Source organism: Methylomicrobium album BG8 (genome assembly GCF_000214275.2).
Taxonomy (GTDB): Bacteria; Pseudomonadota; Gammaproteobacteria; order Methylococcales; family Methylomonadaceae; genus Methylomicrobium; species Methylomicrobium agile.
In genome coordinates this window covers 114060-171730 of the sequence record NZ_CM001475.1, presented here as the reverse complement: position 1 = coordinate 171730, position 57671 = coordinate 114060, and the positions used below count along the sequence as shown (strand labels likewise).

General features: G+C 54.8%; 57 protein-coding genes and 1 pseudogene (2 of these 58 cut by a window edge). 27 read left to right on the top strand and 31 right to left on the bottom strand.

Going from position 1 to position 57671, the window contains the following annotated elements; genetic code table 11:
• Together METAL_RS00840 and METAL_RS22040 are read left to right on the top strand one after the other, a co-directional pair.
• A protein-coding gene (locus tag METAL_RS00840; protein WP_005368681.1) for a c-type cytochrome crosses the window boundary here: on the top strand, positions 1 to 167 show its end. It extends 520 nt beyond the left edge of the window; the window shows 167 of its 687 coding nt (coding positions 521-687); its start codon lies off the left edge, out of view; the stop codon is at positions 165 to 167.
• A 579-nt stretch (positions 168 to 746) separates the two neighbouring features.
• On the top strand, positions 747 to 1304 hold the full coding sequence (locus tag METAL_RS22040) for a thiol:disulfide interchange protein DsbA/DsbL (RefSeq protein WP_051040439.1): 558 nt from the start codon (positions 747 to 749) through the stop codon (positions 1302 to 1304).
• Positions 1305 to 1386: 82 nt separating this feature from the next.
• Here METAL_RS22040 and METAL_RS00830 read toward each other — a convergent pair whose 3' ends face one another.
• On the bottom strand, positions 1387 to 2094 hold the full coding sequence (locus tag METAL_RS00830; RefSeq protein ID WP_005368678.1) for a copper resistance protein B: 708 nt from the start codon (positions 2092 to 2094) through the stop codon (positions 1387 to 1389).
• On the bottom strand, positions 2091 to 3743 hold the full coding sequence (locus METAL_RS00825; protein WP_213069425.1) for a copper resistance system multicopper oxidase: 1653 nt from the start codon (positions 3741 to 3743) through the stop codon (positions 2091 to 2093). Before METAL_RS00825 ends, METAL_RS00830 begins: the two co-directional genes overlap by 4 nt.
• Positions 3744 to 4020: 277 nt before the next feature.
• Between METAL_RS00825 and METAL_RS00820 the strand changes: the two genes are divergently transcribed.
• From METAL_RS00820 to METAL_RS00800, 6 genes are all read left to right on the top strand, one after another.
• Positions 4021 to 4419, top strand: a complete 399-nt coding sequence (locus METAL_RS00820; RefSeq protein ID WP_005368675.1) for a hypothetical protein — start codon at positions 4021 to 4023, stop codon at positions 4417 to 4419.
• 85 nt (positions 4420 to 4504) lie between these two features.
• Positions 4505 to 5353: an HvfB family MNIO-type RiPP peptide maturase gene (locus METAL_RS00815; RefSeq protein WP_005368673.1), complete on the top strand. Its 849-nt coding sequence runs from the start codon at positions 4505 to 4507 to the stop codon at positions 5351 to 5353.
• Between the two features lie 6 nt (positions 5354 to 5359).
• Positions 5360 to 6115, top strand: a complete 756-nt coding sequence (locus METAL_RS00810) for an HvfC family RiPP maturation protein (protein WP_005368671.1) — start codon at positions 5360 to 5362, stop codon at positions 6113 to 6115.
• 208 nt (positions 6116 to 6323) lie between these two features.
• Complete coding sequence (locus METAL_RS20275; protein WP_005368669.1) at positions 6324 to 7160, top strand: DNA adenine methylase; 837 nt, start codon at positions 6324 to 6326, stop codon at positions 7158 to 7160.
• Positions 7161 to 7169: 9 nt separating this feature from the next.
• Positions 7170 to 7853 carry a hypothetical protein gene (locus METAL_RS20270; RefSeq protein ID WP_005368667.1) on the top strand — a complete coding sequence of 228 codons (684 nt, stop codon included), beginning with the start codon at positions 7170 to 7172 and terminating at the stop codon, positions 7851 to 7853.
• Positions 7850 to 9028 carry a DGQHR domain-containing protein gene (locus METAL_RS00800; protein WP_005368666.1) on the top strand — a complete coding sequence of 393 codons (1179 nt, stop codon included), beginning with the start codon at positions 7850 to 7852 and terminating at the stop codon, positions 9026 to 9028. The genes METAL_RS20270 and METAL_RS00800 overlap by 4 nt, the downstream gene beginning before the upstream one ends.
• A 288-nt stretch (positions 9029 to 9316) precedes the next feature.
• Here the strand turns inward: METAL_RS00800 and METAL_RS00795 are convergent, their stop codons facing one another.
• A complete protein-coding gene (locus tag METAL_RS00795; protein WP_005368664.1) occupies positions 9317 to 9871 on the bottom strand; it encodes a hypothetical protein in 555 nt (184 codons plus the stop codon).
• Positions 9872 to 9990: 119 nt separating this feature from the next.
• Positions 9991 to 10773, bottom strand: coding sequence for a TIGR01458 family HAD-type hydrolase (locus METAL_RS00790; RefSeq protein WP_005368662.1), 783 nt, complete (start codon positions 10771 to 10773; stop codon positions 9991 to 9993).
• Between the two features lie 219 nt (positions 10774 to 10992).
• On the opposite strand from METAL_RS00790, the gene METAL_RS00785 reads away from it, so the two are divergent.
• Positions 10993 to 11895 carry a PA0069 family radical SAM protein gene (locus METAL_RS00785; protein WP_245549437.1) on the top strand — a complete coding sequence of 301 codons (903 nt, stop codon included), beginning with the start codon at positions 10993 to 10995 and terminating at the stop codon, positions 11893 to 11895.
• A gap of 307 nt (positions 11896 to 12202) precedes the next feature.
• On the opposite strand, the gene METAL_RS00780 is transcribed toward METAL_RS00785, so the two are convergent.
• Positions 12203 to 12853, bottom strand: a complete 651-nt coding sequence (locus METAL_RS00780) for a glutathione S-transferase family protein (protein ID WP_005368656.1) — start codon at positions 12851 to 12853, stop codon at positions 12203 to 12205.
• A 112-nt stretch (positions 12854 to 12965) separates the two neighbouring features.
• On the opposite strand from METAL_RS00780, the gene METAL_RS00775 reads away from it, so the two are divergent.
• From METAL_RS00775 to METAL_RS19680, 6 genes are all read left to right on the top strand, one after another.
• Positions 12966 to 13535 (top strand): TetR/AcrR family transcriptional regulator, encoded by a 570-nt coding sequence (locus METAL_RS00775; RefSeq protein WP_005368654.1) that lies wholly within the window; start codon positions 12966 to 12968, stop codon positions 13533 to 13535.
• A 56-nt stretch (positions 13536 to 13591) separates the two neighbouring features.
• A complete protein-coding gene (locus tag METAL_RS00770) occupies positions 13592 to 14260 on the top strand; it encodes a hypothetical protein (RefSeq protein WP_005368652.1) in 669 nt (222 codons plus the stop codon).
• 174 nt (positions 14261 to 14434) lie between these two features.
• Entirely contained in the window at positions 14435 to 14617 is a 183-nt protein-coding gene (locus tag METAL_RS00765) for a hypothetical protein (RefSeq protein ID WP_005368650.1), read from the top strand.
• 287 nt (positions 14618 to 14904) lie between these two features.
• Positions 14905 to 16113: a hypothetical protein gene (locus tag METAL_RS00760; RefSeq protein ID WP_005368648.1), complete on the top strand. Its 1209-nt coding sequence runs from the start codon at positions 14905 to 14907 to the stop codon at positions 16111 to 16113.
• Positions 16114 to 16252: 139 nt separating this feature from the next.
• On the top strand, positions 16253 to 17086 hold the full coding sequence (locus METAL_RS00755) for a DUF4198 domain-containing protein (RefSeq protein WP_005368646.1): 834 nt from the start codon (positions 16253 to 16255) through the stop codon (positions 17084 to 17086).
• Entirely contained in the window at positions 17083 to 18171 is a 1089-nt protein-coding gene (locus tag METAL_RS19680; protein WP_005368644.1) for a HupE/UreJ family protein, read from the top strand. Before METAL_RS00755 ends, METAL_RS19680 begins: the two co-directional genes overlap by 4 nt.
• A 422-nt stretch (positions 18172 to 18593) precedes the next feature.
• Here METAL_RS19680 and METAL_RS00745 read toward each other — a convergent pair whose 3' ends face one another.
• The 7 genes from METAL_RS00745 to epmB all read right to left on the bottom strand — a co-directional run bounded on the left by METAL_RS00745 (position 18594) and on the right by epmB (position 26225).
• Positions 18594 to 19034, bottom strand: a complete 441-nt coding sequence (locus METAL_RS00745; RefSeq protein ID WP_005368642.1) for a phage virion morphogenesis protein — start codon at positions 19032 to 19034, stop codon at positions 18594 to 18596.
• Positions 19035 to 19036: 2 nt separating this feature from the next.
• A complete protein-coding gene (locus tag METAL_RS00740) occupies positions 19037 to 19216 on the bottom strand; it encodes a hypothetical protein (RefSeq protein ID WP_005368639.1) in 180 nt (59 codons plus the stop codon).
• Positions 19213 to 20613 (bottom strand): phage head morphogenesis protein, encoded by a 1401-nt coding sequence (locus tag METAL_RS20265; RefSeq protein ID WP_005368638.1) that lies wholly within the window; start codon positions 20611 to 20613, stop codon positions 19213 to 19215. Before METAL_RS20265 ends, METAL_RS00740 begins: the two co-directional genes overlap by 4 nt.
• Positions 20614 to 20638: 25 nt before the next feature.
• The gene (locus tag METAL_RS00730; RefSeq protein ID WP_040578260.1) at positions 20639 to 21130 is read right to left on the bottom strand and encodes a phage portal protein family protein; all 492 of its coding nucleotides are present in this window, start codon (positions 21128 to 21130) and stop codon (positions 20639 to 20641) included.
• A 39-nt stretch (positions 21131 to 21169) separates the two neighbouring features.
• On the bottom strand, positions 21170 to 21637 hold the full coding sequence (locus METAL_RS00725) for a phage portal protein family protein (protein ID WP_169740947.1): 468 nt from the start codon (positions 21635 to 21637) through the stop codon (positions 21170 to 21172).
• A gap of 295 nt (positions 21638 to 21932) precedes the next feature.
• Positions 21933 to 25067 carry a calcium-binding protein gene (locus tag METAL_RS00720; RefSeq protein WP_005368635.1) on the bottom strand — a complete coding sequence of 1045 codons (3135 nt, stop codon included), beginning with the start codon at positions 25065 to 25067 and terminating at the stop codon, positions 21933 to 21935.
• A gap of 147 nt (positions 25068 to 25214) precedes the next feature.
• Positions 25215 to 26225 (bottom strand): EF-P beta-lysylation protein EpmB, encoded by a 1011-nt coding sequence (gene epmB / locus METAL_RS00715; RefSeq protein ID WP_005368634.1) that lies wholly within the window; start codon positions 26223 to 26225, stop codon positions 25215 to 25217.
• A gap of 83 nt (positions 26226 to 26308) precedes the next feature.
• On the opposite strand from epmB, the gene efp reads away from it, so the two are divergent.
• The 8 genes and pseudogenes from efp to METAL_RS00675 all read left to right on the top strand — a co-directional run.
• The gene (gene efp / locus METAL_RS00710) at positions 26309 to 26878 is read left to right on the top strand and encodes an elongation factor P (protein ID WP_005368632.1); all 570 of its coding nucleotides are present in this window, start codon (positions 26309 to 26311) and stop codon (positions 26876 to 26878) included.
• 158 nt (positions 26879 to 27036) lie between these two features.
• Positions 27037 to 28038, top strand: a complete 1002-nt coding sequence (epmA, locus tag METAL_RS00705) for an EF-P lysine aminoacylase EpmA (protein WP_005368630.1) — start codon at positions 27037 to 27039, stop codon at positions 28036 to 28038.
• Between the two features lie 80 nt (positions 28039 to 28118).
• Positions 28119 to 30458, top strand: coding sequence for an outer membrane protein assembly factor BamA (bamA, locus tag METAL_RS00700; RefSeq protein ID WP_031430401.1), 2340 nt, complete (start codon positions 28119 to 28121; stop codon positions 30456 to 30458).
• 99 nt (positions 30459 to 30557) lie between these two features.
• Complete coding sequence (locus METAL_RS00695) at positions 30558 to 31043, top strand: OmpH/Skp family outer membrane protein (protein WP_005368624.1); 486 nt, start codon at positions 30558 to 30560, stop codon at positions 31041 to 31043.
• A gap of 143 nt (positions 31044 to 31186) precedes the next feature.
• The gene (gene fabZ / locus METAL_RS00690; RefSeq protein ID WP_005368622.1) at positions 31187 to 31630 is read left to right on the top strand and encodes a 3-hydroxyacyl-ACP dehydratase FabZ; all 444 of its coding nucleotides are present in this window, start codon (positions 31187 to 31189) and stop codon (positions 31628 to 31630) included.
• A gap of 2 nt (positions 31631 to 31632) precedes the next feature.
• Entirely contained in the window at positions 31633 to 32403 is a 771-nt protein-coding gene (lpxA, locus tag METAL_RS00685) for an acyl-ACP--UDP-N-acetylglucosamine O-acyltransferase (RefSeq protein ID WP_005368620.1), read from the top strand.
• Positions 32404 to 32409: 6 nt separating this feature from the next.
• On the top strand, positions 32410 to 33021 hold the full coding sequence (rnhB, locus tag METAL_RS00680) for a ribonuclease HII (RefSeq protein ID WP_245549436.1): 612 nt from the start codon (positions 32410 to 32412) through the stop codon (positions 33019 to 33021).
• A 186-nt stretch (positions 33022 to 33207) separates the two neighbouring features.
• Positions 33208 to 33313 (top strand): annotated as a pseudogene (locus METAL_RS00675) (IS630 family transposase); the annotation flags it as partial.
• Positions 33314 to 33433: 120 nt separating this feature from the next.
• On the opposite strand, the gene METAL_RS00670 reads toward METAL_RS00675, so the two are convergent.
• The 8 genes from METAL_RS00670 to mnmG all read right to left on the bottom strand — a co-directional run bounded on the left by METAL_RS00670 (position 33434) and on the right by mnmG (position 43557).
• Positions 33434 to 34954: a terpene synthase family protein gene (locus tag METAL_RS00670; protein ID WP_005368616.1), complete on the bottom strand. Its 1521-nt coding sequence runs from the start codon at positions 34952 to 34954 to the stop codon at positions 33434 to 33436.
• A 66-nt stretch (positions 34955 to 35020) separates the two neighbouring features.
• Positions 35021 to 37114: a cache domain-containing protein gene (locus tag METAL_RS00665; RefSeq protein WP_005368614.1), complete on the bottom strand. Its 2094-nt coding sequence runs from the start codon at positions 37112 to 37114 to the stop codon at positions 35021 to 35023.
• Positions 37115 to 37122: 8 nt separating this feature from the next.
• Positions 37123 to 38385, bottom strand: coding sequence for a hypothetical protein (locus tag METAL_RS00660; RefSeq protein WP_005368613.1), 1263 nt, complete (start codon positions 38383 to 38385; stop codon positions 37123 to 37125).
• Entirely contained in the window at positions 38385 to 39047 is a 663-nt protein-coding gene (locus METAL_RS21355; protein WP_245549435.1) for a type 2 periplasmic-binding domain-containing protein, read from the bottom strand. Before METAL_RS21355 ends, METAL_RS00660 begins: the two co-directional genes overlap by 1 nt.
• Positions 39048 to 39406: 359 nt before the next feature.
• Positions 39407 to 40279, bottom strand: coding sequence for a ParB/RepB/Spo0J family partition protein (locus tag METAL_RS00650; RefSeq protein ID WP_005368608.1), 873 nt, complete (start codon positions 40277 to 40279; stop codon positions 39407 to 39409).
• Between the two features lie 3 nt (positions 40280 to 40282).
• On the bottom strand, positions 40283 to 41050 hold the full coding sequence (locus tag METAL_RS00645) for a ParA family protein (protein ID WP_005368606.1): 768 nt from the start codon (positions 41048 to 41050) through the stop codon (positions 40283 to 40285).
• Between the two features lie 3 nt (positions 41051 to 41053).
• The gene (rsmG, locus tag METAL_RS00640) at positions 41054 to 41686 is read right to left on the bottom strand and encodes a 16S rRNA (guanine(527)-N(7))-methyltransferase RsmG (protein ID WP_005368604.1); all 633 of its coding nucleotides are present in this window, start codon (positions 41684 to 41686) and stop codon (positions 41054 to 41056) included.
• Positions 41686 to 43557: a tRNA uridine-5-carboxymethylaminomethyl(34) synthesis enzyme MnmG gene (mnmG, locus tag METAL_RS00635; protein WP_005368602.1), complete on the bottom strand. Its 1872-nt coding sequence runs from the start codon at positions 43555 to 43557 to the stop codon at positions 41686 to 41688. The genes rsmG and mnmG overlap by 1 nt, the downstream gene beginning before the upstream one ends.
• Positions 43558 to 43640: 83 nt before the next feature.
• On the opposite strand from mnmG, the gene METAL_RS00630 reads away from it, so the two are divergent.
• Positions 43641 to 43847 (top strand): DUF7230 family protein, encoded by a 207-nt coding sequence (locus tag METAL_RS00630; RefSeq protein ID WP_005368600.1) that lies wholly within the window; start codon positions 43641 to 43643, stop codon positions 43845 to 43847.
• 307 nt (positions 43848 to 44154) lie between these two features.
• Here METAL_RS00630 and METAL_RS00625 read toward each other — a convergent pair whose 3' ends face one another.
• The 3 genes from METAL_RS00625 to trxA form a co-directional block, all read right to left on the bottom strand.
• On the bottom strand, positions 44155 to 44982 hold the full coding sequence (locus tag METAL_RS00625; protein ID WP_005368598.1) for an undecaprenyl-diphosphate phosphatase: 828 nt from the start codon (positions 44980 to 44982) through the stop codon (positions 44155 to 44157).
• A 34-nt stretch (positions 44983 to 45016) separates the two neighbouring features.
• Positions 45017 to 46273, bottom strand: coding sequence for a transcription termination factor Rho (gene rho / locus METAL_RS00620; RefSeq protein WP_005368596.1), 1257 nt, complete (start codon positions 46271 to 46273; stop codon positions 45017 to 45019).
• Positions 46274 to 46458: 185 nt separating this feature from the next.
• Entirely contained in the window at positions 46459 to 46785 is a 327-nt protein-coding gene (gene trxA / locus METAL_RS00615; protein WP_005368594.1) for a thioredoxin TrxA, read from the bottom strand.
• A 113-nt stretch (positions 46786 to 46898) separates the two neighbouring features.
• Here trxA and METAL_RS00610 point away from each other — a divergent pair, with 113 nt between their 5' ends.
• Positions 46899 to 48203, top strand: coding sequence for a DEAD/DEAH box helicase (locus METAL_RS00610; protein ID WP_005368592.1), 1305 nt, complete (start codon positions 46899 to 46901; stop codon positions 48201 to 48203).
• Here METAL_RS00610 and yrfG read toward each other — a convergent pair.
• The gene (gene yrfG, locus METAL_RS00605; RefSeq protein WP_005368590.1) at positions 48166 to 48822 is read right to left on the bottom strand and encodes a GMP/IMP nucleotidase; all 657 of its coding nucleotides are present in this window, start codon (positions 48820 to 48822) and stop codon (positions 48166 to 48168) included. The two genes, METAL_RS00610 and yrfG, sit on opposite strands and share 38 nt — an antisense overlap.
• Before the next feature lie 47 nt (positions 48823 to 48869).
• Here yrfG and nudE point away from each other — a divergent pair, with 47 nt between their 5' ends.
• A complete protein-coding gene (gene nudE, locus METAL_RS00600) occupies positions 48870 to 49424 on the top strand; it encodes an ADP compounds hydrolase NudE (RefSeq protein WP_005368588.1) in 555 nt (184 codons plus the stop codon).
• Here the strand turns inward: nudE and METAL_RS00595 are convergent.
• The 7 genes from METAL_RS00595 to METAL_RS00560 all read right to left on the bottom strand — a co-directional run bounded on the left by METAL_RS00595 (position 49419) and on the right by METAL_RS00560 (position 57208).
• Positions 49419 to 51113: a BatD family protein gene (locus METAL_RS00595; RefSeq protein WP_005368586.1), complete on the bottom strand. Its 1695-nt coding sequence runs from the start codon at positions 51111 to 51113 to the stop codon at positions 49419 to 49421. The two genes, nudE and METAL_RS00595, sit on opposite strands and share 6 nt — an antisense overlap.
• A 36-nt stretch (positions 51114 to 51149) precedes the next feature.
• Positions 51150 to 51913, bottom strand: a protein-coding gene (locus METAL_RS20255) for an IS5 family transposase (protein ID WP_157203402.1) whose coding sequence is annotated in 2 segments (ribosomal slippage) — positions 51150 to 51556 and positions 51556 to 51913 — 765 coding nt in all. Because the reading frame shifts where the segments join, the coding sequence is not laid out codon by codon here.
• An 89-nt stretch (positions 51914 to 52002) separates the two neighbouring features.
• Complete coding sequence (locus tag METAL_RS00580; protein ID WP_005368584.1) at positions 52003 to 53826, bottom strand: VWA domain-containing protein; 1824 nt, start codon at positions 53824 to 53826, stop codon at positions 52003 to 52005.
• A complete protein-coding gene (locus tag METAL_RS00575) occupies positions 53823 to 54803 on the bottom strand; it encodes a vWA domain-containing protein (RefSeq protein WP_005368583.1) in 981 nt (326 codons plus the stop codon). Before METAL_RS00575 ends, METAL_RS00580 begins: the two co-directional genes overlap by 4 nt.
• The gene (locus METAL_RS00570; RefSeq protein WP_005368580.1) at positions 54800 to 55276 is read right to left on the bottom strand and encodes a DUF4381 domain-containing protein; all 477 of its coding nucleotides are present in this window, start codon (positions 55274 to 55276) and stop codon (positions 54800 to 54802) included. The genes METAL_RS00575 and METAL_RS00570 overlap by 4 nt, the downstream gene beginning before the upstream one ends.
• Entirely contained in the window at positions 55277 to 56215 is a 939-nt protein-coding gene (locus METAL_RS00565) for a DUF58 domain-containing protein (protein ID WP_005368578.1), read from the bottom strand.
• Entirely contained in the window at positions 56216 to 57208 is a 993-nt protein-coding gene (locus METAL_RS00560) for an AAA family ATPase (RefSeq protein ID WP_005368576.1), read from the bottom strand.
• 406 nt (positions 57209 to 57614) lie between these two features.
• On the opposite strand from METAL_RS00560, the gene METAL_RS00555 reads away from it, so the two are divergent.
• Positions 57615 to 57671: the 5' end (the start) of a POT family MFS transporter gene (locus METAL_RS00555; RefSeq protein WP_245549434.1), read on the top strand. 1236 nt of this gene lie beyond the right edge of the window; the window shows 57 of its 1293 coding nt (coding positions 1-57); the start codon lies at positions 57615 to 57617; the stop codon falls past the right edge of the window.

The following is a 57671-nucleotide window of genomic DNA, read 5'->3' as shown; positions in this document are numbered from 1 at the left end:
TTCCGGCCCTGTTTTCGCAGCATGCCGATTATCTGATCAAGGCGTTGACCGATTTCAAAACCGGCGCGCGCGGCAATACGTCGGAAAACATGATGCACATGATCGCCCGGAAGATGACCGACGAGGAAATCCGGGCGGTTGCTTACCATATCTCGATGATGAAATAAGGCCGTGTCGGCATCAGGCGAGAAATAGTGTCGAAAGAGCGCTCTTCATGACGGGCTGTTACGGCGAAAGTTCACTTGGAAGCTCGGGCGGATGAGCGAAGCGCATCCGCCTTTCACTTCATTCGATGGATGTGCGCCGCTATCTCTTCAGCGCCGTTTCGGGTTAGTCTCCGGCGTTAGGTGCGGACACCTTTTTGATGATCGTTAAGTCATACGCTCGTCACCCTGTCTCCAAAGTGAGCGTGTCATTTACAACTACCTGGGAAACCGAAGTTAATGCGTAAAAACTTTATCCAAATCGGACTGATCATTCTGACGCTTGCCGTACTGGCAGGCGCTTCGATATTTTTCTACCAGAAAATGCAAGAGCGGCCCGGCAGTGAGACCGCTGCGCCCGAACAGGCGACGGCAGCCCCGACGTCCGCAGAGAAACAACCGGCTGCCGAAGCCTCGCCGCCTGCTCCGGCTACGCCGGCGGCTCAGGCGCCGCAGCCCACCGCCGAAACGGCCGCGCCCGCCCAGGTCGAACCGGCCGCCCCGGCGGCAGAGCCGGCCGCAGGCCCGGCAGCGGAGGAAGAACTGGCCGGCGGCTATGAAACGCTTGATGCGCCGCAACCGACCCAGGATCCGGACAAGATCGAGGTGATCGAGTTTTTCTGGTACGGCTGTCCGCATTGCTACGACTTCGAGCCGATTCTCGAAAGCTGGGTCAAAAAGCTTCCCGCCAATGTCGATTTTATCCGCCAACCGGCCGCGTTCAGCGATCTTTGGGCGAAGCACGCGAAAGCGTTTTATGTCGCCCAGGCCTTGGGCGTACTCGACGACAAGGTTCATGCGGACTTCTTCGATACCCTGCAGAACAAGCGTCAGAAGCTGGAAACCGAAGAGGAGCTGGCCGCGTTCTTTACCGCGCACGGCGTCAAGGAAGCCGACTTCCACGAGGCCTACAATTCCTTTCTGGTCGATACCAAGGTCCGCCAGGCTGCGGCTATGCCCGCGCGTTACGGCGTGACCGGCGTGCCGGTGCTGATCGTGAACGGCAAATACAAGGTCGACGGCAGATCGGCCGGATCGCATGAAAAAATGATCGAGGTCACGAACCAGTTGATCAAAAAGGAAGCCGCGGCCAAAAAATAATTTTCCGCTTGAAGACCTGCCGGGTTTTTAAAACCCGGCAGGTCTTTTCCTTATAACGGCGCCGATTTCAGCTTTCGCCGTCTCAATACCAGAACCGCATTCCCACCACAAAGCGCACGCTGTGATGGTGTTCGCGCAGCGACTCCTCTTCCACATAATCGAAGCCGACATAGGGCGCGAATTCGCGCTCGATCTCGTAACGCAGCCGCATGCCCGCCTCGAATTCGGTTACGCCGGCCTTCACGCCGCGGTTCTCGATGTCCTCTGCTGCGACATTGACTTCGATTCTGGGCATCAGGATCAGACGCTGGGTCAGCAGCATTTCGTAGCCCAGGCTCAAGCGGCCCAGCAGATTGCCGTTGTCGGTGATGAAGACGGCGCCGTCGACCTCGACGAAATAAGGCGCGAGCCCCTGAAAGCCGATCACCGCGTCAAAAGTCCGTTCCGGCTCGAACGCCCGGCGCGCGCCGATCTGAAAATCCCAGAACGTATCGATATTGCGGCTGTACAGCAGCTGCAGGTCGGCGCGCCCGAAGATGTCCTGGTCGGCCGAATAGTCGCCCTCGGTTTTCAGGTAAAGCTTGTGGTCGTCGTTGCCGATCCAGTGCTTGATGTCCCATTTGAACAAATGCAGGTTTTCGTTGCCTTCGTACTCGAAACGTTCGGCCATGAACCTGCTGAAAATCATCCGGTCGTCCTGTGCGGAGGCCGGATGCGCGTAGAACAGGCCCGCCAGCAGGCTCCCTAGCAGGAGGCGGAGCTCGACCGGGTTGAAGGAATAGGTCTTCATTCGCGGACGTGCTCGGCTTTCTCGACGATCAGTTTGCGAAACATGCCGGTATCCATGTGGTACAGCAAATGGCAGTGGAACGCCCATTCCCCCTCCGCGTCGGCGATCACGATCACGCTGACCGTCTGGCCCGGCGGCACGCTGATTACGTGTTTTTTCGGATTGAAAGCGCCGTTGCCGTTGTCGAGATACTGCCATAGGCCGTGCAGATGGATCGGATGGTTCATCATCGTTTCGTTCACATAGGTGAAGCGGATATGCTCGCCGAACTTGACCCGGATAGGCTCCGAGTCCGAATATTTGACGTCGTCGAACGACCAGATATAACGGTACATATTGCCGGTCAGGCGTAGCCTGATCTCGCGGTCTGGCTGCCGCCAGCCGCGGTTCGGAGCGGCGGCCATTAGATGCCGATAGTCCAACGCCTTGTAGGAGCCCATCGCGGGCGCTTCCGCGTGAGGCACGGAAGCCGGTCGGGGATGCCTCTGATGTCCGGTATGATCCGCATGATCTGCATGCGGCGGCTGATCAAGTCCGTTATCGTTCGGTACGGCCGCCTGATGCTCGGCATGGGCGCCGTGACCGACGTGCATCGGCCCCATGTCCGCCAGCGTCAACAAAGTGTGCGGACGCATTTTCGGCAATTCCGCCTGCAAACCGATTTTGGGTGTCAGGGTCGCCGACGCAAAGCCGCTTCGATCCATCGCTTCGGCAAAAATCCGGTAAGCCCGGTCCGCTTCCGGTTCGACCAGAACATCGTAAGTTTCGGCGACTGCGATCCGGAGCTCTTCCACATCAACCGGCATCACCGGCTGGCCGTCCGCTTCGATCACCCGCATTTTCAAACCCGGAATCCTGACGTCGAAATGGGTCATCGCGGAAGCATTGACGATGCGCAGGCGCACTCGATCGCCGGGACTGAACAGCGCCGCCCAGTCCATCGCCGGCGTGTGCCCGTTAACCAAAAAATGATAAGTGGCGCCGGTCACATCGGCCAGGTCGGTCGGCTCCATCCGCATCTGCCCCCAGGCCAGCCGGTCGTTTATTGTTTCAGAAACGCCGCGTTCACGCAGGTCGGTAAACAGGTTCGCGACGGTTCTTTTCTGAAAATTATAGTAATCGCTCTGTTTTTTCAGGCGCGCGAGCGTCCGTTCCGGATCGGCCTCGGGCCAGTCCGAAAGCAGCAGCACATAGTCGCGCTCGGTTGGCCGATGCGGGTGTGCCGGCTCGATCACCAGCGCGCCGAACAGACCCTGTTGTTCCTGCATGCCGGAATGGCCGTGGTACCAGTAGGTTCCGTTCTGTTTGACCCGGAACCGGTAAGTAAAGATTTTCCCCGGTTCAATCCCCGCAAAGCTAATGCCGGGTACGCCGTCCATCCGGTAAGGCAGCACGATTCCGTGCCAATGGATCGAGGTCGGCTCCTTCAGGCGATTGACCACGTTCAGCGTGACCTCTTCGCCTTCGCGCCAGTGCAGCGTCGGTGCGGGCAGGCTACCGTTGGCGACGATCGCGGTTTGCGGTTTTCCGGTCAGGTTGACTGCTTTTTCGTCGATCGTTAGCGTATAGGTTCCAGCGCGCGCCGAACCGAAACACAGCAGCGGCAGCCACAACGCCAAAATGAAAAAGCGACGATAAGACAGATTCATGGCAAAAAACGCGGACGGCAATGTAGGGATCGAGGCGGTTTGAAGATAATTTGCATCCATTATCCCAGGCCCTTGCTCTGAGGCGAGGGGAAGGAATCTTTCGAGGCGAATACGGACTAAAATCGCAAGTGGCGAAAATGACAGAAAATCTGTATAGTCGGCGCTTTCGTATCTCTTTTAAGACTATATTCATCTCTTATTCAGATGTCTAGCGTAGATTTACAACCGTTCGGCCGGTTTCCTGGCTGAAAATATTATGAGTAAACGAGGAGTCACAATGAAAAAAATGAACAAATCGCCTTTGGCCGCTGCGATGGGTGCTGCGATTATTTCCACCGCGACCGTCACCGCGCATGCGGAAGCCAATCCGTTCGGCATGACCGAACTGAACGGCGGCTACATGCAACTGGCGGCCGGCGAGATGGCCTGCGGCGCGAACATGGGCGGCATGGATAAATCGAATATGCAGCCGCCGCAAAACAAAACCGCGGAAGGCGCCTGCGCCGGCCAAAAATCCACTGCCGCGCCGGCACCGGCCAAAGCCGCCGAAGGCCAATGCGGCGAAGGTAAATGCGGCGGCATGATGGACGACGGCAAAATGAAATCAGGCATGGAAAGCGTCTGCGGCGCGATGATGAAGGGGCAAGAAGGCTCTTGCGGCGCTACGAAAAAATAATTCCGCCTGAATCTGAGGGAGCGGTGTTTTCTCCGCTTCCTTTCTGCTTTAATTTCATTGAACGAACTTCTTCTTTCGTTTTTTTATGTCGAACTTTCGCGTTCAAGGGGCGGGGCTCGGGCTGAGGCGCTCATTGCTCGCCGAGATCGCCAATCATCCCCCGCTGCAGACCGTCGGTTTCTATGAGGTCGCCCCGGAGAACTGGATCACGCTCGGCGGCCGCTACGCAAAACAATTCCGCTCCCTGACCGAACGCTTCGATTTCGTCTGCCACGGCCTGTCGCTGTCGCTCGGCAGCAGCGATCCGCTCGACGAAAAGCTGGTGCTGGACATCAAAGCGTTCATGGCCGAACACGGGATCAAGCTGTACAGCGAACATTTGAGCTATTGCAGCCATAACGGCCATCTTTACGACCTGATGCCGATCCCGTTTACCGAAGAGGCGGTCAGGCATGTGGCAGGCCGGATCAAGCGCGTGCAGGAACTGCTCGAACAGCGCATCGCGATCGAGAACGTGTCGTACTATGCCGCGCCCGGCCAGGAAATGGCCGAAATCGATTTTTTCAATGCGATCGTCCAGGAAGCCGACTGCGACATCCTGCTCGACATCAACAACATCTACGTGAACAGCGTCAACCACGGCTACGACGCCGAAGCCTTTTTAAGGGCAGTGCCGGGCCAAAGGATCGCTTACGCGCATATCGCCGGGCACTATGTCGAGGCCGAAGACTTTCTGGTCGACACACACGGCGCGGCAGTGATCGATCCGGTCTGGAAACTGCTCGGCAAGGCCTACGAACTGTACGGCGTGTTTCCGACCCTGCTCGAACGCGATTTCAACCTGCCGCCGCTGGCCGAACTGCTCAAGGAAGTCGAGACGATCAAGGCGATCCAGGACGCCTGGCGCAGCGAACATGCGAAACGCTCGGCCTGATTGACGATGGGCGCCGATTTCAAAGCTAGGCAGCAGGCGTTTTCCGATTATCTGCGCAATCCGGAAAGCCATCCCGCGCCCAGCGACGTGAAACCCGAACGGATGGCGATGTACCGGGAACTGTTCTTCAACAACATCGACAACTTCCTGGCCGTCAATTTCCCGGTGCTGCGTAAGATTCTAAGCAATGCGCAGTGGCGCGAACTGGGGCAGGATTTTTATGCGCGCCATACCTGCGCCACCCCTTATTTCTCCGAAATCGCCGAGGAATTTCTCGATTATCTGCAAACCGAGCGGGACCATCCTTCCGACCCGCCGTTCATGCTCGAACTGGCTCACTACGAATGGGCCGAAATGGCGCTGTCGATCGCGAAAGAGGAAGCGCCATTCAATCCGCCGTTTTCCGGCGACTGGTCCGAAGCAACCCTGCAACTCTCGCCGCTCGCCTGGCCTTTGGCCTACCGCTTTCCGGTGCACCGGATATCGCCCGACTACCAGCCGCCGGAGCCCTCCGGACAGCCGACATTCCTGATCGTGTACCGAAACTACGAAGATGAAGTCCGCTTCCTCGAAATCACACCGGTTACCTACCAACTGCTCGCCTTGATCCAGGAACAGCCGGGCCAGACGGCTGCCTCTTACCTCCAATCAGTGGTGGAGCAGCTAAAGCACCCGCAGCCCGAGGTTATTTACGAGAGTGGGCTTAAGATCGTGCAGGACCTGACGGCCAAACATATCATCCTTCTGGGCACCCATAAGTAGGATCGATTTGCCGAAGGCAAACCATCCTTTGGAGTTCCTGCATGTTTCTGGTGGATTGCTGCGAATCCGCATTCTGTGTTGACTGTGGCAATAAAACTCAGGATACTGCTGCAACGTTAGATTAAATGTACCATATCTAGCTTCTTTGAATGATGAGAGGCTAATATGAGATGTCTTTTGTTAATTTGATTCTACCTTTTTAAAATGCATGGAAGAACCTATAGTTATTAATCTAAAACTTAATCAAATTACGTTACCTCCACCATTTCTTAAGTGGGCGGGAGGCAAAAGGTGGGTTTCTAGTCGTATTGTTGAAATGATTGCTCCACTTACGGGTAAGTATATTGAGCCATTTCTAGGGAGCGGTGCAGTTTTTTTTGCATTGAGGCCAGCCCAAGCGCTACTTTCGGATATTAATTTTGAATTGATCAATGCATATAACGCAATAAAGATCAACCCAGAAAACGTTTTAGCGCTTTTACGTGAGCATCAGGCTCATCATTCAAAAGATTATTACTATCGAATTCGCAGCTATAAGCCGAGTTGTATGTTCCATATGGCAGCACGGTTTATTTATTTAAATCGTACATGCTGGAACGGGCTATATCGGGTAAATCGCAATGGAGAATTTAACGTTCCAGTTGGTACAAAGTCGAGCGTTCTTATGTCGACAGATAACTGGTTTGCAATATCGGGTATATTACAATCGGCAAAGCTTGTTTGTGGCGATTTCGAGGATTCAATTGACGTTGCGGAAAAAGGGGATTTAGTTTTTGCCGATCCTCCTTATACAGTGAAGCACAACCTGAATGGATTTATAAAATATAACGATGCACTTTTTTCATGGGGTGATCAGATTCGCTTACGTGATGCGTTGGTGCGTGCAAAGCTTAGAGGAGTCAGAGTTATCGTTACAAATGCACATCATGCATCTATTCGAGAACTTTACCAAGAGCACTTTCTTTTAGAATCAGTAACACGAGCAAGTGTATTGGCAGGTTCGTCGGCACATCGTGGTCGTTTTGAAGAATTGTTGATTTATTGAGAATTCCTTATGTCTATGGAAGAAATACGAATATGCAAAACCAAATTTTTTAGCTCATTATTTCATCTTTGGTTAAATTTAATTGGTTATTTATCACATCTCTGGCTAATTGGATCGTTGTTTAAAGCGGGTCGTAAAACATACGCAGGAGCTTTATATGAATTTACATATTTGCTCTTATGGTCGATTTTACCATTTGGTTTAGGTGCGCTAACGCTTTACGTGGCTTCTGATGATCAAGGTAAAAGTTTCATAGACTTTTGGTTAAGTACTTTTCGAAATGGCGAACTTTTGGTTTTTACAATCTCAATGCTTGCCCCGATCTTGTATCTGACACTTCATGAACCTGATCAAGCCGGACAATTTCCACATAAATTGCCCATATCAACTGTTGTTGCATTGATTGTAGTCACCTGTGCGGCTCTTTTTGCGCTATTAAAGGCACATGCGGTTAAAGACATAGACTTTGTATTTAAACTTTCTGTAATTTTGACACTACTAGCTCTTGCATTTCGCTATTTGGCACTTGTTTATCATAGACTACGAATGCCCCAAATTACTGAGAACGAGTTACGTTCAGCACAAGATGACTTCGTAAATGATTATCGGAAACACGTTGAAGATACGGAACCTCACCACAATGTAGAGGATTTTATGAGGGGTTTCGAAAATCATTTAGGAGGCCAACAATGAGTTTATTTGACTCCGAGAGCCCAATAGAATTTTCCGTTCCTGCCATTTCAATTCGACAGCCTATTGGCGATTTTTTGATTGCCTCTATTCCTTCGAAACTTCTATGTGAAATTGCATATTTTGACGTCCGTCGCATGTTGAAGGAGCGAGATATCGAAACATATCTTGGTATCCAACGTCCTCTTAGCCAAACACGAGTGACCCAACTCCAAACATATGTAAAGACAGTTGATGCTTGTTTTCCTACGGCAGTTATTTTGGCTGTTGAAGGCAGGAGTGCTAGTTTTAATCCTGTAAATAATACGCTGACATTGCGCAATGACCCGAACCCAGAAGACGGATTGGAACCGATTTACTATCGTAATATTGCCAAAGTTCTAGATGGGCAGCATAGAATTGCGGGATTGATGGGTTATCTAAAAGATGATTTTCAAGTGAATGTAAGCATTTTTATTGATATCGATATTGAAGATCAGGCTTATATTTTTTCTACTGTTAATTTAGCACAAACCAAGGTAAACCGTAGTTTAGCGTATGACTTATCTGAGTTAACTAAAACCAGAAGTCCGCAAAAGACTTGTCATAATATAGCCGTCGCATTGGATCAGCTTGAATCTAGTCCACTTTTCCGACGAGTTAAACGGCTTGGAACTGCAACTCCAGGCCGAGATTTTGAGAGGCTTAACCAAGCAACATTTGTTGAGGCATTGATGCCGTTCATTTCTGCAGATCCGGCGCTTGATCGAGATATTCTGAAACGAGGAAATAAGCTACCTTCTCCAAATCAGGCAGAGATTCAAAAGTATCCATTAAGGCCTCTTTTTGTTGATAACGAAGACATGAAGATCGCCGATGTGCTCTTCCGATATTTCTCATCTGCTCGGGATAGATGGCCAAATGCTTGGGCATCAGATGAGAAAGGGCTAATTCTAAATAAAACAAATGGATTTAAAGCTCTTATGCGAACCTTGATGGTAATTTGCAGAGTATTTCAGCCTCCGCCTCATAAGAAACTGCCTGTAAAAGAGGATTTTGATGCCTTATTTGCAAAAGTACAACTAGAAGATAAAGATTTTACTGTGGATAACTTCAAACCAGGTACTAGTGGTGAGAGTACGCTTTATCACATATTGGTAAGCGATATGAGACTTGATGGCCAAATGAATTTGTTTTAATTGTCGTATTATCCAAATATAAAGAGCAATATATCAAAGAAGCCCATCATTTGCGAATGGTGGGTGGCTCTGATTTCGGGTATTCAAAATCGTCTATTTGATTCTTTCAGCACGATAGGATGGGCTGAGGTACGAAGCCCATCAATCGCGAACGATGGGCTTCCTCCTTCGTCAGCCCATCTACGGGGCTAAATTGCGATTAATTAAGCGCGTCCTAAATATTCAAAAACTCAACTCTTTTCGCTGGTACACATGAATAGTTGAATGGATATCGAAAGTCAAAATCATCTATTTGATTTTCCCAAAAGTCATCGAGTTTCTGAGGGCTTCGATAAATCGGCCGATATAGAGCCGAGGGCGATACAGCCGAATTTTGAACCATGCTTTGACCTGTTTAAGCCGTGCCGCGATTCTTTGATGAATAGCGCTGAGCTTGATCTTTTCGATGATCGACAGGATCAATTCATAAGACCGTTTAAACCAGCCGAACGTCATCAGTTTTTCTTTCGAAATGCGGAACAGCCAGAAGGTAAACGCGGCGACCGGAATCTTGCCGGCGTAGAGCATCGTTCCGGCGATCACCTTTCCTGTGCCGATCAGTTGCAGCGCGAAAAGCCCCAGCAGCTCTACCTGGACGAATAAAACCAGAAACACCGCCAGCAGCACATGGCGGTCGAGTCCCCGGATAAACTCTTCGGGTTTTTGCAGGATTGCCAGGCTATGGATAAACCGGTAAATGGGCTCGGCGATATTTTCCCAGACCAGCTCTTCCAGGACGATATAGACGGTTACGAGTATTCCCAGAACAATATCGGTGATTTTGGCGAAGAGTTTTTTTAGCATGGTACGATTTCCGAAAACATCATTGTCAAACGCTTGATTATAGGAACTCAATTCAGTTTGAAAGGTTTAAGCCGCGTCGTAAACAGAAGCCGATCGGCAGTCCGTATTGCGCTTCACGGCTACAACCCCGGCAAAAGATTGGGCAGTTTGGCAACGGAAGGAATGATCAGGCCCGGAACGATTTGGCTGTTTTCCGCATAATCCTGCCGGTATTTGCCGGTTTTGACCAGGATGCCGGTCAGGCCCGCGCGCTGTCCGCCGCCGACGTCGGCGTCGATGTCGTCGCCGACGATCGCGACCTGCTCTGGAGGCATTCCCAGTTCGTTCAGGGCCGCCTTGAAAAAATCGGACGAGGGTTTGCCGATGATCGTCGCCTGCTTCCGGCTGGCGTATTCCAGGCCGCTGACGAAGGCGCCGATGTCCAGCTGCAGGCCGCGTTCGGTCTGCCAGAAACGGTTTTTATGGATCGCGATCAGTTCGGCGCCGCCGATCAGCAAGTTGAAGACGTTGTTCAGTAGCGGGTACGACCAGGCATTACCGATGTCGCCGACGATCACGAAATCGGCCTTGCTGTCGGACTGCCTGAGATGCCGGAAGTCTTGCTTGACGTCGTCGGTGAGCAGCAAATGGCAGACCGGGTCGCCAAATTGCCGAAGGTGGATCAGGGCGGCCTGGGGCGCGCTGACGATTTCGTGTTCGTCGATGTCGAAGCCGAAACCGGCCAGTTTTTTGTGCAGCGAAGCGCGGGACAAGGTGCTGGTATTGGTGACGAAGCGGCAGCAGTAGCCGCGCCGCTTGATTTCGCGGACGGCTTCGATGGCGCCGTCCACGGTCCGGGAGCCGACATACAGGACCCCGTCGAGATCGATCAAGATGCCGCGAATCAACGATAAAGGAGTCATCCGAAATTCCGAAGCCAGAAGTTAAAAGATAAGCGATGAACCACGACGAGCATAATACGCTTCCTCCGCAGGCTCGCAAAGGGCGCGGTGCTTTGAGCATCCGTACGGGGCGCTTCGAGAGCGCCACGAAAGAGGCGTTCGACGACGGCTGGGGCAGCCTTGATGAGCGGCCGGCGCGCGTTCCAACGACGTTGAGCGTCGATACGGCGAAGACGGTGATTGCGTACAACCAGTCGCCGGACGTGCCGTTCGACCGCTCGATCAACCCGTACCGCGGCTGCGAGCACGGCTGCGCCTATTGTTTCGCCCCCCGGCCATGCCTATCTGGGACTGTCGCCGGGGCTCGATTTCGAAACCCGGCTGTTTTACAAGCCCGATGCGCCCGAACGGCTGCGCGAAGAGCTCGGCGCCCGCCGCTACCGTGCGGCTCCGATCGCGCTGGGCATCAATACCGACGCCTACCAGCCGGTCGAACGCAGGCTTGGCCTGACCCGGCGGATTCTCGAAGTGCTGCAGGAAACCCGGCATCCGGTTTCGATCGTGACCAAGTCCGCGCTGATCGAGCGCGACCTGGACATTTTGGCGGAGATGGCTGCAAACGGCCTGGCGCAGGTTGCGGTCTCGATCACGACGCTAAAGGCCGAGCTGGCGCGCCGCCTGGAACCGCGCGCGGCGGCCCCGCACCGGCGCCTGCAAACGGTCGAGCGCTTGGCGGCGGCCGGCATTCCGGTGTCGGTGCTGGTCGCGCCCTTGATTCCGATACTGAACGACGAAGAGCTCGAAAAGATTCTGAGCGAAAGCCGCCAGGCCGGCGCGGTCGATGCGGGCTACGTACTGCTGCGCCTGCCGCTCGAACTCCGCGATCTGTTCGGCGAATGGCTGCGTACGCATGGGCCGTTGAAGGCCGAGCGCGTACTGCACCGGATTTTCGAGGCGCGCGGCGGCAAGGCCTATGATTCGGCTTTCGGGACGCGGATGACCGGTACCGGCGAATACGCCGGCCTGCTCGGCCAGCGCTTCAGGCTGGCCTATAAACGGCTGGCTTTTCCCGGTTCGCCCGGCTTCAATCAGGACCTGTTCCGGCCACCGCTTCCGGGGGGCCAGACGGACTTGTTCCGGTAAGTGCAATGCCGCTAAGGATTTGGGCGGAAATAACTTCCCGGTTTTACCCTGTTCGCATTGCGTAGCTTTTTAGCGCCTATGCGTTCAGTCCCCCTCTTTGAAAAAGAGGGGTTAGGGGAGATTTTTTTAATAAATCCCCCTCGATCCCCCTTTTTCAAAGGGGGAAGCCCAGTAGGTTGGGTTAGGCGCCAGCCGTAACCCAACGCTCGAAGCCGAATCCCGTTGGGTTACGCTTCGCTAACCCAACCTACGGGACTTATCCACCCTTCACGCATTAACTTCTTAACGGCATTGCCGGCAAGCCGTCCTATTTTTGCGCAAAAAAGGCCTGGACCGCCGCGTCCCGGCCTTCCGCGACCTGCTTGACGTGAGGCCGGCTTTCCATTTGTTCGAAGTAATCCACGATACCCGGCACATGCGCCGCAACCAGATTCTCGCCGTAAAGCTTTTGCGTCGCCATCCCGATCAGGCCCAGATGCAACCAAGCGACGATGTCGGCCGCGGTGAAGCTTTCGCCAAGCACATAAGGCGAAAAACGCGCCAGACGCATCACACCTTCGAGGCCCGCTTCGACTTTCTGCCTGACTTCGTCCTTGATTTCCTGAGAAACCGGCGCGCCGAACAGCGCCTCTCCGTAAATGCGGCGCGCAACCAGTTCCACGTTCAGCTCCAGATGCTGGATGAACTCCCGGCATTTGGCGCGTTCAAAAACATTGGCCGGATACAGAGGCTGTTCGGGGTAGGTGTCTTCCAGGTATTCGAGGATCGCCTGCGATTCGGACAGGTAACCGCCGTCGGTCTTGATGAACGGGATTTTGCCCAGCGGCGAGCGCTTTAAGACGGCCGCATCCTGGGACGGCCTCACCACCTCTTCGTTGAACGGAATGCCTTTTTCGAGCAGGGCCAGTTTGGTTTTGTTGTAATAGTTGCTGAGCGCGAAACCGTATAAGGTAATCATGAGGTTCATCTCCGGGTTGAGCGTTGAAAAAATAGACTGACCGGTAAGTCATTTGCAATGATACAGACCGGTCGGTATAGTTGCAACTTTATTTCTGCTTTCATTCTTTATCATGTCCAGCAATCTGAAAGAACGCATCCTGCAAACCGCGTCCGAACTGTTTTACCGCCAGGGCATCCGCGCCACCGGCGTCGATGCGATCGTAAAGGCGGCAGGCACCACCAAAATGAGCCTGTACCATTATTTTCCGTCCAAAAACGATCTGGTGCTGGCGCATCTGCAGAAAACCGCCGAGACGATGCGCGAGAAGATTCTGGGCGGCATTGCGGCGCGGGCGTCCGAGCCGAAAGCCCGGCTGCTGGCGGTCTTCGATGTGTTCGGCGAATTGCTGGCATCGGACGGTTTCCGCGGCTGCCCGTTCATCAATGCCGCGACCGAATCGGCGGCCGAGGGCGAACCGTTCAGGCTGGCGTCCGTCGATTTCTACCTGCAATTCCGCCGCCGGCTGACCCAACTGGCGGAAGAGGCGGAGGCGCGGCAGCCCGAACTGTTGGCCCGGCAATTGAGCCTGCTGATTTCCGGCGCGATCGTCGCCGAACAGATGCAGCGCGATTCGGGCGCGATGCAGGCGGCGCGCGCGGCAGCGGAAATCCTGATCAACCGCAGCCTCGATGCAGCGTAGCGGAATCGAGGCGTTTTTTAGAATCCTTTGAATTTTTCACTGCCGGAGCCAGAACCATGCTTTTTCCGATCCGTTGCTTGCTTATCTTTGTTTTGTTAACGGCGGTACCCGGCCATGCGGTACGGGCACAGGAAGTCGCTTTCGACCTCAACCCGCTTCCCCGCGAAGGCCGCACACTCGACGATTTCACCCCGCGCGGGTGGACAGTCGCAGACAAGACGGATGGCGACTTGAACGCGGACGGCATTGCGGATATCGCCGCGATCCTGGTTCCGTCCTCCACCGATTCGACAGCCGAAGAGGGGCCTCGGGTTCTGCTTGCGCTACTCGGCGGGGCTGGCGGAAAGTTTAGGCCCGCCGGGCATAACGGCGGCTTTCTCGTATGTATGCACTGCGGCGGCGTCAAGGAAAGCTCGGGCGTCGAAATCAAAAGAGGCGTGCTGATCGTGCATCAATTAACCGGTTCCCGCGAGTTTACCGATCAAACGTGGCGGTTTCGTTACGATCCGAAGCTCAGTCGCTTCGTGCTGATCGGGAAGGACCGGACCGACGGCGACGGGCTTCTCGGCACCGGCGATAAAGTCAGCTTCAACTATCTGACCGGCTTCAGGATCAGCGAACGCTACCGTTATGATCCCAAGCGCAACCGGGAAATCACGCTGGCTTCGAAAAAAGAAAAAATTCCGAAAACGACCCCTTTTCTTGAAGATGTCGGGATGGAATGAAAAAGTGAGGGATGCGGAAAAACCGGTACAAAAGCCAGGTTTTCGCCGAACCTCGGTAATATTTTCAATTAGGCTGCTCGAAATTCAGAGTGATCAATTAAAATTGGCCGCTTTTTCTCCCTATCTCAAAAGCGATCCGGCAGAAAAGGCGCGGTCGCGATATCCGGTAAATTTATGCGAAAAACGAGGAAGTCCAAGAAAAATACCAAGCAAACCGATCTATTCGAGCTGGTGGCGCACCTGGAACAACTGGAGCAAATAAGCTCGGAGCTGACGATGATCGATGCGCTGGGACAGTTAGAGTTAAGCACGATCGTCGAGAAACAAATAGACTGGGTGGAATTGGATGAAAGTTGAGCCGGAAAGTCCTGTAGGGTTCAAAAACGATTGATTGGCGTATCACTGTACGAAGGCTCAAGAATTAGCCATTATCTTGTGATTGCATTCTGTAAGGATTGCCCCCTTTCGGGTTCTTTAAAACTCCCAATAATCCTAACGGATAGGCAGCTTTTGCAAAAGTCAACGCACGATTGACAAGCCGGAGCCTCGATGTTAGCGTATCGGCGCCAAAAGACGCCAAAAACCGTTCATTTTTCGTTAGAGTCGCTGGTATAAAACCCATCAAGCCGTAAGAGGACGATGATATGAAACTGCGCAGCTGTTATCGATTTTTCTCCGCTAAAACGGCCTGGTTGGCGGCCCTTTTGGCTTTCTCCTGCACTTTTCCACCGGTGCAGGCCTCCGATCACGCCGACCCCGTTCCGCCGATAAAACTTACAGGCCTGGACGACGGGCTGATCGGCCTCAACGGCCTGTACGGCTTCGTCGACGGCGACCGCCTGGTCGTGATGGTCAACGTTGGGCGGGAACTTATCGATGTCCCCAACGATGTGGCGGCAGCAATGCAGGATACGATCTACAAAGTCCATTTCGACACCCACACCCCGGCGACTTTCGACAATCCGCTGATGCTGCAACGGTTCGGCGGCAGCATAGCGCCCGAAGCCTGGCCGAATATCGCGCCGGATGCCTCTATCACGTTCCGACTCCAAAAGAACCCCAAGGGCGGAGTCAGCGCGAACCGGATCGTTTTCCAGTCGGAGCCCGTAACCACCGGTTTGAGCAATCCCGGCAGCATCCAATTCCAGGCAGGGCTGTTTGACGATCCTTTCCTCTTCAATCGGTTCAACAACAAAAATACCGTAGCGATGATAGCCGGCATTCCGCTTTCCTCGTTCGCAGACAAGCCCAGGAACTTCGTGATGTGGGCGACGGCGCACCGAAGCAACGGCACCCAGTTCGATCACGTGGGCCGCGCAGGCCGGACCCAGCAACCCCGGCTGGATTTCCTGAATGCCTTGCCGCCCAGCAAGCACGTTCCGGCGATCGTCGAAGAGCGCAACAAAAACATGATGCAGCAGTCGCTGTTGAAGGCCGTTTTGAACAAGGAGGTTAAAGACTTCATCAATCGCGAACTGTCCACTCGCATTCAACAAATCTTTCAAATTCGCAATTATGACGGCGATATTCCCGACGTGATGATCCTGAACCTGGATCGTCCGATAGGTTATCCGAACGGCAATGTGCCGGGCGACGACGTGGCCAGATACACTTGTATCGAGGGCCTCGGCGAATGCCAATTGTGGGAAATCGCCAGCTTTACCGATGCCTGCCAGCCGCGCCGGACCTATCCGGACAAGCCGCTGTCGAATGCGTTTCCTTATCTCGGCGAGCCTTGGACCAGGCAGATTTCGATGGATGAGATTCAACGACAGTGTCAACTGGAACGCGATAAATTCAACGAGATCGTGGTGCCGGGCTCCCGATTGCAGCTGAAACCGGTCGCCAAGTAGACTGGCGTTCATTATTTATTATGTCGCCCCTAACCAAAGCGGCATATCGTGCGGGGCTTTCTTCCGTGATCGGGAGAAAGTCCCGTCGTCAATCGGCCGGCCGTCCATTAAGACGCGATCCGGGTTAGAAACTCCTGACATGCGCTCGTTTGCAAACTTGTCCTTGCTCATCGGCAGTATCTTCGTATCGCCGAAACTCGCCGCCCACGAATACTGGCTCGCTCCCTCGGCCTACAGCGCCCCGGTCGGGCAAACCCTTGCGGTACAGGCCTATGTCGGCTCGGATTTCAAAGGCGAACTTCGGCCCTTTGCGGCGACCCGCACCGTCCGTTTGGAGGTGCAGACCAAAGAGCGCAAGGACGTCAAATCCCGAGCCATCAACGGCGACCTGGACCTCGCGCACTTGACCGTGGAAGACGAGGGCGGCATCGTGGTGGCCTTCGAGACCCATTTCGTGCCGGTGGAACTGCCGCCCGAAAAATTCGACGAATATTTGCGCCGGGAAGGGCTGGAAGGCCCGCTAAAAGCGCGGGAGGCCTTGGGAGCTGCCGCAGGGCCGGGCCGCGAACGCTATTTGCGCTGCGCCAAAGCCTGGATCGCGGGCAGCGACGACTCCCGCCTCCGAAAGCCGTTCGGGATGCCGCTGGAAATCATTCCGCGCAGCGATCCCCTGGTATCCGGCAAGCTGACGGTACAGGTGCTTTACAACGCGCAACCGCTCGAAGGCATCCGGGTGAAAGCCTGGAACCAGGCGCTGGCCAGCGGCGCTGTTCCGAGAGACCAGATGGCCAGGGGCCCCGTTCAGCCGGTCGCCCAGACACGTACCGATAAGAACGGCGTCGCGATATTAGAAATCGAAGGGCCCGGCGAATGGCTGCTCAGCGCGGTGCACATGCAGCCGAGTGCGGACAAGCAAGCGGCGGACTGGGAAAGCCGCTGGGCTTCGTTGACCTTTGCACGGGTACCAAAATGAAAGCGGGGCTCGCGCTTTTTTATGTCCGGATCGCGCTAACCCTGTTCGGTTTGAACACCGCAGAAGTTTTCGCCCATTCCGAACCGTACAGCCACCTCGACATCCGCCTGGAGCCGGGCCGGGCCCACGGCAAAGTATTGGCGCACATGGTCGACCTCGCCCATGAGGGCGGGCTCGAGAAACCCGAACGCCTGCTCGATCGGGCCTTTGCCGAGCAGAATCTGGTGATTCTGCACAAAGTGCTCGACTCCCACATGCTGGTTAAAATCAACGGAGAGCCGGCGCATTTTGAATGGCAATCCTTCCGGATCGCCCCCAATCGCCGCTCTCTGTCCTTCAACTGGACCTTACCGCTCGCCCGGTCTGCCGGCAAGGTCGAAGTTTCAAGCCCGCTGTTTCCTTACGATCCGCCGCACGAAACCTACCTGAACATTTACGAAAACGGCGAGATTCGTCTTCAAGACCTGCTCGACAGAACCCATCGCAGCACGACTCATTACAGCGGCAGCATCCAGGGCAGGATTGAAGTGGCTCGCGAGTTCGTCGCGCAGGGGATCCACCATATTTTTATCGGCCCCGACCATATCCTATTCATCATCGGCCTGCTGCTGCCGGGCGGCGACCTGCTACGGCTGTTGAAAATCATCACCGCGTTTACCGTCGCCCACAGCGTAACCCTGGCGCTAGCCACGCTGAAACTGGTCAATCTTTCGCCGTCGATTGTGGAGCCGGCCATTGCGCTGAGCATCGTCCTGGTCGGCCTGGAATCACTGTATACACGACTACAGAACCGCCGCGACTACCGCATCGGATTGGCCTTCGCTTTCGGGCTGATCCACGGTTTCGGCTTCGCAGGCGTGCTGTCCGACTTCGGCCTGCCCGAGGGAGCACTGGGATTATCGCTGGCTTCGTTCAATATCGGCGTGGAAATCGGCCAAGCCTGCATCGTACTGATCGTCACTTCCGTTCTGACGCTCCTTGCCGCCCGCCATGCGCGCTATGCCCGGCGCATGGCCTATCTCGGCACACTTGCCACCATCGCCGCCGGCGGGTTTTGGTTCGTGCAGAGAGTGATGGAGGTTTAAAGCCTGAAGACCAGGATATGGCAAAAATCATTTCCCGAAAGGCCGCCTGATTGCGCCCACGCGCTACGCGCGCATGAGGCACCTCGCGGGTGGCAACAACGGGGCAGACACGCTCTTTAAACACCCCTTATGTTGCAAACTCCATCATTCTTTTCAGGGTACGCTGTGCGTACCCTATTCAACCTTTCACGGTACGCACAGCTGAATAGAAATTAGATAAATGAAAGGGGAAAAGCGAGATAAATGGAAATGAAACGAAATGAAGAGGGATAAAACGGAACGAAAAATAAAAATAATTTGCGCAGAGCGAAAATAAAAAAATCAGCGCGCTCGCCCCTCAAAACGGGGTCTTCAGGGCGTGAACAAAGCCCGGATCAAAAACAGCCCTTGCAATGCTCGAAATCCATAGACGATGGCAGAACTCACAGCGCGGCCTGGATATGATCGCGAATGATGTCCAGAATCTCATCCCGATCGTCATCCGATACGCCCAAAAACGGCCGCTCCGGAATATGCCGGCGCGGGTCGCCGTATTGGTGCGTCGCGCCGTACTTCGAACCCGTCCCGAACAACAGCTGATCGGCCGAGACTTCATAATGCAGCGATCTCCGCAAATCACCCTCCAGCGTCAAGATCTTGTCCTGGTTTTTCGGCTTGCGCGCCAGGTAGCTGGGGGACAATTCCTTCCACGGCTCGTCGTCCGGCGCAACCTGTCGACCAAAGCGTTCGTCATGGCTTCTCGTCAAATATTCGCCGATATCCGCGAAAGCGGGCTCCAAATCGCCCGTCAGATCAACCAGGCGCCGCAACAGCTGCTGTACCGCGCGGTCGTCAAACTCAACTTCGATAAATGCGCCGGCCATGATTATTGATTGCGCAACTTCTCAAGGTATTCCAGCTCATCATCCAAGCCGAGATTATCCGGCTCCTCACGATTGCCGCGTGCGTACCCTTCTTCTAATCTGCGCCGCCGCTCTTCTTTGGTTGTGGGCTTCAGCTCTTTCATGGCGCGTTCGAACTTTTCACGGTCTACATTGAATTTCATAATCGAATCCCCTGGTTTTCCAGATAGGCTTGTAAAATCCGCCGCGATCGGCTGCCGGCTGACAAATCGAACACCATCTCCCGTGGACCGCCATGCGTTTGCCACCACGCCCGGCCGGCTTCCGATGCCATCAGGTCCAGTACGCTTCGCGCGGTCCGCAACTCCGGCGGCAACGCGGCGATATCTTGGGCGGTTAGCGGCGCATCGTAGCCCAATCGCGGCCACGTATAATAGCCATTATACGCTTTTTCCTCGAAAGACCCCGCAGCATACGTCTCTATGCTGACGACTCCCAGAGTAGCCAATGTCGCCACTTGCTGCGCAAAACTGCGCGTTCCAATTTTTTGTTTGCGAAATGCCGGCTCCAGCGCAAAATAATCGTTATGCATGACAAGACCGCTCACATCCGCCTGCAAATGCCGCAGCATCGCGTTTTGTAACAATGGTCCGGTTGCCTCGAATTCATAGGCATTATCGACGGCTATCAATTCGATCACGCTGCCATCCGGTGCGCCCATCATACTGGCCGCCCCAGCCGCATCTATACCCAATTTTGGCATCACCCCATCCGGATCGCGCACCTCCACGCGACCGTTGAAATACTTGTCCGTCAGAGGGTCGCGGCTGCTCAAAAACGCCTTCAGCTCATCCCCCATCGCCGGCGGCAATCCCTCGGCCTTGCGCAACGCCTGCTCCCGCACCACGTCCGCCCGCGACCGCCCCGGCGCATAGTCCCAGAACGGATCGATCCCTTGAGGAAAGCGGTGAATCTCGCCGGTCTTCGGATCGGTCCAATCGTAGTGGCCGTCATCCGGCGGCGTGTCCGGCCCGGTCTTGCCCAGCTTGCGCAAGTCGCGCTCGGACAAGGCGAACATCCGGCACTTGCAGCCCCAGCCGTTGGGCGGCCAGTGCGTCTGCACCCAGGGATCGTCCTGCGCCACCACCAGGCCATCCCAGCTGACGTGCAGCTCCCGCGGATGGATCGACGCATCGGAATGGCGATAGATCAGGTACGGCCGGAATTTTTTGACCGCCTGCACCTGTGCCCAGCGCCCGGCCTGGTACGAGGCGTGCAGATTGGTCTCGTAGATCACCCGCGCCCGCCACGCCCGGCCGGCTTGGGTGTCTTCGCCGGTCCAGCCCGTCCAGCCGCGGGCCGCCACGATCGCTTCGAAATCGCGGGTAAACTCGGCCAGCGTGGTGCCTTGCTCGATAGCCTTGGTCACCGCCTGGTGCAGATCGCTCAGCAGATCGGCCTGCATGGCCCCGGCGACGGTAAACGCCGTATCGTGCTGCTCGCGGACAAGATCGTTCCAGCGCTCGGTCGGGACCAGCTCTTTGGCGCGCCAAAACGCAATCTGTTCCTTGAACGGCAGCGAGCCGTACCGGACACCCATTACCGCAGACTCGGACGCGTCGTCATCAACGCCCCTCGTTCACATCGCCCCGGCCGGCCAACTCCGCCGCTAAAAACGCCTCGGCGAACACCGCCGCCAGCGCTTCTTTGTCCCAGGCCGGAAAGATCTCCGCCAGCCGCTCCCGCACTTCGAGCAGGTCCGCGGACGAATGCAGCACGCCGCGCACCGCCTCCATCAGCCCATCGACCGCCGGTTGCGCGGCGCGCTCCAACAGAGCCACCATCTCGCCCGGCGGATCGTCGAGCGGACGGGCTTCGGCAAATTGCGCCTTTGGATTATCGGCCTTCCGCCCGGCGTTATCCGGCCGGGCGGGCAGACGGTTTGCCAGCGCCACCGGGTCATCCGCGGCGGCATTGGCGTCGGGCTTCGCCTCGAATTCGCCGCCATACGTATCCTTGACGTATTGCAGCGTCGGCTTATAGCCCATATCGAATATCACTTTGTCGCGATCGGCGCGGGCCTTCAAATCTTCCGGTTCTTCGACTTCGCGCCACACGCGCGGCGGCTGGGCGCCGGGAAAGTTCCAGTCGGTTAGTCACTTGACGACCGACAACTTGAAAAACGTCGGCCAATACAGCCAGTGCGCCAGGCCCAGCCCATACGGATCGTCATCGTCGTCGGCGCCGGTCGCATAGGCCCAAAACTTGCGCGCCGGCAGTGCCTCGCCTTGCGGCGCCCGCGAGGTCAACAACCGCAGCGAGCCGTCCGGCGCAAAGCCGAAACGGCGCTGCTTCTTGACTTTCACGTTGGCCAGGGCGATGAATTGACCGTCGCGCGCCCACAGGCATTCCGATACGGCATAACCCCAAAACAGGCCGGACAGCATCTTTTCGGTCAACCGATCGAACAGGATGTGATCGAGCTGCTCTTTGATAAAATCCGCCGCGGCCTTGTCGGCGCGCTGGGTGCCGCCGGGCTCGACCGTCCATTCCTTGCTCGACAAGGCCAGCTTGCGTTGCTGCGGGTACGCTGTGCGTACCGTTTCACCCTCCGTGGTACGCACAGCGTACCCTACAGCTGCATTGTTCTCGATCGCGTGTTCCCGACGCGATCTACCTCCTGCATGAACCCCATGGATGGCGTGAATGCAGAGATTGCACGACTGTAGGGATACAGGAGGTAGGGCAACGCAGGGAGCGGTTGCCGAGGAACAAATCTCTGCCCATGCAGTCGAGCGTACCCTACAGCGGCTTTTGCCCTTGGGGGTGTAACCCAAGCCGGGCAATAGAGGATAAGCGGCCGACGGGGAAACCCGGGAAAAGGGATGACCGACCCAATCCAAATACTCTCGCTGATGGTTAAATGAGCAAGTCGAAATCGGTGACCAACAGATCCGGGAAAGTCTTGGTTCCGATGGGTACGACTTCGGGGGGGCTTGCTGGCCCGGAACCAAAACCGGTTCCGGTTCCGGATGAATTCTGACCGCTTCCCGAGGAAGCCCCAAACCCGCCGCTCGTAACCTCGGTGGGGGCCGGTCCGCCGGCTTGCCCGCCATCGCCGGTAGCGGCCAGTTTGGCGAAAAGCACGGGGCTTTTTCCAGCCTCGTCGTAATACAATTTACCGCTTTTCGTATCGTAAACGATAAAAGACGCCGTATCGGTTTGCGCTCTTTTCAAGCCGGGAGCGCTTTCGAAATTGATGATGCCGTCATTGTCTGAATCGAGGTTTTTAAAGATAACGGAGCTCAGGCGGATCTTGTCCGAACCGCTCTCGAAATCGGTAATCAGATCCACATTGCTTTTCGATAAAATGTCTTTGAAAACGAATATATCGCCGTCATCCCCTCCGGTCAGGGTATCCTTGCCTTTTCCTCCCGAAATGATATCGCTGCCGGCGCCGCCGATAATCTTGTTGTTGCCATCATTGCCGATCAGGATGTTATTGTCGTCGTTGCCAACGAGCTTCAAGGCTTTTTTCCCGGCCAATTCGACATTTTCGATATACTGCAATCCCTTGATTTTATTCTTGCTGCTATAAGGTTGGGACAGGTCGACATTGATTGTCGATACCTGCAAGGTATCGTTGCCCCCGCTATCGTAAATGATCAGCGCCTTGCCCAGGGCGATATACAGGTCATCGCCATTGCCGGCCTGCAGCGTATCGGGAGCGCCCTTGGTGTTGCCGCCGGCCAGCGTGTCGTTTTTATCCGTTCCCGACAAGGTATTCGCATGCTTGAGGTCGAAGTCGGAAAGCTCGATCCCCGCCACGTCGATCGTGTTGCCGGAGCCTCCCGAACCGCCCGTGCCTCCCGAACCGAAGCTGTTCAGGCTGATGATGCCGTCGTCCGTTTCGCCGGTTTTGACGGCGAACTCCAAATACTCGACGCCCTGCAGCGTATCGGTGCCCATATCGGCATAATTCGTATTCAAGGAACGAACGGTAAAACCGCTGCCGATTTTCTTGACTTCGTAATCCAGTTTACTGCCCAGCAGCACAAGGGTATCCGAGCCCGCTCCTCCGTAAATGAAATCGTTTCCTTCGCCGGCGATGAAGCGGTCGTCCCCGGCTCCGCCGACCATAAAATCGTTCCCCTTGCCGGCATCCAGAATATCGTTGCCGTCCCCTCCTCGCAAGGTATCGTTTCCGTCCCCGGAAGTCAGTCGGTCGTTACCGTCCGCGCCATCCATTTGAATGGGCAGCGATCCCCCGATGTTCAGAATGTCATCGTCCACGCCACCGGCGATTGACAGCCCCATCTTGTTGCCGTCTTTATCGAAGCGTTGCATGATGATTTCGGTGCCCGACAAACCATTCTGGTATTTGCCTTGTTGATTGCCATCCTGATATTCCGCCACCCACGAAACGACAAAACCGCCATCGCCAAGTCCGGTGACGGACGGTTCTTTTTGCGAATCCGCCACCTTGGTGTTAATCTGGAATTCGTCGCCGACTTTGTTGCCGTCGTTGTCGAATTTCTGCCCGTAAATGCCGCGATAACTGCCGTCCTGCAACATGGACTGCCAGACCACGACGAAGCCTCCGTCCTTGAGCGCCGCCACCGCGGGCTCCTTTTGATCGTAGCGCGTAAAAGTATTGGCCTTGATTTCCTGAGTCAGCGCCTCGCCCGTCGCGTTATCGTACAAGCGCAGCATGATGCTGCGATCGTAGTCGACGCGCGCCTGGCCGGTTGGTGGAACTATCAAGTAGGGATCGACAGGCGCCTGCCAAACCACCACCGTTTTATGATTCAGCGTCAAGGTGGCGGCAACGGCGTTTTTCGTCTCCTGGCGAAGCTCGTTTTCGATAGCATTGCCCGCATCATCAAAAACTTGCGCTTTGGGTTCGATGGCGTAGTTAATGTTGAACGGACTTTCAGCGTAATCGGCATAGATGGAAGCGAGCTGGTCGTCATAAGCATCATACCCATCGCCCGGCCCGCTTCCGTCCGCGATGTCCGGATGGCTTTGCGAATCGTAAAGATAACTTTCGACGTTTCCGTAATCGTCGAAAATCTTGGCATTCATCGTCATTTTCTCGGTTCCGGTCGAGATGCCTTCATAACCGATGACGACGCGGTTGTTGTCGAGCGCGCTGAGGAACGGATGCGCCGCGCCGCTGTCGCTGACTTTGACTTCCCAGCCGATTGGAACCGGCACGGCACTCGCGTCGTACCATTGCGCAAAAACGCCCGATTGATTCGGGTCGTCGCCGAAGCTCTGGCCGTCGTGAATGGAATCGCCTTGATTTTCCGATACCCAGGCAACCACAAAACCGCCGTCGGACAATACGGCAATGGCCGGACTCCCTTGATCCGCGGTAATGGTGTCGTTCACGCGGAATTTAGGGGAAACCGCCGTTCCATTGGCATCGAAGCGCTGGGCATAAACGCCCGTACCGTCGGCATCCGCGGAACTCCAGGCAACGACAAAGCTTCCGTCGTTGAAATTGGCGACGGTGATGTCGGAACTCAAGCCATCGTTTACGCTATCGAGCAGTTTTGTTTCGAAACGGTCGCTGGTCGTGTCATTATTGAATTTCCTGAAATAAAAGCCGTCCCCGCTCAGCCAAAAGTTCAGAAAGCCACCGTTCGCAAGCGCTAACACCGTAGTATTGGTTTGATTGCCGGCGGTCAGCCCATTGGCCACCATTTCCTGAGTCAGGGACAGGAACGTCGGCTTCGGGTCGGCACTGGCGCTATCGGCAAAGCGCACGATTTCGATGTCCGCCCGCACACGATCGGAGCCGTCCGAGACGCCGTCGGCGTCATTGTTATCGGTAACCCCCAGATAATAACCGAACGACTCGTCGTAGGCCGCCGTCAAAGTGTAATTGGCAACCCCCGTCGCGCTGTCGGCATATTTTCCGCTAAAGAGCGCCGTATCGACGCCGTTAAAAATACCCGTCGGTATGCCGGCTTCTCCTCCCGTCAAATCGTCATCTCCGGCCAAACTTTTCAATACATCGTTCTTGGAACTTCCATTGATTATCGACATGATGACAGTACCTAGTATCTGATAAATATGCTAAAAACTTTGACCAAAGGTTCGGAAAGCGACTGCAACCCAGTATAGTTCAACCGCTGTTTTTTGACTACGGACAAGCCGGCCTGACTTTCCGAGTTTGCGAGGGAAATCGGGAATTTATAAAATCCTTTGCTTCGAATCGGCGCCGGCGATTTCCTTGACCAGCTTCGGCACCAGATAACCGGGCAATTCGGCCGACATTCGCCGCACCAGTTCCAAAGCCTCGGCTTCGCCGACTTCGAAATGACCCGCGCCGCTGACTTTGTCCAAGAGGTGCAGATAGTAGGGCATGATGCCGCAATCGAATAGGCGCTCGCTCAGCGCAACCAGATCGGCTGCCTTATCGTTCACTCCGCGCAAAAGCACCGATTGGTTCAACAAGATCATGCCTTTTTGTTTGAGCGGACGACAGGCTTCGGCGACCCGGTCGGTGAGTTCGTTCGAATGGTTGCAATGCACAACCAGCACGACCGGTTTGGCGCTTTGGCTCAGAACTTCGAGCAGGCTTTGGGTGATCCGGGCCGGCAGCACGATCGGCAGGCGGCTGTGGATCCGGACCCGTTTCACATGCGCAATCCCGGCGATCTGCCGGAACAGACGCCGCAGGCGCTCGTCGCTCAACAGCAAAGGGTCGCCGCCGCTCAGGATCACTTCCGTAATGTCCGGGTTCTCGCGGATATAACGCAGCGCGGCGATTTCCTTCTCCTTACCGAGCTGCAGGTCCGCGTAGGGAAAGCTGCGGCGGAAGCAGTAGCGGCAGTTGATCGCGCAACTGCCGGTATTGATCAGCAAGACCCGGCCGCGGTATTTGTGCAACACGCCCGCGGCGTTCGACGCTTCGAGATCGCCGACCGGATTGTCGCTATAGCCCGGAAAAAAAAGCATTTCATCCCGAATCGGCAACACTTGCCGAAGCAGCGGATCGTGGGGATTGCCTTTTTCGATGGCTTCGGCGAAGCTGCGCGGAACTTTCAGCGCAAAGCTTTTAGCGGCCGCTTTCGATACGGGCAATTGCTCGACCGAAAGATTCAGATAAGCGCAGAATTCGTCGATGTCGGTGAAAGCTTCGGCAAGCTGCCGCTGCCAGTTTTTTGCAAAATGGTCGGTTTGTTCGTTGAGTTCCGGCATGAAAGGGCGTTTTCGAGGTTTCTATTGGCAAAAGCCTCTATTATAATGGTGGGATTTTACATTGTTTTAGGTTCGAGGAAAAAATGGCCACATACAGCACCAATGAATTTAGAGGCGGGCTCAAAGTCATGCTGGATAACGATCCCTGCGCGATCATCGAAAACGAATTCGTAAAACCGGGCAAGGGACAGGCATTCAACCGGGTCAAGATCCGCAATCTGAAAACCGGGCGGGTGATCGAAAGAACCTTCAAGTCCGGCGAAACGCTCGAAGGCGCCGATGTGGTCGATGTCGAAATGCAGTATCTCTACAACGACGGTTCTTTCCGCCACTTCATGAAGCCGGACACGTTCGAACAGTATCAGGCCGACGAAAAAACGGTCGGCGATGCGGCGCAATGGCTGAAAGACCAGGACAACTGCACCGTGACCTTGTGGAACGACGCGCCGTTGGCCGTCACGCCGGCAAATTTCGTCGAACTGGCGATCGTCGAAACCGATCCGGGCGTGCGCGGCGATACCTCGGGCGGCGGCGGCAAACCGGCCAAGCTGGAAACCGGCGCGGTCGTGCGCGTGCCGCTGTTCGTACAGACCGGCGAAGTGATCAAGGTCGATACCCGGACCGGCGAGTATATTTCCCGCGTGAAAGATTGAGCGACAATCTCGCATTTTCCCATTAAGACTTTCAGCCGGGTTGGCCTTTATCGCGGCCCGGCAGCATTTTTGCAGGGTAAGCTTCGCGTGCCTTGATATCTAACGCATTCCGCAACCCTCTCGGCAAGGTACGCACAGCGTACCCTACAATTTCACTCATGATCCATCCAGGCAATCTTTCCGGCGCCGACTGGCGGCCCGGCTGTTCCATCGAGTTTTTGCGGCAAAGAGCGGAGCTCTTACGGCAGATCCGCGAGTTCTTCCGTGCACGGGACGTGCTCGAAGTCGAAACACCGCTGCTGAGCCAGGCCATCGGAACCGACCCGCAACTGGCTTTTTTCCGCACCGAGTTCGATTTTCCTCCCTTACGGCAAGCGATGTATTTGCAGACATCTCCCGAATTTGCGATGAAACGCCTTTTGGCTGCGGGTTCGGGTTCCATTTATCAAATTTGCAAGGCATTCCGGAACGGCGAAGCCGGCCGCTTTCACAATCCCGAGTTTACGATGCTGGAATGGTACCGGGTCGGTTTTTGCCTGGCCGACCTGATGGACGAATGCGAGGCGCTGATCGGAAGCTTATTCGCAGGCATCAAAGCGCTGGAGCCGGCGCAGCGGTTCGGTTACTGTTCGCTGTTTGCCGACTATACCCGCCTGAACGCAGCCGAATTCTCGCCTGCCGATTATCGCGCTTATGCCGAGGCTTCCGGACTTCCGGAAGCGGTCACGGTTTGCGGGGATGATCATGCGACTTGGCTCGATTTCCTGTTCAGCCACCGGATTCAGCCGCATCTGGGAATCGGCCGTTTGTGCATGGTATACGGCTATCCGGCCTGCCAATCTTCGCTGGCGCGCCTGAATGAACACGATCCTCTGATTACCGACCGGGTCGAGCTGTTCATCGATGGCGTCGAACTGGGCAACGGCTTTTTTGAATTAGCCGATCCGGAGGAGCAAAACCGGCGTTTCGATCAGGAACTCGCGGCTCGCCGCCAACAAAAATTGCCGGTCGCGTTAAAAGACGAGCGTCTGCTCGCGGCGTTAAGAGCGGGCTTGCCCGACTGCTCGGGTATCGCGATCGGGATCGACCGTTTGCTGATGGTGCTGTTCGGCAAACCATCCATCGGGGATGTCGTCAGTTTCTCGATAAACCGGGCATAAGCTGTACAAACAAATTCTTATGTTATAATCCGGCCGAGCCCCCTACAAATCAGAGATTGCCGTTCTCTTTCACCTGCCGAATGATGTCTAAACCGATTGCCCGCCTGTTGTCGCTGTACCTGCTGTTATCCCAGGCAGTTGCAGCCGACGAGGACTTCATCGTGACCGATATCAAAGTCAAGGGCTTGCAGCGGATCTCCCAAGGCACTGTTTACAATTATCTCCCTATCAACGTCGGCGAACGGTTTTCGCTGGATAATGCCGGCCCCGCAATCAAGGCGCTGTTCAAGACCGGCTTTTTCAAAGATGTCTCGCTCGAACGGAAAGGTTCCACCCTGATCGTGAACGTGGTCGAGCGTCCCTCGATCGCCAAGATCCTGATCGAAGGCAACAAGGATCTGAGCAAGGAAGACCTGACCAAAGCCCTGGACTCGATTGGAATGTCCGAAGGCAAGGTGTTCAACAAGCAGGTGCTCGACAAGGTCGAGCAGGAATTGAACCGCCAGTATCTGAGCCACGGCAAGTACGCGCTGAAGATCAAGACCGAGGTGACCAATCTGACCCGCAACCGGGTCGGCATCCATATCAAAATTTCCGAAGGCCGCGTCACCAAGATCAAGCAGATCAACATCGTCGGCAACAAGGCGTTCGATGACGAAACCCTGCTCAAGCAGTTGGAATTGAGCACGACCAACCTGCTATCGTTCTATACCAAGAACGACCAGTATTCCAAGCAAAAACTGTCCGCCGACCTGGAAACCCTGCGTTCGTATTATCTGGACCGGGGTTACATCAATTTCTCGATCGAATCGACCCAGGTCGCGATTACCCCCGACAAAAGAGACATTTACGTCACGATCAACGTGAAGGAAGGGGATGTCTACACGCTGGACAAGGTCAAACTGGCCGGCAATCTGATCGTGCCGCCCGAGCAGTTGATCAAACTGGTGAGCATCGGCCCCGGCGAAATTTTTTCCCGGAAGCAGGCCACCGAAACCTCAAAGGCGATCTCGGACCGTCTGGGCGACGAAGGCTATACCTTCGCGAACGTAAACATGGTCCCGGAAATCAACGAAAAAGACAAAACGGTCGTGATGACTTTTTTCGTCGATCCGGGCAAACGCGCGTATGTGCGCCATATCAATTTTGCCGGCAACACCAAAACGCGCGACGAAGTGCTGCGCCGGGAAATGCGGCAGATGGAAGCGAGCTGGGCCTCGGGGTCCAAAATCGAACGCTCGAAAACGCGCCTCGAACGGCTGGGTTATTTCGAGGACGTAAACGTCGAAACGCCGCAGGTCGTCGGCACCGCCGACCAGATCGACGTGAATTACAAAGTCACCGAAAAAGCCTCGGGCAACTTGTCGGCCGGTGTCGGTTTTTCGCAGGTGCAGGGCATCGTGCTGAATGCGAACATTTCGCAGGACAACATCTTCGGTTCCGGTAAGCGGGTCAATTTGGCCTTCAACAACAGCGACTACCTGACCAGTTACCAATTCGGCTTCTTCAATCCGTATTTCAACGTGGACGGAGTCAGCCAGGGCTACAACCTCGGCTATACCAGCCGCGATGCCAGTACGATCAACATCGCCCGGTATTCCACCGATGTCGCCAATGCCGGCATCAATTTCGGGATTCCGTTGAACGAGTTCGATAGCCTGCGCTTCGATGCGGACATCAAGCATACTTCTCTAAAAAAAACCGACTTTTCCTCGATCGAAATTTCTGATTTCATCAAACAGCAAGGCGACAGTTTTTTTACGTTCGCTCCGGCAGTCAGTTGGTCTCACGATACGCTGAACAAGGCAATTTTCCCGACCAAGGGAGGACAACAGCGCTTTTCCGCTCTCGCCACCGTTCCCGGAAGCGATCTGGAATATTTCAAGGTCAGCTACAAGCATCAGCTTTACATTCCGGTCGCCCAGGATTTGACTTTCCGGCTGCACGGGGAAGTCGACTACGGAGACGGCTACGGCGATACCGATAAGCTGCCTTTCTTCGAGAATTATTTCGCAGGCGGCACCGGCTCGGTACGGGGTTATAGGAACAATACGCTCGGCCCCAGGGACCACATTTGCCCTAGCGGGGGAACGGGTTGCATTCCCGGCAAGAGGGTCGCCAACAATCCTTTTGGCGGCTCCACCAAAATCATCGGCAATGCCGAATTGTTTTTTCCGGTGCCGTTTCTATCTGATGTCAAATCGGTCCGGCTGGGAACCTTTCTCGATGCGGGCACGGTCGAGGACGGTTTCAATTTTGGCGACTTGAAATACTCCACCGGCATCTCCGGCGAATGGCTATCGCCGTTTGGCGCGTTGTCGGTCAGTGCCGCATTGCCGCTGAACGCCAAATCAGGAACTCCAACCGATCCGGGCGATCAGAAACAGATATTTCAATTCAACTTCGGGCAGAATTTTTAAAGTGCAAGTTGTTTTGGCTTAAACCTACTTATCCCCTATAATCTATTAAAGTTTACCTCTATTTCCTACATTTTCGATCCTCTGGAGAATTGATCCACAATGAAAACCAAAATTGCATTATTCCTGGGCTTGCTGCTCGCTTCGAACGTGTGCCTGGCCGAGCTCAAAGTGGGCATCGTCTATATGAATACAGTGCTCAAGGAAGCTCCCGAATTGAAGCGGCTCGAACAGGAATTTTCATCGCGCGTGAAGAAAATCAAATCGATGGAAACCGAGCTCAAATCCCTTGAAGACAAATTGAACCGCGACGGCGCGGTGATGAGCGAAAGCGAGCGTACCAATCTGGAAAAAAAGCTGCGGGACAAATCGCTCGATTATAAACGAGCCAGCGAAGAGACCGGCTACGACTTGAATACCCGCAAAAACCAGGAGCTCGGCAAATTGCAGCGTCGCATCATCGAGGCCGTTCAGGCGATCGCGAAAGAGCAAAGCTTCGACCTCGTCTTGTATGACGGTGTACTCTACGCCAACGACAAACTGGATATTACCGCTCAAGTTCAGAAAAAACTGGCATCGGCGCAATAGCCCGGCCAGCGCCTCCTCTATTTCCTTTAGTTTAAATCGATACGAATGGCAGCGATCATGCCTCCGGACGGATTCCATCCCTCGACGCCATTCGTAATTTGAATGACGGGAATCGCATCCTCATCATCAAAGCGATCCGCACCATGTCCATCAAGTTAGATATTTTACAAATACAGAACTTTTTACCACATCGCTATCCCTTTCTGCTGGTCGACAAGGTCATCGAGTGTGAACCTGGAGTCCGGTTGCTGGGAGTCAAAAACGTTACTTATAACGAACCTTTTTTTCAGGGCCATTTTCCCCAAAAACCGATTATGCCGGGCGTATTGATCATCGAAGCGATGGCGCAGACGACCGGCCTTCTGGCCTCCGAAACGGCTCCTGAAGAACTCAGCGGGATGATTTATTATCTGGTCAGCGTCGACAAGGCCAAATTCAAACGCCCCGTCGTTCCCGGCGATCAATTGATGCTGGAAGCCAAATTCTTGAAAAGCAAGCGCAATATCTGGGCATTCGATTGCTCGGCCGAAGTCGATGGCGAATTCATCGCCAGCGCTGAAATCCGCTGTGCAGCCGTGGTAAATTAATTTTGATCGATCCAACTTCCATTATCGATAAACGCGCTGAATTGGCCGGCGACGTTTCCATCGGACCCTATACGATCATCGGTGCCGACGTAAAGATTGATTCAGGCACCGTCATCGGCCCGCATGTAGTCATCAAAGGACCGACTTCCATTGGTAAAGATAATCGCATCTTCCAATTTTCTTCGATAGGCGAAGACCCTCAAGACAAGAAATATGCCGCCGAACTGACCCGGCTCGAAATCGGCGATCGCAACACGATCCGCGAGTTCACCACGATGCATCGGGGGACGCAGCAGGATAACAGCCTTACCAAAATCGGCAACGACAATTTATTCATGGCCTACACCCATGTCGCGCACGACTGCATGATAGGCGATCATGTCGTGATGGCCAACGGCGCTTCTCTGGCCGGCCATGTCAGTCTGAGCAGCCACGCGATTCTTGGCGGTTTTACACTGGTCCACCAGTTTACCAAAATCGGCCAGTACAGCTTTGCTGCAATGGGCAGTGCGATCACCCAGGACGTGCCGCCTTTCGTGATGGTCGGCGGCAAACCCACCCGACCTCATGGGATCAACACGGTCGGAATGGAGCGCAACGGGTTTTCTCCCGAAGACATTCGGCTGATCAGGAAAGCGTACAAAATCGTTTACAAGATGAATCTCCGTCTCGAAGATGCGATTGATGAGCTGCTGAACCTTGACGAAGAAAATACCCATTTAGGCGAATTCGCAGATTTCTTGCGCCATGTCAGCCGCGGCATTTTACGCTAGCCGCGCATGGGACCTGTTTACGCAATGGCGGACGTCATTCTTGCGGAATCCGGGCTGATCGCCGGCGTCGACGAAGCCGGGCGGGGCCCTTTGGCGGGACCGGTCGCGGCTGCCGCCGTCATCCTCGACCCGAAAAAACCGATAAGCGGCCTAGCCGATTCGAAAACGCTGAGTGAGAAGAAAAGGCTGGCGCTTTATCAGGCCATTCGGGAAAACGCCCTGGCCTGGTCCATTGCCGAAGCTAGCGTAGCGGAGATCGACCGGCTGAACATTCTGCAAGCCACGCTGCTGGCCATGCAGCGGGCGGTCGCGCAGCTATCAATCCCGCCGGACCACGTCCTGGTCGACGGCAACCGCCTGCCGGTTTTAGCGGTCCCGGCCCGGGCAATCGTGCAGGGCGACCGGAAGATTCCGGCCATCAGCGCGGCTTCTATCCTCGCCAAAGTCCACCGCGACCGGACCATGGCGGACTATGCAAAAGAATTTCCCGGCTTTGCGTTCGATCTGCATAAAGGTTACGGCACCCGGCAACATCTGTCCGAACTGGCAGAGTTCGGACCTTTGAGCATCCATCGCCGGTCTTTCAAGCCGGTGAAAGATCTGTGCCGCGACAAATGAAAGGATATCGATGACAATCGCATTGATGTGCTCAAGCTGGTGTTTCTTGATAAAACAGTGATTATCTAAGGAATACCTGCGCTCTCAGCAGCTCGAATCGACTTTGCAGCCCGACGATCTCGTCATCTATGACAATTTCCGACCCGACCCATAAGATGGTCTGATTTCGCAGCAATGGCAGCGTAAGGCGCCGCCTTGAAATACCTGCCCCCCTTTTATAGCCCGGCCTTGAATCCAATTGAACAGAGGTTTGCCAAGCTGAAAGTCCTTCCGCGCAAAGCCACGGAACGGATCGTCGATCAGCTTTGGCAAATCCTGGGCACCTGGCTTAATGAGATTTAACCCGAGAAATGCCAAAACTTTTTGCAAAATGCGGTTTATGATTATAACAAATAGAGAAATACTCTAAATGTTAAACGAATGTCTCCTTCAAACGGGTATCAAGTAATTTTGGATGCCGTCCTTCAACAGATAAAACCTCCCAAATAACATGCCCTTCTATCCAGTTTTCTATGCTTTCAATTGCGGTAGATAGTGGTGCAATATCGACTGGCTTTTCTCTTTCTTCACCGGAGGCTTTTAAGCATATTATCGCTTCTTGTTTTTTAATCTGAAACTCTGCTGCACAGGTATTGACTTCTTTCATTACCGCATCGACTGCTGCTTTAAAAGTAAGTTCTGGGTTTATTTCCATATAATGAAGAACAAGGTTTTCATGTAAACCTTCATTCTTTTCTTTGCTTCCGGAAAGCACATCATTAAAATAGCAGATATGATCTTTTCCAAGACGAAAAAGATGATTGTCCTCCAAAATCTCCCGTTCTTTCTGAGTTAGAGATATATTTTGTAAAGCAAAGGCAATTTCAAGCACGAAATCAACCGAGCCTGCATGATGTCTTGTAGCATTAAGTAAAGATAAGGATATTTGAAGATCAATACCAGATTTGCCTTCAGCCAAATCTGCTTGCTTTGTTCGTGTTCCAGCTTCAGTTACGCAACCATTTTTGTACTTCAAGAAACCTTCATATATATATTTGGTTAGAGAAGGTTCTACTATTTCTCTTAGCCTTTCGCCTATATTTTGCAGTCCATTCAATAAACCTAAAATAATCGATCCTTTATTATCAGGGAGGTTGGAAGGCAATGCATAATCTTCTCCCTTTATGGCTTTTAAATATTCATCAAAAATTTCAGAAACCAGTTGTTTATTTTTATTGATATCTGAATTTCTGGAATCCAATAAGTCATCATTAATAAACAACCATGCATTAACATCGCTAGCGATTTTTAATGCCTCTTCCCCTACTGTTGGTAGAGTTGCGGCAGCAAGTAATGCAATATTGGTCTTTTGCATCTTTGCCACTCGACTTTGTACTTGGCAGAAAAGATCTTGCGATAGCTGATGTGTATTTGTCGGACCTGGTACGATATTCATATCGTGAAGCCACTGAACGCTATAATTTTCTAGTCCAAAAAAGTGAGGATTAATAAATATCTTTCGTTCTGGTGTTTTAACAAACTTGCAAACTCCCTTAATTTCAACCCCATCGATGAATCCTAGATTAAAAGGATAAGTTCTGTCTCTATAAACCTGTGGGGCATTCTTAATAAACTGCCTCAGATTAAGCAATCTATCCGGTACGACCCATCCGTCCGAAGGTGTTGAACTCAATGACAATGATTCTAGATTTTGTGTTTTGGCATTAAAATGGGAATCAGAAGGCTTTTTGATTGAGACAATCAAGCTACTATCCAGCTTATGAACTACGAAGCCTTTTTTTTCAGCATCTCGCATTATTGCTGCCATAGATAGCTCTTCAGCCGTATTTTGTTGTTCTATAATCGAGGCTTTAATTTTAAAAAAATTAATGTAATTAAATTTCGATTTGACATTATTAAACCATTTAGAAGGTAACAAATAACTTTTGTTCATATTGTCGTCACTATAAACTCTAATCTACCTTGCTTAAGGTAAAAACTGTAAGGGAAATTTATCTTATTATCGAGCCTTCACGACGTTCTTGTTTAAAATGGATTCCTGATCAGAAAAATATAAACACCATCGTCCTTTACCGTTCTTTTTCGCTTCATACATCGCCATATCCACATTGACCATCAGCTCTTCCACATCCTTGCCATGTTGGGGCAGCAAGGCAATGCCGATACTTGCCGAAATCCGGTACTCTTTATTTCCGAACTGGAATTTACGCTCCTTCAACCGCTCATTCAGGGAAGCGGCGAAGGTTTCGGCCCCCACCTGTCCGGTTGTCGGCATCAACACAGCGAATTCGTCGCCGCCCAGCCGGGCGATCAGGTCGGATTTGCGCGCACGCGCACGGAGTTCATTGGCAAGAATGACCAGCAGCGCATCCCCGGCCGCATGACCGCTGCTATCGTTGATCGTTTTGAAATAATCCAGATCGAGCAGCAGCAGTGCGCTGGAATTACCGCTGCGTACCGCATCGGCAAAGCTTCTTTCGAGTTCTTCATGAAACCGCAGCCGATTTGCCAAACCCGTCAAAGGATCGTGGTGAGCAAGCCAGCGGCTGCGGTTTTCGGCCACGATACGGTCAGTCGCATCCATTCCGACGGACAGCACGACCGCGTCGTCTTGATACATGGAGCCTAGAAAAGTATGAATCCAGATAATATGGCGCAGTTCGCCGCTGGCATCGATAATCGACCCTTCGTGTTCGAGACGGTGCAGGGAAGACGAGAATAAATGGATCTGGTTGTTCTGATATTGCTCTTTGCCTTCGTTCCCTTCGAGCAGGTCGACGAACAGATTTTTCTTCAGGTGCTCCGGCGGACGTCCCAGCATTTCGGACATATACCGGTTTACCATGTGCAGCCTGCCGTCGCGCGTCTGCGTTAAAATCATCACCTGCACACTGTCCAGAATACCTTGAATGAAGTCTCTATCAGCAGCCAGGGCCAGCTGACTCTCCTCGATTTGATGCGTCAGGTCGATCGAAGTCTCATACAGCAAATCGATTTCGTCCTGTTTTTTGGGAAAGCGTCCCAACACATTGAACGCCTGATAAGCCTGTGCATACCATCCCCGCGCAACCAGAGGCAAGGTTTGTGCTAAATGGCTCAACCGTTGCAACGGCTTGCGCAGCAGCAAAAACAAAAAGACCTCGGCAAGCAGCAGCGACCCGAGTATCAAAAACAGACTGTTACGGTTGGTCGTTTTCAATGCAACCGTATCTTCCGTAACATCGGAGATGAAAACCAGATAACCCCTTGCACCGGAAATGATGTGCTTAAGAGGAACAACATGGAAGACATAAAAATTATCCTTCCATCGCAGCCAGACATCGGGGGGAATATCCTCCGGCGACGGGTAACGCTCCGACAGATCCTCAATGAAGGGCCTTAATGCCGAAGCATGGGTCAAGGCAGCGGTATACAAGCCCCATCCCGGAAAAACCTGTTCCATCCTTTCGATACTGGCCGGCACCAAAATGCCTATATCCACGCCGGTTGCGGTAGAAAACTCCATTACCAAGTCGGTAATGCGTTGGCTCATGCCGATGAATCCGACGTGTTCGCCATCCGCCAGCAATGGCATCACCACGTTCAGTTCGCATTGCAGCTGGCAGTCTAAAACAGCCCCCGGCTGTTCGCTCTGTTTCGCATGCGCAATGGCGTCCATCATCGATTGCATCGAAACGGCACTGCTGCTATCCGGTGCCCAATTCCAGCGGATCGCGCCCTGCTTATCGAAAATAACGATTCTTTCGACATCCAACTCGTAACGCACGCTGGAGAACTTTCGTTCGAGTTCAGTTGACCGAATCGTACCGTCGTGCGACTTCAATCGGTCCGACAAATTGCCCAACGAGGCAATCACGATGCTGAGACGCTGCAGCCGATCTACCGAATGTTTAATCAAGCCCTTCAATTCAGCGGTCCAGGACGCCTGGCTTTGCGCATACTGCGCTTTAACCTGTGCCTTCAGATACCAGTAATTCAACGCGCCAAAAGCTACACCCAAGGAAAGCAGCAATAAGCTCAGCGACGCCAGCCACTTGCGATGTAAGCTCGAGAAGCGCGGCTTATGCCTGACTTTATATAAATCCTCAACCATTTAAAAATTTAAAACCGAAATGACAGCATTGTAGTAAACAGACTAAAATGCGGCGAGGTTCCGGGGTTATTCAGTGTGGGGTTATCCTTCTCATTCAACCAAGCAGTACCATTCACATAATGATAATCAACCGCCAACAAAAAATTACGTGCGAATTCCCAGCGCACGCCCGCAGTTAAATCCCTCGCGTAAAAACGATGAGGAGCGACCCTTCCACCTGTCATTTGCGACATCTCTCTACCATCTCGGTCGTCGCGGTTGAGATGTAATACATCATAGCGAAGCACCGCCGAAAAATCTGGAGTAAAACGGTATTCGCCCTGTAAATAAAAGTTTTCGGATGTATTTTGCTTCCAGGTAGGAAAATTTTGTAACGATGGAGAATAACCACTACGTTGGCTATCGATCCACCCATATTCGGCTGTCAATGACCATTTTTCCGCATTATACTGCGCCGAAAACAGCGGAAAGGTAATTTTAGTATTACCGTTCTGATAAAACGCATTCGATGAATGAAAATCGCGCTCAATATCGACGATAGAAAACAATAACTTTACACGTCCCCCCATCCATTCATAAAAACTTCTTCCTATAAACGCAGGGCGTCCTCCAAAACTCCCCTGCGCCGCAGGTAAAACCGAAGGGATGCCTGTCCAAAATGCTGCAACTCCCCCTGTGTTGTCTTGAGTCTCGAAAGTCAGAAACTCCAAGCCATACCTGTGTTCACCATGGGTATAACGACCGTAGAGCGCTCCTCCGTCACCCGAAAGCATCCCCTGACGCAAGGCTAGCGCATCGAAATAAATCGACTGAGGTAATAACACGGTGGGTCGAGTCCACAAAACATCGCGGGTATCATTATATAAGCCGAACGGAAGCTTAACCCGCCCGCCGCGAACCCCCATTATCAAAGCTGAATCCAAAAATGCATGGCTATAATCCGCCTGCGCAAAATCGAGACGAACGCCTTGCGTATCAGAACCGCCCGCATCCCGATATAAACCTTGGGCAGAAATTAACAAATTAGGTAACGGTTTTACAGAAGTTGTAAGGCCCATTTCCCTAAAATCCAAACTGACATCGCGGCTCGAACCGAAAACCTGATTATGATCGGTATAAGTCACACCTTGACCGGCAAAACCGTGTACCTGCACCTTTCCGTCCAGCCATTCCAGTGCCGCAACGGCTGTAGGCATCAATAGAGCCAATAAGGAGCAAAGAATCATCGGAGCAGCTTTGCCGAAAATAACATCAAAGTTGACTGATCTCATCAATGATCTCCTGATATGGTCTCTGTATAACCGATAGCGCCTGGCGTAGACTCAATGCGTGCGCGCATTTCTTCTTCCGATTCCACGGTAGTGGGGGAGACGCCGGTACCTGAAAAAACCAGCCGGTCCCAGGCCGAGCGGAGTTGGAACGGATAGACGCCCAAAATTTCTTTCGCAAAACGAATGTGCAAGGGGTGATTATCCGGAAGCACGAACACATGAATAGGGGTGCCGTCAGGCCAGGTACTCAGCCGCATGAAGAATATTTCGCGTATCGTCTCGGTAGTCAGCTGTTTGGCGTTTTTGGTGGAGTCGAGCAAGCGAACTTTTGAATCATCCGCCTGCAAGGCCATTGTCGGCAGCATAACCGCCGACAAAACGACAGCCCGGCGCAAATTGACTAAGACAAGAAAAAAAGCCTGGCTGGATGCGACAATCAGACGGACTCGCGTAGCGTTTTTGCTAAACCACCCGGAGCTAGGCCGCTGCATGGGAATTCCCAAAAAAATGAAGAAGCTCGGACAATTCAGCCGAATCGAGACGTAAAGCGTAGAGAGGAAATAGGATCGACGACCGGCCCTGCAATTTGCAACGTTGCCGCCCGGATACAGAAAAAACGGAAAATCGATTGTTACAAAGCCAGCCCTCCTTAATCCCGGCATGAATCATTGAAACAATAAACCCTTCAAAGCAATACGCATACCCGCGCCGCAAGGCATGCCTCACTTCGTCAATGAAAAATAAATCGCTGTATTTCATGGTCAGAATATAGCACAGCTTCGCATTTGTTAAACCTTATGCGGCCCCTTCCCCTGTTATTAAAAGGGACATTCTTGCCTAAACCTGTCCCGTCTTTCCGGAAGCTGGAGCAGGAAATTGAAAAAGCTCGAGCCCGAACTTTTTAAATGGTATTTATAAGAGGGAAAGTTTTTGGCCGTCAACTGAAAATTCAGCCAACGCGTGAAGGAGGGAATGCTTTCGTCTGCCTGCGTCAAACGAAAGCGGAACTGGAAAGGAAAGCTTATTTGATCTGCCCGATGATCCCATCGAGCTCTTCCAGGCTGGAATAAGCGATGATCAGCTTGCCGGCGCCGTTTTTCTTATGGTCGATCGAAACCCTCGCGCCCAAGCGGGAAGTCAGGTCTTCCTGCAGGCGCAGAGTATCCCGATCGATGATTTTGATTTTTTTCGTCTCGTCCTCAGGCGACTGAAGCTCCCTGACCAACCGTTCGGCGGCCCGGACCGTCAAACCTTCCTTGTCGATTTTATACGCGGCGGCAACCTGTTTCTGCCCTTCGAGCCCGAGCAGGGCACGCGCATGGCCCATTTCGATATGCTTGTTCAACAGCAGCTTTTTGACTTCCGGGTGCAAATCCAAAAGCCGCAATAAATTGGTCACGGTCACCCGCGATTTGCCGACCGCATCGGCGATCTGCTGATGGGTCATGCCGAATTCGTCGAGCAGGCGCGCCAACGCTTCCGCTTCTTCGAGCGGGTTCAAATCTTCGCGCTGGATGTTTTCGATCAACGCGACCGCCATCGCGGTACGGTCATCGATCTCCTTCACCACGACCGGCACTTCGTGTAATCCGGCCAGTTGCGCCGCACGCCAGCGCCGCTCGCCGGCGACGATTTCGTATTTTTCGCTTTCGAGCTTGCGCACCACGACCGGCTGGATCACGCCCTGCGCCTTGATCGAATCGGCCAGTTCCTGCAGTTTTTCCGGATTGATGTCCCGGCGCGGCTGGTATCTGCCGCGTTGCAGAAACTCGACAGGCAGCGCTTGCAACCCGTGCGAAGGGGCTGAAGACAGCGTTACTTCCGGTTTAGTAATTGAAACATCGCCGAGCAATGCATCGAGGCCGCGGCTTAATCCACGTTTCTTGATCGACATGCGCTACTTCTTCTCTTTTCTCAACATTTCACCGGCCAGCGCGAGATAGGCCAACGCGCCCCGTGAAGTTTTGTCGTAGGCCAAAACCGGCAACCCGTGGCTCGGCGCTTCGGCGAGACGGACATTCCTCGGCACGCAAGTACGGAACACTTTGTCCCCGAAGTATTCGACCAATTGTTCGGAGACATCCTTGGTCAGGCGGCTGCGGTCGTCGAACATGGTCCGTAAAATACCTTCCAGATGCAGTTCGGGATTGACCGTATTCTGGATACTTTTGACCGTGCTCATCAAGGCCGACAAGCCTTCCAGAGCATAATATTCGCACTGCATCGGAATCAGCACGCTGTTCGCCGCGACCAGCGCATTCAAGGTCAGCATGTTCAAGGAAGGTGGACAATCGATCAGGATATAATCGTACTGCGTCTTGATCGGCATCAGCACTTCGGCCAGCCGCCGCTCCCGGCGCTCGGCGTCCATCAGCGCGACTTCGGCCGCGGTCAGATCGCCGTTGCCCGCGATCACCGAGAAGCCGAGCTCCGGCAGTTTGATCACGGTTTGCTCGGCCGGCACTTCTTCGACTAAGAGATGGTAGCTGGAATAGAGGACTTTCTGTTTGTCGACCCCGCAGCCCATCGCCGCATTGCCTTGCGGATCGAGATCCACGAGCAGCACGCGGCGCTTGGCCGCCGCCAGCGAGGCCGTCAGATTGACGCTGGTCGTCGTCTTGCCGACCCCGCCTTTTTGATTGGTTACCGCAATAACTTTTGTCACACTTTATCCTACAGGGATTGCTTCATTTTGAATGATCACCAGGCAACGCTCCGCCTCGACGCCGGGCGTCGCGAGCGGGACAACGGACGATTTTACCTTAACTGCCGCCAGTTCATCCCGTGGATTTTGCCCTTTCATCGCCAATAACACGCCGTGCTCGTCGAGTAAGTGCGCCGTGGTCTTCAGGATGCCCGGCAACCCGGCGAACGCACGGGTAATCACCGTATCGAATTTTCGCTCCGGCCGAAAGGCTTCGGCCCGGCTATGGCAAACCTCGACATTGCCGAGTTTCAGTTCCAACACCGCCTGCTGTACGAAGCGGGTTTTTTTCGCATTGCTGTCGAGCAAGGTAAATGACGTTTCGGGCAAAAAAATCGCCAGCGGAATGCCCGGCAAGCCGGCGCCGGTACCGATATCGATCACGCGCCCTCCTTTTGTGTAAGGAAGAACGGCGAGGCTGTCCAGAAGATGCAGCCGCGCCATGTCTTCGAGGTTCCGGATCGCGGTCAGGTTATAAGCCTTGTTCCATTTTTCGATCAGCTTCAGAAAGACGAGCAACCGGTCGATTTGCGCTTCGTTCCATGAAATCCGCAGCGTATCCAGGCCGGTTTCGAGAATACGTCGGCAAGACTCCATCAGGCGCTTTTCTTTTTCAGATAGATCAAAAGCAGCGAAATCGCCGCCGGCGTGATACCGGGAATCCGCGAAGCCTGGCCCAGGGTTTCCGGACGTTGCTTGCGCAGTTTTTCGCTGACTTCGTTCGAAAGCCCCGGCACGCCGGCATAATCGAGCGTCTCGGGCAGGCGCAGGTGATCGTAGCGCAGCGCCCGGTCGATTTCGCTCTGCTGGCGGACGATATAACCCGCATACTTGGCCTGGATTTCGACCTGTTCGCCGACCTGTTCGGGCACTTCCGTGCCTTTGTCGCAGAACGACAGCAACCGAGCCACATCGACTTCCGGACGGCGCAGCATTTCCAGTAGATTCACTTCTTTCTGGATCGGCTTGCCCCAATAGGCTTCGGCCGCGGAGGCCGCCTCGGTTTCCGGCCGGATCCATTGCTTTTTCAAGCCGTCCTGCAATGCGCCGATCGCGTTCTGTTTGTCTTCGAACGCGCGCCAGCGTTCGTCGTCGACCAGCCCCAAGACACGGCCCTGCGGCGTCAGCCTGAGATCGGCATTGTCTTCGCGCAACTGCAGCCGGTATTCGGCGCGGCTGGTGAACATCCGGTACGGCTCTTGCGTTCCGCGCGTGATTAAATCGTCGATCATCACCCCGATATAGGCTTCGTCGCGGCGCGGGCACCAGCTTTCCTTGTCCTGCACCAAAAGCGCCGCATTCAAGCCGGCGATCAAGCCTTGCGCGGCCGCTTCTTCGTAGCCGGTCGTGCCGTTGATCTGGCCCGCGAAAAACAGGCCGTGCATATGCTTGGTTTCGAGCGAGGTCTTCAAATCGCGAGGATCGAAGAAGTCGTATTCGATCGCGTAGCCGGGGCGGACAATTTCGGCGTTCTCGAAACCGTGCATCGAACGCACGAACTCGTACTGCACATCGAACGGCAGGCTGGTCGAAATCCCGTTCGGGTAAATCTCGTGCGTATCGAGCCCTTCCGGCTCAACAAAGATCTGGTGCGTATCGCGGTCGGCAAAACGCACGATCTTGTCTTCGATCGACGGGCAGTAACGCGGCCCGATCCCTTCGATGATGCCGGAATAGAGCGGCGAACGGTCGAGCCCGTTACGGATGATGTCGTGCGTTCTGGCATTCGTACGCGTGATATAACAAGGGATCTGACGCGGATGCTGCTCGCGCCGGCCGAGGAACGAAAACACCGGCACCGGATCGTCGCCGTGCTGCACATCGAGTTTGGAAAAATCGATCGTGCGCCCGTCGATCCGCGGCGGGGTGCCGGTCTTCAGGCGGTCGACCCGAAACGGCAATTCGCGCAGCCGCTGCGCCAGCGCGATCGAGGCCGCATCGCCGGCGCGGCCGCCGCTATAATTTTCGAGACCGATATGAATCTTGCCGGCCAGAAATGTGCCTGCCGTCAATACGACCGCCCGCGCGTTGAAACTCAGGCCCATTTCGGTCTTCACCCCGACGACCCGCTCGCCTTCCACGATCAGGTCGGCCACCGTTTGCTGGAACAGCGCCAAGTTCGGCTGGTTTTCGAGCATATGGCGCACCGCCTGCTTATAGAGCCGCCGGTCGGCCTGCGCGCGCGTGGCCCGGACCGCCGGCCCTTTGCTGGCGTTCAGAATCCGGAACTGGATGCCGCCGAGATCGATCGCCCGCGCCATGCAGCCGCCGAGCGCATCGATCTCTTTGACCAGATGCCCCTTGCCGATCCCGCCGATAGCCGGATTGCAGCTCATCTGACCGAGCGTTTCGATATTCTGCGTCAACAGCAGCGTCTTCACGCCACAGCGGGCAGCCGCCAACGCGGCTTCGGTGCCGGCATGGCCGCCGCCGACCACGATCACGTCAAAATCTTTTTTGAATTTCACAACTGTTTTCTTATCAAACGGGCTGTTATAGTAAACCGGTTTTCCGAAGCCGGAAAACGATGCACTATTATAAGAGGTAAACGATGAAAAAACGTAGAAATTTGAATGAAATAGAAAATATGCAACGGTTGAATCCGGTCGCGAAGCATGCGCACCGGTTTAACAAGGCGAAGGTTTTCGAGGATAAAAGCCAATACCGCCGTAAAGCCAAACACCCCAAGCAGGAGGCTTTCCCAAAAGTTCTCGAACGAATTTTCGGCAAAGCTCCCTGTTTGGCGAAAGCGGCCTGATCGTTCCCACCGCGGCGCGCGTCATCAGACACCTCGCAGCGCGACAACGGCGTAGAGACGTGCTTTAAACACAACCTTCAGTAGGGTACGCCATGCGTACCATTGGAGAGGTGAAAAGGTACGCACAGCGTACCCTACTGCGGCTTGTGCCCTTTAGGGTGTAACATCTGAACAAAAGAAAGATATCATGCAAGTGCTCGGCAACATCCCGGCTTATTTCATTCACCTGAGCCTTCGCATCATGAACATCTTTCAACGCCTTATCGGCAATCGTACCGATAAACTTCGTTGCATGGACTGCTGCCGCTTAACCGCCGCTCCAGTCCACCCAGCCCATCTGCGCCGAGAGCAGCACCAACACCCCGAATGCAATCCGATAATAGGCAAACACCGAAAAATCGTGCCGACTGATAAAACGCAGCAAACCGCGTACTGCCAGAAAGGCGCTGATGAACGACACCGTGCCGCCGACCGCGAACAGGTCGAGGTCGCTCGCGCTGAACAGCGCGCGGTGCTTATAAACGTCATAGAAAGTCGCCGCGAACATGGTCGGAATGGCCAGGAAAAACGAGAACTCGGTCGCCGCGCGGCGGGAAAGCCCGAAAAACAGGCCGCCGATGATCGTGGCTCCGGAACGCGAAGTACCGGGAACCATCGCGACGGCCTGCGCGAAACCGACCTTCAATGCGTCGCGCCAGGTCATGTCGTCGATCGTCTCGGCGTTAATCTTGTGCTCGCGGCGTTCGGCCCAGAGAATCAGAAAACCGCCGACGATAAAGGCCGAAGCCACCACGAAAGGATTGAACAGATAGGTTTTGATCTGCTTCAAAAACAAAAAGCCGAGGATCGCGGCCGGCAAAAACGCCACGATCATGTTGATCGCGAGCCGTTGCGACACCGGCTCGGTTCTAATGCCGGTCAGCGTGTGCCAGAGCCGGCTCCGGTATTCCCAGACCACCGCCAGGATCGCCGCGAACTGGATCGCGATTTCGAAGACCTTGCCTTTTTCGTCGTTGAATCCCAGCAACTGGCCGGCCAGGATCAAGTGCCCGGTCGACGATACCGGCAAAAATTCGGTCAAGCCTTCGACGATACCCAAAATCAGAGCATCCCATAGCACATGAAGATCGGTCATAAGTATGCTCCCTGATAGCCTGACGGATGAAGGCTCAACGCTTCATCGATTCGAAAAATTCGGCATTGGTCTTGAAATCTTTCAGTTTACCGATCAGGAATTCGGAGGCTGCGGTTTCGTCCATCGGTTGCAGGATTTTGCGCAGGATCCAGGTTTTTTGCAGCGTGTCCGGATCGACCAGGTATTCTTCGCGGCGGGTGCCGGAACGGTTGATGTTGATCGCCGGGTAAATCCGCTTTTCCGCGATCTTGCGGTCGAGGTGCAGCTCCATGTTGCCGGTGCCCTTGAATTCTTCGTAGATCACCTCGTCCATCCGCGAGCCGGTGTCGATCAGTGCGGTCGCGATGATCGTCAGGCTGCCGCCTTCTTCGATGTTACGGGCCGCGCCGAAGAAGCGTTTCGGCTTTTCGAGCGCATTGGCGTCGACGCCGCCGGTCAGAATCTTGCCGGAAGAGGGTACGACCGTGTTATAGGCGCGAGCCAGACGGGTGATCGAGTCTAACAGGATAACTACATCGTGCTTGTGCTCGACCAGACGGCGCGCCTTTTCGATCACCATTTCGGCGACTTGCACATGGCGGGTCGGCGGCTCGTCGAATGTACTTGAAATTACTTCGCCGCGCACGCAGCGTTCCATTTCGGTCACTTCCTCAGGACGTTCGTCGATCAGCAGTACGATCAGGTAACATTCGGGATTCTTTTCCGCAATTGCCTGCGCCAGGGCTTGCAGGATCATCGTCTTGCCGGCTTTCGGCGGCGACACGATCAAGCCGCGCTGGCCCTTGCCGATCGGCGCGACCAAATCGATGATGCGGCCGGTGATGTCTTCGGTGGCGCCGTTGCCTTGTTCGAGCACGAAACGCTCATGCGCGAACAGCGGAGTCAGGTTCGAGAAATGAATCTTGTTTTTGGTGTTTTCGGGCGGCTCGAAGTTGATCTCTTCGACCTTGAGCATCGCGAAATAACGCTCATTGTCTTTCGGCGGCCGAATCTTACCGCTGATCGTGTCGCCGGTCTTCAACGAAAAGCGCCGGATCTGACTCGGCGAAACGTAAATATCGTCGGGGCCGGCCAGATAGGAACAACCGGGGGTACGCAAAAAACCAAAACCGTCCTGCAAAATTTCGAGCACGCCGTCGCCATAGATATCGTCGCCGGCCTTCGCCTGCTTTTTCAGGATCGCGAAAATCAGATCCTGTTTGCGCGATCGGGCAACGTTCTCGAGGCCGAGCGATTCGGCGATTTCGATGACTTCACTGATTTGCTTTAGTTTTAACTCGGTAAGATTCATATAAAGGAGGGCTCGACAAAGCGACTGCGGCGCTAGGCCACACGTGCTTACAATAGGATTAGAATTCAGGGATGCAGATTATCGGACGAATAGAGTGAAGCGCGCTGGAATCAGCGCACTCCGTAAGTATAACGCAATAAAAGGAGCCCGTCCAGTGACGGGACGGAGCGAATCGAAAGAATCGCTCAAATATTGCTATTGAGGAAAGCGGTTAGCTGCGATTTGGTCAAGGCGCCGACTTTGGTGGCCTCGACTTCGCCGTCCTTGAACAGCATCAGAGTTGGAATGCCGCGCACGCCGTAGTGCTGAGGGGTTTTCGGATTTTCGTCGATATTGATCTTCACGACCGTCAATTTACCCACAAAGTCGGCCGCGATTTCATCGAGAACCGGGGCGATCATTTTGCAAGGTCCGCACCATTCAGCCCAGTAATCCACCAATACAGGCCCTTTAGCCTTGATAACCTTTTCGTTAAATTCGCTATCGCTTACATGAAGGACTGAGTCGCTCACGCTATTTCTCCAACAATAAAAAAAATTCAACTATAGGAGGGAAGACTGCCGGAGTCAATCAATTTCTAGCTCCGGGTTCAGCCGATCCGATTTTTACGTTATCCTATTAGGATATGAGTAAAACACATCTGACCGAAACCCGATTTTCCAACCTCGAATTATCCGATTCGATCCTCAACAGCCTGGACAGCGCAGGCTTCAAATGCTGCACGCCGATCCAGGACCGGGCGCTGCCGCTGCTGCTCAGGGACCGCGACATTGCGGGCCAGGCGCAAACGGGAACCGGCAAAACCGCGACGTTCCTGCTCGCGACCTTCCAGCGGCTGTTGAACGATACGGAAGCCAAGGAAGCCGCCAATCAGCCGATCAAAAACCCTCGCGCGCTGATTCTGGCGCCGACCCGGGAACTCGCCATCCAGATTCACAAGGATGCGCTGCTGTTGAGCGAGCATCTGCCCCTGAAGTTCGCGTTGATCTACGGCGGCACCGACTACCAAAAGCAGCTCGACAAGATCAAATCGAACGTCGACGTGATCATCGGCACGCCGGGGCGGATCATCGATTTCTACAAACAGCAGGCTTTCAGCCTCGACCACATCCAGGCCAGTGTGCTCGACGAAGCGGACCGGATGTTCGACCTGGGTTTCATCAAGGACATCCGCTACCTGCTCCGGCGCATGCCGCCGCGCGACCAGCGCCTGAACATGCTGTTTTCGGCGACCCTGTCGTACAAGGTCACCGAGCTGGCTTACGAGCACATGAACAACCCGGTGCTGATCAAGATCGAAACCGAAACGGTCACCTCCCGATCGATCAAACAGACTGCGTTCTGCCCTTCGAACGAGCAAAAAATACCGCTTTTGATCGGTATCCTGCAACAATACCAGCCGCAGCGCAGCATCATCTTTGTCAATACCAAGCGTTGCGCGGAGCTGCTGGACGACACCCTGACCGCGAACGGCTTCAAAACGGCGGCCTTGAGCGGCGACGTACCGCAGGAAAAGCGCCAGCGGCTGTTGAACGACTTTCAGGAAAACAATGTCAGCCTGCTGATCGCCACCGACGTCGCGGCGCGCGGCCTGCATATTCCGGACGTTTCGCACGTAATCAACTACGACCTGCCGCAGGATGTGGAAGACTATGTGCACCGGATCGGCCGCACCGCCCGTTTCGGGGCCTCGGGCGAAGCGATCAGCTTCATCTGCGAGGAATACGCCTATTCGATGCCGGACATCGAAGCGTACATCGGGGAAAAGGTGCCGGTCCAGGCGGTCACGCAGGAACTCCTGGCGCAGGACGTGATCCTGCCGGAAAGGAAACCGCGTCCGCCGCAGGGCGACAAACCGCACCGGCGCCAGAGAAACGGCAAGCCCCGGCCGCCTAAAGCCCCAGCATCAGCTCCCGAAAATCCTCGATAGCCCGGTAATCGATAATCACTTTTTTCGGCTGCCGGGAATCGGGCCGGCTGACCGAAAGCAAATGTTCGATTCCGAATGTCCGGGCTGAATTCAACACCGCCAGGCTGTCGTCGATCAGCAACGTGCGGCGCTTATCGAAAGGGTGGTACCGGCTCAGCCAATCCCAAAACCCGGGATGCTCCTTCGGCCTGCCCGAGGCGTGCGAACTGACGATTTCGTCGAAGAAGGCGTGCAGGCAGGTCTTTTCCATCTTGAGCCCGAGGCTGCCGGGATGCGCATTCGTGACCAACAGCACTTTTCGCGGCGTGCGCCTGACCGCTTCGAGAAATTCGGCCACATGCGGCAGCACGCCGATCAGGCCGGCGATTTCGGCTTTGAGCCCCGCGATGTCCAGTTCCAACGCCCGGCTCCAGTAATCCAGGCAATACCATTCCAGTTTGCCTTCCATGCTTTTGAACAGCGGTATCAGCCGCTCCTTGGCCTCTTCGAGCGTCAGGCCGTTCTTTTCAGCATAGTTCAGCGGCACGAATTCCTTCCAGAAATGATTGTCGAAATTCAAATCCAGCAAAGTGCCGTCCATGTCCAGCAAAACGGTGTCAATTTTGTTCCAATCGATCATAATAGGCGCGGTACAATGAAAAATCTCCGATTCAAAATCATAACACCGTGGCCGACAAACCAACCATCCTGAACAAGACCACCGTCGCGCAAAGCCGCCTGTTCCATATCGAAGCGATCGAGATCCGATTCAGCAACGGCGTGCAGCGCAGTTTCGAACGGCTGACCCGGGGCAGGCCGGGCGGCGCGGTATTGATCGTGCCGATGCTCGACGACGACACCGTGCTGCTGGTTCGGGAATATTCGGCTGGCGTGCACCGCTACGAGCTGGGGCTGCCGAAAGGCAAGACCGATCCCGGCGAATCGTTTCTCGAAGCCGCGAATCGGGAACTGAAGGAAGAAGTCGGTTTCGGCGCGCACCGGCTGCATCATCTGAGTTCGTTTTCACTCGCACCGTCCTATCTGGAGCACATGACCGAGATCATCCTGGCCGAAGATCTCTACGAAGAAAAACTGCCGGGGGACGAGCCCGAAGAACTGGAAGTGGTACCCTGGAAACTCTCCGAAATCAACGCCCTGCTCGCGACCGGCGAATGCACCGAAGCGCGTTCGATCGCGGCGCTGTTCATGGCGCTCGAATATTTGAAAGCGCGCGTCTTATAGACGGAACAGCGGCTCCAGGGCCTCGTGCCCGGCCTTCGTCCACTGTTCCCGCGCCTGGTTTTCGGTAAAGGCCTGATACAGTTTCTTACCCTGCCACGGCTCCGCTTCCCGGCTGTACAGCGCTTTATTCAACGCCAGAATTTCATCCCTGAGCCGCGCATCGCAAAAAGCGGCAACTTCACCCAGACTGTTCGCATCAAGTTTCTGCCGCCCCCACGCCAGCAGCGCGTTTTTGGCTGCTGAAGCAGCGTTATCCGCACAGGCTTTTTTCAGGTTTTTGCGGTATTCGTTTAAAGTCTCGGCCGCCGGCTGTTCATCCTTACCCGCCTCGGTCCGGGGACGACGACGTACCAGAAAAAAGGCCAGCGTCGCAAGCCACCCGGCCGCCAGCCCGGCGGAAACCCAGATCCAGATGTTCTGCGCGGCCGTCCGGCTTTCGATCGCCACGGGCGTCCGCACGGCTTCCGGCGCAGCCGGCAAGGGCCGCGCTTCGGTTCCGGGAAGCGCGGAAGCCGCAGCGGCCACTTCGATCGCGGTTTCCGGAATCTTCGCAATTTCCATTTGCCGAGTCCGCGTATTGAACCAGGGAATTTCGATCCCAGGCAGCTTGAAAGACCCGGCCTTCGACGGAATCAGCGCGATCTTTTCCTGGCGTCTGGCCGTCAAGCCGTCGGCATTTTTTTCTTCCTGTAGCACCGGTTGATCCGGGTAGGATTTGACCGCCTCTTCCGGAGCGGAATGATGCAGTTCAGGCAATTGTCCGACCGTACTGCCTTTTGCCCACAGCGTCAGCGTGCGGGTCAAAGGCTCGCCGACTTTCATCCTGCGCGCATCGCCGGACCACTCTTCCTTCAGCTCCAGTTGCTCGGCGGCCAGCCAATGCTGGCCGGTAAAGGAGGAGGGCGCCGGTTTGACCATCAGACTGACCGCCTTCGAAGAAACGCGCTGGGTCCGGGTGAGACTCGAACCGAAAAACCCGTTGAAAGCCGACCGCGCATGGGTCATCACTTCCGCGGTCAGCACGAGCGGCGGAATCGTGATCATCCCGCTTTTTTGCGGAAAAATCGCATAGCGGCGTTCGGTGACCATATAATCGACGCCTTCCACTTGAGTCTGAAAATTTTTGTCGTCACCCAGTTTCTCGATCAATGCATCGGCCTGCTCCGGCTCGTCGATCGTCGCCCGCGCAATCTCGACCTTTGTATATATCCTTACCGTGTACAGAATCTGCGCCTGCACATAGGGATTTTCCGGCGTCGCCTCGACCTCGATAAAAATGTCTTCTTCGTTGCTCGAATTGCCGTTCGCGGAATGTCCGTTTACTACCAGCACAGTCGGCTCGCTCGCGTCCTTTCCGAAACTGACCGGCGGTACCTCCAGACGTCCCGGATGCTTGGCCATCACCGTCAAAGTCCAGCGTATGCTTCGGGTCATCTTCCCGTTGATCAAAGAGACGCTGTTGCTGCTGCTCTGCGAGAGCACCTCGAAATTCTCTTCGAGCGGGCTGAAATCGGGTTCGCCGTCCGGCGCGGCATCGGCGTTGAAGATGAGCTGAAACGACTCGTCGATATTGACCGGATTGCGGTCGAAAGTCGCCTGGATAGTGGCCGCGACCGCCGCCTCGATGGTCAGCGCCTGCCATAATAACAGCCACAGGACTGTCCAGCTTCGCTTGATTTTTTTATCCATGGACGGAATTCCTCTGCGTCTGACTATATAGCGTCGTCATAAGATAGCAGCCCAAAGAGCCATGCAGCGAATCTGCACGGCGGCCAAGAATGAATCAGTGTTTTTGGCATATCGAGTGGCAATCCCTCTCCATCGTTTCAAGTGCAAAAAGGCGTTTTCCACTAAATGGCGAAGACGGTATAGAGCCTTGTCATAACCCCGTGGCTGAATGCGATTCTTCTTGGGCGGGATGACGACGTTCATCTGCTGTGCGGCAGCCTTATCAACAATAGCATCGGTATCGTAACCTCTATCTGCTAGCAGATGCCCGGCATCCAAGCCATCGATCAAGGTTGAAGCCTGTGTGCAATCAGCAGTGGTACCTGCTGTAATAACGACTCTGAGCGGCATACCATGCGCATCCACGGCCAGATGTATCTTACTGTTGAGCCCCCTTTTGTGATCGCCATGTCCTGGTTACCCCCTTTGGCTCCGGCCGCATGCGGATGCACTTTGATATGGCTGGCATCAATCATCAGCCATTCATAATCGGGCTCAGTCACCCGTTGTTCCAGCAGCGACTCCCAAATGCCTTTATCTCGCCAGCGACAAAACCGGCGATGGGTATTTTTCCAATCGCCATAGTCTGGCGGCAAGTCGCGCCACGGTGCGCCGGTGCGTAAAATCCAAAAAACAGCATTGATAAACAATCGGTTATCGCGGGCTTTACCGCCCCAGGCGCCTTCACGTCCAGGCAAACGGGGTTCCAATAATTGCCAGACTCGATCCGATATATCGTGTCGACGATGTGCTGATTTCATCAACTGCTCCCTTCAAAATAGTGTAGTAGCGTGATTATCTCATAACCTTGTGACGACACTATGTAAAGTGATCGGCATCGTTTTTATCGCTACTGCCTGCCGGCGCGCTGCTGGCGCAGGCCGTACTGGTACTTGAATTTGCGTTTCAACAGGCCGCCCGGATCGTCGGGAACCCGGTTCAGCCATTGCTGATTGGCCTGGGCGGTCTCGTCGGCAGGCTGCATGGCTTGGGCCTGCGTCGATGGTTCATTCCGCTCGGCCGAATCCCGTTTCTCTCCATCTTTGGCCGCCGCGGAGGCTTCCTGAGAAGGTCGGGTTTCGGCCTGCTCTTCTTCCTCGCCGGCTTTCTCCGCATCTTTTTCCTGGCCGGCTTCGGATTTGCCGGGTTGGCTCTCGCCGTTTTGTGGTTCGGAATTTCGGTCTTTTCGCTCGGACGGCTGCCCGGCATCGGACTGGTTTTGCGCCGATTCCTGCCGATCCTGCCGTTGGCCTTTTTCCGAATCCTGCTGCTTGGAGTCGCTCTGCTGCCGATTCTGTTGGGATTGTTGTTTCTGCTGCTTCATCGCTTCTTCGACCAGTTTTTTATTATATTCGGCGTCTTTATTGTCCGGATCGATCGTCAGCGATTTGTCGTAGGCGGCGATCGCTTCCTCGAAGCGTCCCGATTTCGCGAGCACATTGCCCTGATTGTAAAAACCGGTTGCGGTGTCCGGGATCGGCAACTCGCCGTCCACGGGTTTGGCTGCACGGTATTGCGCGGCCGCCTTCCAGTCCGGCTTCTCGAACAAGTCGGCCGCGCGGTCGTATTGCCGCGCCGCAAACGCTGCCGCGGCCTGCTGGTTTCTGGTTTGCCACAAATCCTGCCAGTCCAGCGCGTAACTGTTTTCCGGCAACGGCAGCAATACGGCGAACGCCAGGCACAACAAACCTCTCCGGAACGAAAACGCGGCCAGCGGCAGCAAGGCGAGCACGATCCAAGGGCCGAGATCGTCCCACAGATCGATCAGTAGCCGGTTATCGGTTTGGCCCTTGGCCTCATCGGCAACGGGCATATCGACTCCGGCCAACACGCTTTCGATATCGCTGTCGTCCGCCGCCAGGGTCCGGTAAACGCCGCCACCCGCGCCGGCCAGGGCGGCCAGGGCATCCGGATGCAGCTTCGGCACCACGATCGCGCCTTGTTCGTCCTTTAAAAAACCGCCTTTCGGCAGCGCAATCGGCGCGCCTTCGGGCGTACCTACGCCGAGCACCGATAAACGATAACTGCCCAGTTTTTTCGCCGCCGCCAGCGCGGCATCGGGCTCGACTCCGTCGGTGATCAACAGAATCTCGCCTTTGGGCAGGCCAGCCTGCTGCAGCAGCCGCACGGCCAGATTCAGCGCCGCCTCCCCCTGACTGCCCTGCGCCGGCATGATATCGGTGGTCAGGGCCTCCAGCTGACTCGCAATCGTTTCGGTATCGTCGGTCAGCGGCGTGACCGTGAACGCATCGCCCGCGAACACCAGCAGCGCGGTCTGGCCGTCCTTGCGCCGCTGCAGCAGGTCCGCGATCTTGTAGCGGGCCCGGATCAGGCGGCTCGGCTTGACGTCTTCCGCATCCATCGAACGCGACAGATCCAGCGCGATCACCAGGGCCGAATCGTTTCTGAATACCGGCGACGGCAGGCGCTGAACCGTCGGGCCCGCCAGCGCAACAATCGCCAGCAGCGCCATCACCGCACTCGTCACCAATGACTTCCGGCTCGCGGTTACGGCTTTTTCCTGCAAGAGATAGGGCAACAGCGCCGCATCGCAGACCGCCTCCCAGTTGCCCCGGCCGAGCTTGTTCCTGAACAGCAGGAACACGATCAACGCCGCCGGAACCAATGCCAGCAGCCAGTAAGGCCGGATAAAATGAAATTCGCTCAAATTCATGATTCTCTCAAGCGCGACAGACCGATCGCCCCGGCCAGCGCCAGCGCGAGACCCAAAGGCCAGTAAAACAGTTCGCGCCGGGGCCGGAAAAACTGGCTGTCCTTGTTGATCGGCTCCAGTTGATCCAGCAGCAGATAGATGTTGTCCAGCTCACGGGTGTTGCGGGCCCTAAAATAACGGCCGCCGGTCTTCTGCGCAATGTCGAGCAGGGTTTTCTCGTCCAGATCACGCGACGGGTTGACCTTGCGGGCGCCGAACAGGCTGCGCACGATCATTTCATCCGCGCCGATCCCGATCGTATAAATTTTCAAGTGATGCTCGGCCGCCAGCTCCGCCGCTTTCAGCGGCGAAACTTCGCCCGCGGTATTCGCCCCGTCGGTCATCAGAATCAGAACCCGGCTGTTGGCGGGCTGATTTTTCAGGCGCTTGATCGCGAGGCCGATCGCATCGCCGATCGCGGTATTTTCGCCCGCCATATTGATGAAGGACTCCTGCAGCAAGGTCTTGACCGTCTTGCGGTCGAAGGTCAGCGGCGTCTGCAGGTAAGCCTGCGTGCCGAACAGGATCAGGCCCATCCGGTCGCCGACCCGCCGTTCGATAAAATCGCCCGCCACCCATTTGGCCGCGGTCAGCCGGTCTACCTGCTGCTTGTTGATCACGAAATCCTGTTCTTCCATGCTACCCGATAAATCGATCGCCAACATCAGGTCGCGCCCGCTGACCGTCTGTTCGATCGGCTCGCCGAGCCACTGCGGGCGCATGCCTGCGGCCACCAGCAACAGCCAGGCCAGAGCCGCCAGACGCAGCGGCCATTGCCGGGGCCGCGAAACGGCCCGCGTTCCGCCATCGGCAAAATCTTCCAGAAACGGCACTTTCATCGCCGCCTGTTCGGCCGGCAACAGCGGCGGCAATAGCCAGCGGATCAGCCAGGGCAGCGGCAGTACGAGAATAAGCCAGGGCCAGACGAGATGAATCATTTTTTGCGTTTACGTTGCGCTTTGAGCCAGTCTTCACAGAGTTGGAACACATCCCGAACCGCCGGTTCAAACGGCGCGGCCTTTCGATAAGGCATATCGAGGAACACGCGGCCGGGGCCTTCGCTGAACGGCGCGCCCTTGAGCGAACGGTCCAAATAGTGCAGCCAGTCCTGCCCGGTCAGGCCGGCGACTTCGGCGCGCGCATCGATGCTGACCGCAACCCGGCGCAACAGCGCGGACAACTGTGCAATTTTCGCCCGATCGTCCAGCGACGGATCGTTTTTCAGCGTCTTGAGCAATTGGCGGGCGGTTTTGACCACGGTTTTCCGGGTCAGCCGTTTATACAGCCAATACCACATGCCCAGCAGCAGCGGAATCATGACCAGAATCAGCCACCAGCCGGGCGCCGGCGGCCACCAGCCGATCGCTTCCGGAAGATGAATGTCGCGCAACGGCAGATCGGCAACCGGCATTTACGGTCCTCGCATCAGATGCTTCAAAAGCTGCGCCGGGTCGTCCGCGGTGCCGCACAGGACCAGTTGAAACTTTTCCCGGCGGGCAAGCATCTGCAAACGCAGCAGACGCTCCGCGAAACGTTGCCGGTACTCGGCCAGACGCTGCGCATCGGCGCTGTCCATCACCACGTCGCGCTCGCCGTCGGTGAAACGGTAACGGCCTGTGGCGGGAAGACTTTGTTCGAGCGCATCGAACACGAAGAACAGGACCACGTCGCAATGTTCGGCGATCCGCGCCAGATACGTCTCCGCCGCTTCGTTGAGGCCGCGAAAATCGCTGATCAGATACACCCGGCTGCCGGGGTGGGCATGCTTGACCAATCGAGCCAGCGCCTGCTCGAAAGGGTATTCGCCCGGTTGCCCCCGAACGGAGCGATCGGTCAACGCATGCAAAAAATGCAGCACCGCCCGCTTGCCGTTCTGCGGCTTCAGCTCCCGGCAATCGCGGTCCGAAAAGATCTGGCCGCCGATCCGGTCGCCGTGCTGCTCGGCGGTCCATGCCAGCAGCGCGGCCAGTTTCGCGGCTTGTACCGATTTGAACGCGCCGCGGGTCGCGAAATACATTGCAGGGCGGTTATCGATCGAAACGAACACCGGCCGCTCGCGCTCTTCGCGGAATATCTTCGTATGGGGCTTGCCGGTGCGCGCGGTGACTTTCCAGTCGATCGTGCGCAGGTCGTCGCCGGGCTGATACAGCCGCGTTTCGTCGAATTCCATTCCGCGCCCCTTGAATCGGGACAGATAGCTGCCGCCTTGAAACGCGCGGATCCGGCTTCCGGAAGCGGGAAAGCCCGCCGCGAAACGGGCCAGATCGACCAGAGTCTTCAGGCTGACCGTAACCCGTTCATCGGGCTCAACCTCGCGATGCTGCGCGGACTTTCGCTTGACGGACAGCATTTACGGTACGGCAATCCGGGCAATCAATTCCCGGATCACATGATCGGCGGTAATGCCTTCCGCCTCGGCTTCGTAAGACAGAATCAGCCGATGGCGCAGCACGTCGAACGCAATGTCCTGGATGTCTTCGGGACCGACGAAATCACGCTCCTGCAGCCAGGCTTTGGCGCGGGCGCAGCGGTCGAGGGCGATGCTGGCTCTCGGGCTGGCGCCGTATTGCAACCAGCCGGCCAGATCGCGGCCGTACGCTTCGGGATTCCGGGTCGCCAGAATGATCTGCAGCAAATAGTCCTCGAGCGCTTCGGCCATGTACACGTCCAACACCTCATTCCGTGCGGCGAACAAGGTTTGCTGCGAAACGGTTTCGAAGCGTTCGGCCTTGGCGGTAAATTCGGAGCGCGCTTCCTTTCTGGCCAAATGCAGAATGTCTTTTTCATGCTTCGGATTCGGATAACCGACCTTTACATGCAGCAAAAACCGGTCGAGCTGCGCTTCGGGAAGCGGATAGGTGCCTTCCTGTTCGATCGGATTCTGCGTCGCCATCACCATGAACAAATCCGGCAGCGGATAAGTGGCTTGGCCGACCGTGATCTGCCGTTCGGCCATCGCTTCGAGCAGGGCTGCCTGCACCTTGGCTGGCGAACGGTTGATCTCGTCGGCCAGAATCAGATCGTGGAACAGGGGGCCTTTTTGAAATTCGAACGTGCCCTGCTGCGGACGGTAAATTTCGGTCCCGGTCAGATCGGCCGGCAACAGATCCGGCGTGAACTGCACCCGGTGAAAATCGCCTTGAACTCCCTTGCTCAGTATGTTGATCGCACGCGTTTTAGCAAGGCCCGGCGCGCCTTCGACCAGAATATGGCCGTCGGCCAGCAAACCGATCAGCATCCGTTCGACCAGCACTTCCTGACCGATGATTTCCCTGTTGATGATGTTTTTGAGTTTGATCAACGCCTGTTGCGTGATGTTCTGAGTAGTAAGGATTTCCGCCATGTTTCCGTCTCGTTGATTCCTGGATGACAACAACGTTGAGCAAAATGTTGCCGTAAGAACTCGTTTTTCGGTAATGGTTCAATATTTTATCCGCTTTCGGGCCGCCAATTCTAGAGAGTAACTCTGTGTGGAAAGCCTGTATTTTCTGTGGATAGCGTTGCGCAAAACCGCATAATGAAACTTATCCACAAGCCGTCAACAAATTCGCGACGGTTTTAGCGACAGTTTGTGCTATTAAACAAACCCCTGATAATAAAGGCCTATTTTGTCTTATTCACAGACTTTTCCAACTTAATAGCAATAAACAGATTTTAAATCTTTTTACCTTAGTTATGATTACGGCGCGCCGCAACGTTTTTATTAAATTATGGATATTTATAAAAATCAACAAGATATAACTACCGAAATGCCGTCTGGCATTCCCTACATCATCGGGAACGAAGTGGCCGAACGCTTCAGCTAT

Coding starts and splice junctions, on each gene's coding strand:
- METAL_RS00830 (WP_005368678.1), bottom strand. CDS start 2,094: ATGAAGACCTATTCCTTCAACCCGGTCGAGCTCCGCCTCCTGCTAGGG.
- METAL_RS00825 (WP_213069425.1), bottom strand. CDS start 3,743: ATGAATCTGTCTTATCGTCGCTTTTTCATTTTGGCGTTGTGGCTGCCG.
- METAL_RS00820 (WP_005368675.1), top strand. CDS start 4,021: ATGAAAAAAATGAACAAATCGCCTTTGGCCGCTGCGATGGGTGCTGCG.
- METAL_RS00815 (WP_005368673.1), top strand. CDS start 4,505: ATGTCGAACTTTCGCGTTCAAGGGGCGGGGCTCGGGCTGAGGCGCTCA.
- METAL_RS00810 (WP_005368671.1), top strand. CDS start 5,360: ATGGGCGCCGATTTCAAAGCTAGGCAGCAGGCGTTTTCCGATTATCTG.
- METAL_RS20275 (WP_005368669.1), top strand. CDS start 6,324: ATGGAAGAACCTATAGTTATTAATCTAAAACTTAATCAAATTACGTTA.
- METAL_RS20270 (WP_005368667.1), top strand. CDS start 7,170: ATGTCTATGGAAGAAATACGAATATGCAAAACCAAATTTTTTAGCTCA.
- METAL_RS00800 (WP_005368666.1), top strand. CDS start 7,850: ATGAGTTTATTTGACTCCGAGAGCCCAATAGAATTTTCCGTTCCTGCC.
- METAL_RS00795 (WP_005368664.1), bottom strand. CDS start 9,871: ATGCTAAAAAAACTCTTCGCCAAAATCACCGATATTGTTCTGGGAATA.
- METAL_RS00790 (WP_005368662.1), bottom strand. CDS start 10,773: ATGACTCCTTTATCGTTGATTCGCGGCATCTTGATCGATCTCGACGGG.
- METAL_RS00780 (WP_005368656.1), bottom strand. CDS start 12,853: ATGATTACCTTATACGGTTTCGCGCTCAGCAACTATTACAACAAAACC.
- METAL_RS00775 (WP_005368654.1), top strand. CDS start 12,966: ATGTCCAGCAATCTGAAAGAACGCATCCTGCAAACCGCGTCCGAACTG.
- METAL_RS00770 (WP_005368652.1), top strand. CDS start 13,592: ATGCTTTTTCCGATCCGTTGCTTGCTTATCTTTGTTTTGTTAACGGCG.
- METAL_RS00765 (WP_005368650.1), top strand. CDS start 14,435: ATGCGAAAAACGAGGAAGTCCAAGAAAAATACCAAGCAAACCGATCTA.
- METAL_RS00760 (WP_005368648.1), top strand. CDS start 14,905: ATGAAACTGCGCAGCTGTTATCGATTTTTCTCCGCTAAAACGGCCTGG.
- METAL_RS00755 (WP_005368646.1), top strand. CDS start 16,253: ATGCGCTCGTTTGCAAACTTGTCCTTGCTCATCGGCAGTATCTTCGTA.
- METAL_RS19680 (WP_005368644.1), top strand. CDS start 17,083: ATGAAAGCGGGGCTCGCGCTTTTTTATGTCCGGATCGCGCTAACCCTG.
- METAL_RS00745 (WP_005368642.1), bottom strand. CDS start 19,034: ATGGCCGGCGCATTTATCGAAGTTGAGTTTGACGACCGCGCGGTACAG.
- METAL_RS00740 (WP_005368639.1), bottom strand. CDS start 19,216: ATGAAATTCAATGTAGACCGTGAAAAGTTCGAACGCGCCATGAAAGAG.
- METAL_RS20265 (WP_005368638.1), bottom strand. CDS start 20,613: ATGGGTGTCCGGTACGGCTCGCTGCCGTTCAAGGAACAGATTGCGTTT.
- METAL_RS00720 (WP_005368635.1), bottom strand. CDS start 25,067: ATGTCGATAATCAATGGAAGTTCCAAGAACGATGTATTGAAAAGTTTG.
- epmB (WP_005368634.1), bottom strand. CDS start 26,225: ATGCCGGAACTCAACGAACAAACCGACCATTTTGCAAAAAACTGGCAG.
- efp (WP_005368632.1), top strand. CDS start 26,309: ATGGCCACATACAGCACCAATGAATTTAGAGGCGGGCTCAAAGTCATG.
- epmA (WP_005368630.1), top strand. CDS start 27,037: ATGATCCATCCAGGCAATCTTTCCGGCGCCGACTGGCGGCCCGGCTGT.
- bamA (WP_031430401.1), top strand. CDS start 28,119: ATGATGTCTAAACCGATTGCCCGCCTGTTGTCGCTGTACCTGCTGTTA.
- METAL_RS00695 (WP_005368624.1), top strand. CDS start 30,558: ATGAAAACCAAAATTGCATTATTCCTGGGCTTGCTGCTCGCTTCGAAC.
- fabZ (WP_005368622.1), top strand. CDS start 31,187: ATGTCCATCAAGTTAGATATTTTACAAATACAGAACTTTTTACCACAT.
- rnhB (WP_245549436.1), top strand. CDS start 32,410: ATGGGACCTGTTTACGCAATGGCGGACGTCATTCTTGCGGAATCCGGG.
- METAL_RS00670 (WP_005368616.1), bottom strand. CDS start 34,954: ATGAACAAAAGTTATTTGTTACCTTCTAAATGGTTTAATAATGTCAAA.
- METAL_RS00665 (WP_005368614.1), bottom strand. CDS start 37,114: ATGGTTGAGGATTTATATAAAGTCAGGCATAAGCCGCGCTTCTCGAGC.
- METAL_RS00660 (WP_005368613.1), bottom strand. CDS start 38,385: ATGAGATCAGTCAACTTTGATGTTATTTTCGGCAAAGCTGCTCCGATG.
- METAL_RS21355 (WP_245549435.1), bottom strand. CDS start 39,047: ATGCCGGGATTAAGGAGGGCTGGCTTTGTAACAATCGATTTTCCGTTT.
- METAL_RS00650 (WP_005368608.1), bottom strand. CDS start 40,279: ATGTCGATCAAGAAACGTGGATTAAGCCGCGGCCTCGATGCATTGCTC.
- rsmG (WP_005368604.1), bottom strand. CDS start 41,686: ATGGAGTCTTGCCGACGTATTCTCGAAACCGGCCTGGATACGCTGCGG.
- METAL_RS00630 (WP_005368600.1), top strand. CDS start 43,641: ATGAAAAAACGTAGAAATTTGAATGAAATAGAAAATATGCAACGGTTG.
- METAL_RS00625 (WP_005368598.1), bottom strand. CDS start 44,982: ATGACCGATCTTCATGTGCTATGGGATGCTCTGATTTTGGGTATCGTC.
- rho (WP_005368596.1), bottom strand. CDS start 46,273: ATGAATCTTACCGAGTTAAAACTAAAGCAAATCAGTGAAGTCATCGAA.
- METAL_RS00610 (WP_005368592.1), top strand. CDS start 46,899: ATGAGTAAAACACATCTGACCGAAACCCGATTTTCCAACCTCGAATTA.
- yrfG (WP_005368590.1), bottom strand. CDS start 48,822: ATGATCGATTGGAACAAAATTGACACCGTTTTGCTGGACATGGACGGC.
- METAL_RS00595 (WP_005368586.1), bottom strand. CDS start 51,113: ATGGATAAAAAAATCAAGCGAAGCTGGACAGTCCTGTGGCTGTTATTA.
- METAL_RS00580 (WP_005368584.1), bottom strand. CDS start 53,826: ATGAATTTGAGCGAATTTCATTTTATCCGGCCTTACTGGCTGCTGGCA.
- METAL_RS00575 (WP_005368583.1), bottom strand. CDS start 54,803: ATGATTCATCTCGTCTGGCCCTGGCTTATTCTCGTACTGCCGCTGCCC.
- METAL_RS00570 (WP_005368580.1), bottom strand. CDS start 55,276: ATGCCGGTTGCCGATCTGCCGTTGCGCGACATTCATCTTCCGGAAGCG.
- METAL_RS00565 (WP_005368578.1), bottom strand. CDS start 56,215: ATGCTGTCCGTCAAGCGAAAGTCCGCGCAGCATCGCGAGGTTGAGCCC.
- METAL_RS00560 (WP_005368576.1), bottom strand. CDS start 57,208: ATGGCGGAAATCCTTACTACTCAGAACATCACGCAACAGGCGTTGATC.